This window comes from Streptomyces sp. NPDC008092 (assembly GCF_042957285.1).
In the GTDB taxonomy this organism is placed as follows: Bacteria; Actinomycetota; Actinomycetes; order Streptomycetales; family Streptomycetaceae; genus Streptomyces.
Genome location: NZ_JBIBHY010000005.1, coordinates 491,633 through 548,083 on the forward strand (window position 1 = coordinate 491,633; position 56,451 = coordinate 548,083).

Below are 56,451 nucleotides of genomic sequence, written 5' to 3' on the forward strand. Positions count from 1 at the left end.
GTCCCCCGAGAACCGCGGTGGCGACGACCAACGGAACGAGAGAGCCGTTGACACGGCGGCGCCGTGCGAGCCGACCACCGGACGAGGCACCCGGCGGGCGCTCGGCCGTGGGAGGGCGGTGGAAGGGTCTGTACAGACGTCTGAACAGCAAAGGGACTGCCCTTCTCCGTGACGGAGGCGGACAGAAGGCCCGTTCAGGCGCGGAGACCCTTTCCCGTCACCCACCGGCCTCCAGGGCGGGCGAGACCGACAGGTGTCACGGCATGACCAAATCCCCCGCCTGCGGCAACCGGCCCCCCGTCGCCCACTTGGCAGCCCAGGAGGGTCCGGCCGAAGCCGAACCCCGAACCAGGGCACTGATCATGGTCACGACACGATGTGTAGTTCAGGTGAACGCAGGTGAAAAAATGGCAACCAAAGCAAGGCCAAGAGGCGACCCGCCACGGTAAAGGCTCTGTCTTCTCAGATGCCCGGCCAGGGCTCCTCGTCGCGGAAGAGCGGGCGGCCGTCGGGGAGTGTGGTGGGCACATCCACCCCGTAGCCGACGTCCATGCGTGCGGCCTCCATGTGGGTCTCCGCATGAGGCTCGTACATGGGTTGGGGCCATAGCCCCGCGGTCGCGTACACGTTGTAGTCGTACATGTTCCCGTACGGCTGCTGGTAGACGTACCCGCCGGCCTGGGGCGCCCCCACACCCACCCCCACGGCCTCTGCCGCCGGTGCCGGTGCCGGGCCGCCCTGTTCTACGAACAGCGGCAGCCGCAGTTCGCCGGTGTCCATCACCGCGTTGTTCTGGGAGCGGTGCAGGCGGGAGTAGGCGCCGCCGCGGGCGAGGAGTTCGTCGTGGCGGCCGGTCTCGACAATGCGGCCGCGGTCGACGACGAGGATGCGGTCGGCGTCGGGGGCGAGGTTGAGGTCGTGGGTGATCATGATGGTCGTACGGCCGGTCATCAGGCGGCGCAGCGGCTTGACGACCCGGCGGGCGGCCATCGCGTCCAGGCCGGTGGTCGGCTCGTCGAGGACGAGGACGGGGGCGTCGCGCAGGATCGCGCGGGCGATGGCCAGGCGCTGAAGCTGGCCGCCGGAGAGCCGGGCGGAGTTGGGGTCGACCTTGGTGTCGTAGCCGTCGGGGAGCCGGACGATGAAGTCGTGGGCGTCGGCCGCCCTGGCCGCGTCCTCGATGGCCTGGTCGCTGGCGCCGGGCCGGCCGCAGGCGATGTTGGCGCGGACGGTGTCGTGCAGGACGAGGGTCTCCTGGGGGAGGAGGGTGATGTACTCGCGCAGCCTGGCCAGCGGGAAGTCGCGGATCGGGACGCCGTCGAGGAGGACTTCGCCGCTGTCGGGGTCGTAGAAGCGGAGCAGCATCTTGGAGACGGTGGACTTGCCGGCGCCGCTGGGGCCGGTGATGATCACGAGTTCGCCGGGGCTGACGGCGAAGGAGAGGCCCTCCAGGGCGGTCCGGTCGGCGCCGGGGTAGCGGAAGCCGACGTCGCGGACCTCGACGGCGCCGTCCGGGCGGCCGGTCTCGGTGCCGGTGCCGCGGCGGGGGTCGGTGACCGACGGCTTCACGTCCAGGATCTCGATCAGCCGTTCCGCGCCCGCGGTGGCGGCCGTGACGGTGAGGCCGAGCTGGGCGAGGCCGCGCACCGGCGGGTAGAGGTAGCCGAGGAAGGCGGAGAAGGCGAGGAGCTGGCCGAGGGTCATGCGGCCGGTGGAGATCTCCCAGGCGCCGATGCCGATGACGGCGAGGACGCAGACGGTCTCGATGACCGCGACGAGCTGTTCGTAGGCCTCGTTGAGGCGGGTGGAGCGCACGGAGGCGCGGAACCAGGCGCTCGCCTCCTCGTTCAGGCGCCGGCGCTCGGCGTCGCGGCGGTCGTACGCCTGCGTCAGCACGATGTTGCCGAGGGACTCCTCGACGACGGAGGTGATCGCGCCGTCGGCGACCCGGCCCTCCCGCGACACGTCCTTGATGGAGCCGGAGAAACGGCGGGCGGCCAGCCAGAACAGGGGCGCGAGGACGAAGGTGGCGGCGGCCAGGTCCCAGCGCAGCCAGAACGCGGCGGCCGCGTAGAAGATGGCACTGAACAGGGCCGACGCCGCGCCGACGAGCCCGGACACGACCATGGTCTCGATGGCCTCGACGTCGCTGGTCAGGCGGGAGAGCAGGTCGCCCTGGCGGTGGCGCTGGAAGAAGTGCGGGGGCAGCTGCTGGACGTGGTCGAAGACGTGCTCGCGCAGCCGCATGACGAAGCGTTCGGTGGTCCAGGCGGCCAGGGAGTTGCCGGCGTACGCGACGATCGCGCCGACGATCGCGATGCCCAGCCATTTGGTCGCCGGGCTCCAGAAGGCGCTCAGCGAGCCCTTCTGCAGGGCGTGGTCGGTGAGGTCGCTGAAGAGCAGGATGGCCTCGGTCTCGGCGAGCGCGGCGATCACCGTGCACACCCAGACGATCACCAGCCAGCCGCGCAGGCCCCTGGTGAGCGGCCAGAAGCGGCGGAAGGCGGTGCGGGCCGGGATGGTGGGCGAGTACTCGTCCCCGTCCTCGTCGTCATCCCCGTCGTCATCCCCGTCGTACCCCTCGTCATCGACCTGGTATTTCGAGTCGGCGACTTCGTACTCGTATTCCGCGTCTTCATTCTCCTTCGCGCGCATTTCACACTACCTCCGTTATCCGACGCCGGAACCACCGAAATTCACGAGTGAAACACGAGCGAAAAAGGACCGACGGCGAACCGTCGGTCCTTTTTACGGCCGGCTCAGTTGTCCTGGCCACCGGGGATCGGCTTGGGAGCCGGCTTCGGCGCGCGCTTCTTCGGCTTCGGCGGCGGCGGGGGCAGCTGCTTCTTGGGCTTGGGGGGCAGCGGGGCGAGCTTCTTGAGGCTCATTCCGACTCCTTGAGAGTTCGAAGTGCAAGTGGTGCAGGATGGTACGAGAATTCTCTCGGGGCAACGTCCGGGGATTTTGGATCGTCATCCTCGGCAATCCCCGCCGCCCGACACAGATGAACTTACACGGCTCGAATCCCAAGCGACGGCAAAGTCGGCTCGCGAACGGCAAACAGGTGCTGTGAATACCTAGGTAACGGCTGTATAACGAGCCCGAACCTGAGAGTTCTCTTATGAACCTGAGAGCCAGCTTATGAAGTGGGGCCGGGCGAGCCCCGGCGAGGCCTCAGCGGCGGGCCATGTAGAGGTCGAACGCCTTGTGGAGCAGCTTGTTGAGCGGGAAGTCCCACTCCCCGACGTACTCGACGGCCTCGCCGCCGGCGCCCACCTTGAAGCGGAGCAGCCCCAGCAGGTGGTTGGACTCCTCCAGGGTGTCGGTGATGCCCCTGAAGTCGTAGACGGCGGCGCCGAGTTCGTGGGCGTCGCACATCATCCGCCACTGCATGGCGTTGTTGGGCTGGACCTCGCGCCGGCGGACGGTGGAGGCGCCGTAGGAGTACCAGACGTGGTCGCCGACGGTGAGCATGGTGGCCGCGGCGAGGACGTCGCCGTCGTGGTGGGCGAGGTAGAGGCGCATGCGGTCGGGATGTTCGGCGGTGAGCGCGGTCCACATGCGCTGGAAGTAGGAGAGGGGGCGCGCGATGAAGCGGTCGCGCTCGGCGGTCTCCGTGTACAGGCCGTAGAAGGCGGGCAGGTCCTCGTACCCGCCCCGCACCACCTTGACCCCGGCCTTCTCCGCCTTCTTCACGTTGCGCCGCCACTGCTGGTTGAGGCCGCGCTGGATCTCCTCCAACGACCGCCCCGCGAACGGCACCTGGAAGACGTACCGGGGCTGCCCGGCCGCGAACCCCTCCTCGCCGCCCGCCTCGGCCTGCCGCCACCCCGTCCGGCGCAGCCGCTCGGCGAGGCCGGCGCCACGGGTGTCGTACGACGTGGGCTCGGCGTCTCCCAGCCGCCGGGCGGCCGGATCGGCGATGGCCTCCTTGACCGCCTCCGCGCTCCACCGCCGTACGGCGACCGGCGGCCCCATCTTCACCGCGAACGCCCCGCGCCCCTTCAGGTACGCCAGCAGCGGGTCGAGCCAGCGCTCCAGCTCCGGGTCGTGCCAGTCGATGACGGGCCCCTCCGGCAGGTACGCCAGATACCGCTTCACCCGGGGCACCGCGCGCAGCAGCACCAGTCCGGCCCCGACGATCCGCCCCTCCCCGTCGAACCAGCCCACGCTCTCGGCCGCCCAGTCGGGCTTCACGTCCCCCCAGGACGGCACCTGCATATGGCTGACGGAGGGCCGGGTCCCGGCGAAGGCGAGATGCTCGGCACGCGAGATGGGCCGGAGGCGGAGGGCTGCGGTCATGGGCGGTGCTCCTGTACGGGTCGGCGACGGCTCACTGACGACGCGCACCGGCCGGGGCGGCGGACAGCACGACGGAACGGGGCGGCGGCCGGGTCCGGTGGCGTCGGGGTCAAGAACAACAGACGCGGACCGGCCGGGAATCGTTTCGGCGCGCGGGTGGGCGAGCGCGTGTCGGCGACGCCGGACCCGCCGGCGGCGGAACCCACGACGACTGACGATGACAGACATCATCCTGAGATGCCCGTCGCCCGGCACCCGGCATCCGGCACCCGCTCGGTGCGGGCTGCCCGTCGGCCGCCGGGGCCGTCACCCCAGCTGCGCGAGCAGTTCCTCGGTGGTGAGGATGGCGTGGGCGAAGGTCGGGCCGTTGATCGCGTGGGCGGCGCGCATGCCCTCTTGGCCGAAGGCGGCGGTGGCGTCCTTGACCAGGGTGACGTGGTACCCGAGCTCCATGCCGAAACGGCCGGTCGCCTCGATGCAGGTGTTGGCGATCAGGCCGATCAGGACGATGCGGCGGATGCCGTGCTGCTTGAGCTGCAGATCGAGGTCGGTGTTGGCGAAGCCGCTCGACCCCCAGTGCTCGTGGGCGACGACGTCTCCGGGCCGGGGCTGGAAGTCGTCGCTGAACGTCCCGCCCCACGTGCCCTTGGCGAAGACCTCCTTCTCCGCCGAGCCGAGCTGGTAGGGGGTGGGGAAGTCGAAGGAGACGTAGTCACCGGGCTCCCAGCGGTGGTGCGGCACGAAGATGATCTTCAATCCCCGGGCACGTGCGGTCGCGACCACCTCCCGCAGGTGGTCGAGCAGGTTCACCTCCTCGGCGACCGCCTTCACGCGGGGCCAGATCTTGCCGCCCTCGCTGAGGAAGTCGTTGTAGGGGTCGACCAGCAGAATGGCGGTGGTCGAGGCGTCGTAGCTCATGACGGTCTCCTGTTCGGTCCGGCGCTTGCGCGCCCCACGGCGCAGGCGTGCCCGCGTCGGCGGCTTCGGCGGCTTCGGCGGCTTCGGCGGCTTCGGCGGAGAATTCCCGGATCCCGAGGAGCTCGACGCGAGCGCCGGTTTCCGGGTCGATCGCATCCGAAATCGACACGAGGCGGCAACGATCGCGCTCGCCGATGCCCTCGGCGTACTGCCGAACCATCAGATTGCCGACCTGCTCCACGTCGACCGTCAATCCGGCTCTCCGAGCGCGCCGGGTATTCCCCGCCGGCGAGGGTGAAGACCCCCTCCACCAGGTCGATCGCGGTCGGCGGAGCCTGGACGACGGCTTCGGGAACCGATTCGGCGACAACGCGCTCAGTCATTTCTCTCGGCCATGTGCTGATCTCCGCGGTGACGCGTCCGTCAAGCGCAGACGGATCACATTCCTCCATGGTGCGAGAGACCGGCCCAGGGCGCCTCCGGGCGCGCACCGGCTGGAGGCCGCCCGGCACGCGTGGGCGACGGAGTCCGCGCTATCGGGCCCCGAACACCCCGAGCGCCTCCCCGTCCGACGCGCGGGCCCGGAGGAAGTAGTCGGCCCATTCCTCGATGCCGGGGTAGGCGCACTCCGCCACGAGACGGGCGACGGCCGCCGGGATGTCGTACGGGGTGACGCGCAGGTCGGTGCCGGGGCCGAGCAGGCACCAGTGGGCGCCCGGGCGGCCGTACGGCATGCCGACGCTGCCGGGGTTGACGATCAGACGGCCGTGGGCGAGGCGCAGGTAGGGCATGTGGGTGTGGCCGCAGACGACCGTGCCGATGTCGGGTGCGACGGGGGCGAGGACCTCCGCCCAGCGGTCCAGAGGGGAGTCGACCAGGACGATCTCCTCGTCGTCGCGGGGTGTCGCGTGGCAGAAGAGGACGCGGCCGAGGCCTCGGACCGTCAGGACGGCCGTCCCGGGGAGGGCGGCCAGGAAGTCGACCTGGTCGTCCCGGAGCGCGTCCGCCGCGAACGGGCCGATCGGGTCCGGGATCCCGGCGCGCTCTCCCCTGCGGTACTCCACCAGCTCCCGGTCGGCGTTCCCCGACACCCACAGCACCCGGTCGCCCAGGCCGCGCAGCACGTCGACCGTCTCGGCCGGCTGCGGGCCCGCCGTGATGTCGCCGGTGAGGACGATGCGGTCGGCCGCGGCCACGTCCGGCTCCGCCAGCACCGCCTCCAGCGCCGGGAGCACCCCGTGGATGTCGGAGAGCACCGCCACCCGGCCGAACCCTGCCTCGTCACCGGTCACTTGCCCTCCTCGTCCAGCGCTTGCGCCAGCACCTCCGCCAGATGCCTACCCCGCACCCCGGCCAGCTGCTCCAGCTGCGTCCGGCACGAGAAGCCGTCGGCCAGGACCACCGTGCCGGGCTCCGCCTCCCGTACCGCCGGCAGGAGCTGTTCCTCCGCGCATGTCCTCGACACCTCGAAGTGCCCCTTCTCGAAGCCGAAGTTGCCGGCCAGGCCGCAGCAGCCGCCGACGAGGCCGCCGGTGAGGGCGGCGGCCTCGCGGAGACGGCGGTCGGGGGCGTCGCCGAGGACCGCGTGCTGGTGGCAGTGGGTCTGGCCGGTGACCGGCCGGTCCAGGCGGGGCGGGGTCCAGTCGGGGGCCAGGCGCTCCAGCGCCTCCGCGAAGGTGAGCACCCGCGCCGCGAGACGGGCGGCTCGGGGGTCGTCCGGGAGCAGCTCCGGCAGGTCGGCCCGGAGGGCGGCGGCACAGCTGGGCTCCAGGACGACGAACGGCGGCGGGTAGGGGGCCGAGTCATCCGGATCCACGCCCCGATCCGGATCCACGCCCCGATGCGGATCCACACCCTGATCCGGATCCCGATCCCGGCGCAGACCCCCCTCCAGATCCGACAGATCCGATAGAAGATCCGATAGATCGGTCAGATCAGACAGATCAGGCAGATCCGAAGGCAGCAGCAGAAGCGGCTCCAGAAGGTCCAGTGTCCGGCGCAACACCGTGCGGGCCCGGTCCAGTTGGCCCGTCGAGAGGTAGGTCAGGCCGCAGCAGGCGCGAACCCGGCGGGTCCCCCACGGGAACACGCCGATGCTCTGCGGCTCGCCGTCGTCCGACCGCCGCACCTTCCACCGCCGGGACGGCAGCGCCACGACCCCCACGCCCGCCGCCTCCAGGACCCGTACGGCGGCGCGGCCCACGGACGGCGACAGGTGTTCCGTGAACGTGTCCGGCCACAGGAACGCGAGCCGCTCCGGGAGGTCCGGCCGCCGTCCCGCCCGTGCGTCCGCCGTCCACTCCCGCAGGCGCCCGCGCTCCCGGCGCCGCTCCCAGCGGCTGAACGGCTCCGCCGCCAGGCGCGGGATCCGCCGCTCCGGCGCGATCCCGCCCAGCCGCTTGGCGAGCGCCGCCACGGGCCGCAGCGAGGCGAGCGCGTTGACCAGCCGCGCCGTGCGGGTGCGGGCCACCAGTCGCAGCCACTCCGGCAGCCGGCCCATGCTGTAGTGCGCCAGGGGCCGCCTCCGACCCGCATAGTGGTGGTGCAGGAACTCCGCCTTGTACGTCGCCATGTCCACCCCGACCGGGCAGTCCGACCGGCAGCCCTTGCAGGACAGGCAGAGGTCGAGGGCGTCCCTGACCTCCGTCGAACGCCAGCCGTCCGTGACCAGTTCGCCCGCCAGCATCTCGTGCAGCAGCCGGGCCCGGCCGCGCGTGGAGTGCGCCTCCTCGCCCGTGGCCCGGAAGGACGGGCACATGACGGACGCGCCGGACGGCTCGGCCGTACGGCACTTGGCCACGCCCACGCAGCGGCGGACCGCCGCCGAGAAGTCGCCGCCGTCGGACGGGTAGCCGAAGGCCACGGGCACCGGTTCGCGCGGGAGGACGGCGAAGCGGAGGTTCGAGTCCAGGGGGGCGGGCCGGACCAGCATGCCCGGGTTCAGGAGGTCGTCCGGGTCCCACACCCCCTTCGCCCGCTCGAACAGCGCCACCAGCTGAGCGCCGTACATCCTCGGGAGGAGTTCCGCCCGCGCCTGGCCGTCGCCGTGCTCCCCGGACAGGGAGCCGCCGTGTGCCACCACCACGTCCGCCAGTTCCGCCGAGAACCGGCGGAAGCGGGCCACGCCCGCCTCGCTCAGCAGGTCGAAGTCGATACGGACGTGGATGCAGCCGTCGCCGAAGTGGCCGTACGGCGTGCCGCGCAGGTGATGGGCCGTCAGCAGGGCCCGGAAGTCGCGCAGGTACGCGCCCAGGCGGGCCGGCGGCACCGCGCAGTCCTCCCAGCCCGGCCAGGCCTCGCTGCCGTCCGGCATCCGCGTCGCCGTACCGGAGGCGTCCTCGCGGACGCGCCACAGCGCGCGCTGCCCGGCCGCGTCGGTGACGACCAGGGCGTCGACGACGTCCGCGGCCCCGACGATCGTCTCCGCACGCGCGCGTGCCTCCGCCGCCGTCTCCCCGCCCGTCTCGACGAACAGCCAGGCGCCGCCCCGGGGCAGTCCGGCCGTGGACGGCACCAGGTCGGCCGCCATGCCCTCGACGGTGAGCGGTCCGTACCGCAGCAGCCCGGCCGCCGCCTCCGCCGCCGCGCTCTCGTCGCCGTATCCGAGCACCGCCAGCGCACGCGCGCGTGGCGCCTCCACGAGCCGTACCGTCGCCTCCGTGAGGATCCCCAGCGTGCCCTCGCTCCCGCAGAAGGACCGGGCGACGTCCGCGCCCTTCTCGGGGAGGAGGGCGTCCAGGGCGTAGCCGGAGATGCGGCGGGGCAGCTCCGGGAAGCCCGTGCGCAGCCGCGCCAACTCCTCCTCGACCAGCGCCCGCAGGCCCTCCGGCGCCCCGGCCCAGTCCCGCCCGAGCAGCAGCCGCCGCCCCCGCGCGGTGAGCACGTCCAGCTCCCGGACGCTGTCCGCCGTCGTCCCCCAGGCCACGCTGTGCGACCCGCAGGAGTTGTTGCCGATCATCCCGCCGAGCGTGCAGCGGCCGTGCGTGGAGGGGTCCGGGCCGAAGCGCAGGCCGTGCGGGGCGGCGGCCTCCTGGAGGCGGTCGAGGACCAGACCCGGCTGGACGACGGCCGTCCGGGTGGCCGGGTCGAGGCCGACCAGGCGGTTCATGTGCCGGGTGAAGTCCAGGACCACGCCCGTGCCGGTCGCCTGCCCCGCGATCGAGGTACCGCCGCCCCGGGCGACCACCGGGACGCCGCGGGTCCGGCACACCTCCAGTACGGCCGCCACGTCGTCGGCGTCCCGGGGGGCCACCACCCCCACCGGAACCCGCCGGTAGTTGGACGCGTCCATGGTGACCAGCGCCCGGGACGTGACGTCGAAGCCGACCTCACCCCGAACGGCGTTCCGCAGTTCCGTCGCGAGCTCCGAGAATTCCGACATGTGTCCACTCAACCAGCCCGCCCCGCGGAACGACCCGCTCGCACGCGCACCCACGCGTCTCACCCGACGGACGAGGTTTCACCCAGGTTTCCCCCACCGGCTAACCTCACCCCGTGGCTGACATCCAGATCCCCGCTGACATCAAGCCCGCCGACGGACGCTTCGGCGCTGGCCCCTCCAAGGTGCGGACGGAAGCGCTGGACGCGCTGGCCGCCACCGGTACCTCCCTGCTGGGCACTTCCCACCGCCAGGCCCCGGTGAAGAACCTGGTCGGCCGGGTCCGCGAGGGCATCAGCGCCCTGTTCTCCCTCCCGGACGGCTACGAGGTCGTCCTCGGCAACGGCGGCTCCACCGCCTTCTGGGACGTCGCCACGCACGGCCTGATCGACAACAAGTCGCAGCACCTCAATTTCGGCGAGTTCTCCTCCAAGTTCGCCAAGGCCGCGAAGCTCGCCCCCTGGCTGGCCGAGCCCACCGTCATCGCGTCCGACCCGGGCACCCACCCGGAGCCGCAGGCCGAGGCCGGCGTCGACGTGTACGCGTTCACGCACAACGAGACCTCGACCGGTGTCGCCATGCCGATCAGGCGGGTCGCGGGCGCCGACGAGGGCGCGCTGGTCCTCGTGGACGCCACCTCCGGCGCCGGCGGCCTCCCGGTGGACGTCGCCGAGACCGACGTCTACTACTTCGCCCCGCAGAAGTCCTTCGCCTCCGACGGCGGCCTGTGGATCGGCGTCTTCTCGCCGGCCGCGATCGAGCGCGCCGAGCGCGTCCACGCGTCCGGCCGCCACGTCCCGGAGTTCTTCAGCCTCCCCACGGCGATCGACAACTCCCGCAAGAACCAGACGTACAACACCCCGGCGCTCGCCACCCTGTTCCTGCTCGACCAGCAGCTGGAGTGGCTCAACGGCCAGGGCGGCCTCGCCTTCTCCACGGCCCGCACGAAGGACTCCTCGACCCGCCTGTACACCTGGGCCGAGGAGTCCAAGTACGCCACCCCGTTCGTCGCCGACCCGGCCAAGCGCTCGCAGGTCATCGGCACGATCGACTTCGCCGACGAGATCGACGCGGCCGCCGTCGCCAAGGTGCTGCGCGCCAACGGCATCGTCGACACCGAGCCCTACCGCAAGCTCGGCCGCAACCAGCTGCGCGTCGCGATGTTCCCGGCGATCGACCCGGCGGACGTCGAGGCGCTGACGAAGTGCGTCGACTACGTGATCGAGAAGCTCTGACCACCGCGTCCGTACGACGGTGAGGGGCGCCCGGCGGATCACCGCGGGGCGCCCCTCCCGTTGTCACTCCCCGATGAGCCGCTGGTAGGCCTTGGCGTCCAGCAGCCCGTTGGAGGACGCCCCGCTCTTGGTCCTGATCTTGAACAGCCACATGTCGTACGGGTCGGAGTTGACCATCTCGGGTTCGTCGGCGACCTCGGTGTTGATCTCGACGATCTCCCCGGTGAGCGGGCTGAACAGGTCGGACGCCGCCTTCACCGACTCCACGGTGCCGACGGCGTCACCTGCCTCGACCTTCTTGCCGACGCTGGGCAGCTCGAAGAAGACGATGTCACCGAGCGTCTTCTGGGCGTGGTCGGTGATGCCGACGGTCGCGATGCCGTCGTTTCCGTTACGGATCCACTCGTGGTCGTCGGTGTAGCGGAGGTCGGCGGGCACCTGGGACATGTCAGCTCCATCAGCCGTCGTGGGGGCGGTGTCCGGCCGCCCCTGTCGGCGACCGGCGGGAACAGCCTGCGGCACCGGCGCCCGTAGCCGTGTATTTCGGGCATCCCGGTCGGCCACCCGGGTGACGACCGCCACCGCCGACGTGGCGTCACGCAACCGTCGCGGTGACGGAGTTGATGGCACCGGTCGAGGTGACGACGACCGTCACCGTGACGGGCCGGACCCGGCTGGGCGCTCCCGTCGGCGGGACCAGGACGAAGGTCGGCTTGACGTTGAGCGTCGTGGTCGCCGCCGCCGAGAAGGGGGCGTTGATCCGCTGGGCGCCGACGAGGTAGTACTTCCCGTTGCTGGGGACGCCGCCGGCGGTGACGTCGTCCAGGCTGCTGATGATCTGGGCGGCACCGCCGCCGGCCGCGACGGGGAGGGTGATGACGGTGACGTCGAGGGTGCCCCTGACATGGACCGTCTCGCTCGGGCCGGCGAAGTCGCCTTCGATCGGCACGCTCACCGACCGGAACTGCGGAAGGGCGGCTGCGGCCCGGACCGTCCCGGCGGGCTCGGCGGCGGTGGCGGTGCCGGCGGTCACCGGGGCGGTCAGGCCCAGGGCTGCCGTGAGCAGGCAGACGTTCCCGGCCAGGCGCAGGGCGTTGCGGCGCATGGGTACTCCCATTCGGTGAAGCGGGACCCGATCGCCTGTTGCCGCCCCCGTCCCGCGGGACGTCTCCCAGCGTGCCGGGACCGGCGCGCCGCCGCCGCGCCGGTGAGCCGGACGGGTGATATTCGGCGAGGGATCAGTGACGGCGCGTGGTCGGGCGCCGCAGCCGCCGCAGCCCGAAGAGCGCGAGCAGGGCGACCCCGACGACGACCGCACCGACCTTGGCCCCGCCGCCCAGGGATCCGCTTTCGTCCTTGCTCGCGGCCGCCGAACTCCCGCCGCCCGACGGCGACGCCTTGCCCGACCCCCCGGGCACGTCCTCGGCCTGCACCGGGCTGTCGGCCCCCTCGCTCCCGTACATCAGCTTCGTCCCGTCGGCGGAGTAGCTGACCGACTCGCCCTGCTTCTGGAGCGGCACGTCGAGCCGCCCCTCGCGCTTGATCGCGCCGCCGTTCCAGTCGTAGTAGATGCCGCCGAAGTAGCCACGTACGGCGAGCTGCCTGCCGTCGGGCGAGAAGGCCGCGTCGGTGGCCCAGAGGTCGACGGCGGCGACGGGCCTGAAGATGTTCGTGCCCGTCGGGGAGAGGGTCGCCGGGCCCTCGTAGAGATGCCCGCCGTCCTCCTTCTTGTCGATGATGTACACCCGCCCGGTCTTCGGGTGGACGATCAGCGACTCGGCGTTCCGCGCCCCGTTGGAGTACTTGACGACGTACTGGGTGGCCCGGACGGTCTGGTCGACGAGCTTCTTCGGCTCGGGCAGCTTGTAGATCCACACGTACGGCCAGCTGCCGTCGAGGTTGTCGCCGATGTCGCCGACGTAGATCTGGTTGTCGGGTCCGATGGAGATGGCCTCGACGTCCCGGGGCGTGCCGACCCCGCTGAGCGTGATCCTCGCGACGGTCTTCCCGGTCGCGCTGTCGACGGCGTAGATGTACGGGCCGTCGCCGCTGTCGTTGTGCGTCCAGTAGATGCCGGGGTGCAGGTGGGAGGCGGCGAGTCCGCTGGACTCCTTGATCCGCGGATCCGTGATCGTGAACCCCTTGTCACCGGTACCGTCGCCGGCGGCGGAGGCGGGTGCGGCGGCGAGGGCACCCGTGAGCAGGACACCGGCGAGGAGGGCGAGCGATCGTGGACGCATGGGCCCAAGCCTGCCATCCCGTGCTGTGTCCGAACGCGGCGGACGTGTCGGTCCTCACACCCCGCGGCTCCCGCTGATCGTCCATCATGAGCGGATGCTCAGGTTCATGCCCGTCGGGGACTCGATGACGATCGGCAGCGCGGGCGAGCACACGTGGCGGTACCGCATGTGGCAGCACCTGTGCGAGACGTACGGCGGCCCGTTCACGCTGGTCGGCCCCCGCGAGACGCTGTACGACAAGCTGGCCGAGGCGCCCGTCTCGTACGCCTACGCCGACCCCGGCTTCCCCCGCGCCCACCTGGCCGGCTGGGGCGAGGGCTGGCTGCACATGGCGCCGCTGATCGGGGAGGCGGTGCGGTCCTGCCGCGCCGACGTGCTCCTCGTCTCCCTCGGCCTGATCGACCTGGGCTTCTACACGAACGCGGAGCAGACGGCGGCGAACATGCGCGCCTTCGTGGCGAACGCGCGGGAGGCCAGGGCGGGCGTCCGCATGGTGCTGCTGCCGGTGATCCCGAACATCCGCGCCACCTCGGACGGGCCGTTCGCGGAACAGGTGGCCCTCTTCAACGAGCTGCTGGCGAAGGCGGCGGCCGACCTGGACGAACCCCGCTCCCCGATCCTCATGGCCTCGCCGCCGGAGTCGTACGACATCCACACGGACACCTACGACGGCACCCACCCGAACGCGAACGGCGAGCACCGGATCGCGGAGGCGTTCGCGGAGGCGATGTGGCAGGGGTGGGGAATCGGCCAGGAGTACGAACCGGGAACGGGCTGACCGAATTCCGCCGTTGCCCGGTCACCGTGCGTATCGTTGTACGGCGCGGCCGCACCCGTCCGTGGGGCGGCCGGGGAGGAGCGCCACGATGACCGTCCTGGAGGACCGGATCGAGATGGCCGACGCCGACGCCAACACCAAGCGCCTGGACGAGTGGTTCGAGCGCCTTGAGCGGATGCCCGTCCCCGAAGGATTCAGGGTCGAGATCGTCGGGGGCAACGTATTCATGGTGCCGCAGCGGAACACGCGTTGGCAGATCATCCGCCAGATCCTGCGGGCCCTGGAAGACAGGTTCGGGGAGGATGTCCTGGTCTTCAGCGACGTCCGTGTCGATTTCCCCGGCTTCGAGAACGGCTTCTGCCCGGACATCGCCCTGCTCAAGGACTCGGCCAAGCCCGATGACACGGGCCACTGGCGCTATCAGGACGTCCAGTTCGTCGCCGAGGTGATCTCCAAGGGCACGGCCGCCAACGACTACGGCCCGAAGCGGACCGCGTACGCGGAGGCCGAGGTCCCCGTCTATGTCGTCGCCGACCCCTACCAGGGGCGCTGCCACGTCTACACCGACCCCAAGGACGGCGACTACGACGACCCGACGCGGGTGGACTTCGGCACCGACGTCGACCTGACCGGCACGGTGGTCGACCTCGTCCTCAGGACCGACAAGTTCCCGACCGACTAGCTCCCCCGGCCAACCAGCCCGAAGTCCTTGCCTAGAGCGCACTCCACGCCGTTGGCTGGGTGACCATGAAGTACACGCAGCTCGGACGTACCGGACTCAAGGTCAGCCGACTCGTCCTCGGCACCATGAACTTCGGCCCGCAGACCGACGAGGCCGACAGCCACGCGATCATGGACGCGGCCCTCGACGCGGGCATCAACTTCTTCGACACCGCCAACGTGTACGGGTGGGGTGAGAACAAGGGGCGGACCGAGGAGATCATCGGCAACTGGTTCGCCAAGAGCCCCGTCCACCGCGACAAGGTCGTGCTCGCCACCAAGGTGTACGGCAACATGGCCGGCGACGGCGACGCCTGGCCCAACCACGACAAGCTCTCCGCGCTGAACATCCGGCGCGCGGTCGACGCCAGCCTCAAGCGGCTGCAGACCGACTACATCGACGTCTACCAGTTCCACCACGTCGACCGGCGGACCCCCTTCGAGGAGATCTGGCAGGCGATCGACACCCTCGTCACGCAGGGCAAGATCCTCTACGTCGGTTCCTCGAACTTCCCCGGGTACAAGATCGCCCAGGCCAACGAGATCGCCGCCCGGCGCGGCGGGACCATCGGGCTGGTCAGCGAGCAGTGCCTCTACAACCTCGCCGAGCGCCGCGCCGAGATGGAGGTCATCCCGGCCGCGCAGGAGTACGGCCTCGGGGTCATCCCCTGGTCGCCGCTGCACGGCGGGCTGCTCGGCGGCGTGATCAGGAAGGAGGTCGAGGGCGGGCGCCGGGCCAGTGGCCGGGCCGCCGACGCCCTCGCCAACACCACCCTCCGCGCCCAGATCCAGGCCTACGAGGACCTGCTGGACAAGCACGGCGTGGAGCCGGGTGAGGCCGCCCTGGCGTGGCTGCTGACCCGTCCCGGCGTCACCGGCCCGATCGTCGGCCCGCGCACCGGCGAGCAGCTGGCCTCGGCGCTGCGGGCCGTGGAGCTGGAACTGAGCGAGGAGCTCCTGTCCGGCCTGGACGAGGTCTTCCCGGGCCCGGGACCGTCCCCGGAGGCCTTCGCCTGGTAGTCGCCCCCAGGGCCGACGCCCCGCAAGGGGCCTCGCCTGGCAGCCGGCCTGAGGGTCAGCGCCCCGAAAGGGGCCTCGCCTGGCAGCCGGCCTGAGGATCAGCGCCCCGAAAGGGGCCTCGCCTGACAGCCGGCCTGAGGATCAGCGCCCCGAAAGGGGCCTCGCCTGACAGCCGGCCTGAGGATCAGCGCCCCGCAAGGAGCCTCGCCTGACAGCCGGCCTGAGGATCAGCGCCCCGAAAGGGGCGCGGGGAACTGCGCGACCAGCCACCGACCGCTCGCGGCCGAAAACTGACCGCAGTTCCCCAGCCGCCCCGGCCCTCACCTCATGGCCGACGCCACTGCCACCACCACGAACAACAACACGAGCGCACCGGCCATGATCCGGTTCCTGGTCTTCGGGTCCACGGCACCGAGCCTAACCGCCCGCGCCGAGCCCCCAGCGGCCGACCACCTCGTACCGCGGCTGCTCCCCCGGCACCCCCGACGTCGGCAGATTGCTCCGCACCAGCGCCAGCTCCCCGACCGTCCAGGTCCGGCTCGCGAACCCGGCGAGCACCGCCACGTACGGCCCTGCCTGCACCGCGTCCCGGCTGCGGGCCACCGTCAGGTGGGCCTTGTAGCGGCGGTGCTCCCCCATGTCCACGCCCGCCTTCCGGGCCGCCGCCTCCGCGCGGTCGGCCAGCAGGCGGAGGGTGTCCAGGTCGCCGTCGGCCCCCGCCCACAGCGCCCTGCCGTGCCCGAACTGCCCGCCGCCCGCGACGGCCAGCGCGAAGGGCGGGGTGCGGTGGGCGGCGCGGGCGAGGCGGTCCGAGAGGTCCGGCACGACGTCGTCGTCGACCTCGCCGTAGAACGCGAGGGTGTAGTGCCAGCCGGGGCGGCCGGTCCAGCGCAGCGCCTGCGCACCGGGCAGCTTCTTCAACTCGGCCACGCATGCGGCGAGTTCGGCGGCCACGTCCTCCGGGGGCAGCACGGCGGCGAAGAGTCTCATGCGGACCACCCTGCCATCATGGGGCGATGCGGATCACCATCAGAGACGGCCTGCCTGGCCCACCTGCCGCCGCCCGGTGAGCCCGAGCGGTACGCGGGCGCCGACGGGAAGCTCGTCCGCTACTACGAGAGCAACGGCTTCACCCGCACCGGCACCTGCACGGCTGTGCGCGACTGGCCGGGACAGGATCCGGCCCGGAGGCTGTAGCCGTGGTCACAGCCTCCGGGCCGGTCGCCGTACGCGTTCGTGGCTCACGCGGCCGGTGCGAGCTCTTCCTGCTGTTCTCTCGGGACGAAGCGGACCCGGGGGTGGCCGCCGTGCCAGCCGACCGACAGGCGGAGGTTGCCGACCCGGGCCAGGACGAGGCCGATGACGACCGCCGCGGCCGCGGCGATCGCGCCGCCGACGGCGAGGCCCGCCCGGACGCCGTAGGTGTCCGTGATCCAGCCGGCGATGGGCGCGCCGATGGGTGAGCCGCCCATGAACACCATCATGTAGAGGGCCATCACCCGGCCCCGCATGGCCGGGTCGGTGCCCATCTGGACGGTGGTGTTGGCGGTGACGTTGACCGTCATGCCGAACATGCCGATCGGGACCATGAGCAGGGAGAACAGCCAGAGGGACGGGGCGGTCGCGGCCACCAGCTCCAGGCCGCCGAAGGCGACCGCCGCCGCGAGCATCACGCGCAGCTTGGCCGTGCCTCGTCTGGCCGCGAGCAGGGCGCCGGCCAGGGAGCCGGCCGCCATCAGGGTGTTGAAGAGGCTGTAGGAGCCGGCGCCCGCGTGGAAGACGTCGTCCGCGAAGGCGGAGAGGTAGACCGGGAAGTTGAAGCCGAAGGTGCCGATGAACCCGATCAGGATGATGGTCCAGGTCAGGTCCGGGCGTCCGGCGACATAGCGCAGGCCCTCTCTGAGCTGCCCCTTCCCCCTCGGGGTGCGCTGGACGACGTGCAGGTCACGTGCGCGCATGAGCAGCAGGCCCACGAGCGGGGCCACGAAGGACAGGCCGTTGAAGAGGAACGCCCAGCCGGTGCCCACGCCGGTGATCATGAGGCCGGCGACGGCCGGGCCGACGAGGCGGGCGGACTGGAAGTTCGCGGAGTTCAGGCTGACCGCGTTCTGCAGCTGGTCCGGGCCGACCATCTCGGAGACGAAGGACTGGCGGGCCGGGTTGTCGACGACCGTGGCGAGGCCAACGACGAAGGCGGCGAGGTAGACGTGCCAGACCTGGACATGGCCGGAGAGGGTCAGCAGCGCCAGCGCGATGCCGGTGAGGGCCATCGACGTCTGGGTGACGAGGAGGGCACGCCGCTTGTTGAGGCGGTCGACCAGGACCCCGCCGTAGAGGCCGAACAGCAGCATCGGCAGGAACTGCAGGGCGGTGGTGACGCCGACGGCGGTCGCGGAGCCGGTGAGGCTCAGGACCAGCCAGTCCTGCGCGATGCGCTGCATCCAGGTGCCTATGTTCGAGACGACCTGGCCGGCGAAGAACAGCCGGTAGTTCCTGACCTTCAGCGAGCTGAACATCGAGGAGCTGCGGGCTGCGGGGGTAGTAGGGGCGGTCGGTGCGGGGGCGGAAGGTGTTCCGGGTCCCGTACTCAAACGGATTCGCCTCCTCCTTCTATCGGCTGTTACAGGTGTGCGAGCTTCTCCAGCACGGGGGCGGCGGCGCGCAGTTTCGCCCACTCGTCCTCGTCGAGGCCGTCGACCAGGCCGGCCAGGAACGCGTTGCGCTTGCGACGGCTCTCCTCAAGCATCGTCTCGGCCTGTTCGGTCCTGGTGACGACCTTCTGGCGCCGGTCCTCGGGGTGCGGCTCCAGCCGGACCAGTCCCTTGGCTTCCAGCAGCGCCACGATGCGGGTCATCGAGGGCGGCTGGACGTGCTCCTTGCGTGCCAGCTCACCGGGGGTGGCCTGGCCGCAGTTGGAGAGGGTGCCCAGCACCGACATCTCGGTGGGGCTCAGTGACTCGTCGACCCGCTGGTGCTTGAGCCGTCGCGAGAGTCGCATCACGGCGGAGCGGAGGGAGTTCACGGCGGCCGCGTCGTCGCCATGGGTAAGGTCCGGCATGTTCTTTAGAGTAACTCATTACTCTACCTAAAGACCACTCGGACACGCCGATATGCCCGTGACCTCGGCCACTGGACCCGGGAGTCCGGGGGCACCCCCCGGAAAACATCGCGTCACCCTTCCGAGTGAGTCAGAACCGGAAAGTGACGCATCGGGCGCGCGGATGTGGCGCCCTCGTATGCATGGGGACCAGTGTGCTCAGCCTGCGGATAGACGGGGAGCTGCTCGAACGGCTCCGGTGTCATGCGGCGAAAAGAGGAATGAGCGTCCAGGACTACGTGGTCCGGACGCTCATTCGGGACGACTTCGACGAACGGTTCTCGGCCGCCGTCGAGGAGACGGAGAGGTTCTACGGCGACCAGGTCAGGGTCACGTGAGACCCAGCGCCGGCATCAGGTAGTAGAACGCGAACACCGCCGAGACCACGTACATCGCGACCGGGATCTCCCTGGCCCGGCCGGCGGCCAGGCGCAGCACCACGAAGGTGATGAAGCCCATGCCGATGCCGTTCGTGATCGAGTAGGTGAACGGCATCATCACCATGGTCACGAAGGCCGGGATGGCGAGGGTGTGGTCGGCCCAGTCGATCTCCTTGATCGAACCGGCCAGGATCAGGAAGCCGACCGCGAACAGCGCCGGGGTGGCCGCCTGGGACGGGACCATCGTGGCGACGGGGGTGAGGAACAGCGCCACGGTGAACAGCCCGCCGGTGACGACGTTGGCGAAGCCGGTGCGGGCACCCTCGCCGACGCCGGCCGTCGACTCGACGAAGCAGGTGGTGGCGGAGGAGGAGCTGGCACCGCCGACCGCGACCGCGACACCGTCGATGAAGAGGACCTTGTTGATGCCCGGCATGTAGCCCTGGGCGTCGGTCAGCTTGGCCTCGTCGCTGACGCCCATGATCGTGCCCATGGCGTCGAAGAAGCAGGACAGCAGGACCGTGAAGACGAACAGGATGCCGGTCAGCACGCCGACCTTGTCGAAGCCGCCGAAGAGGCTGACCTTGCCGAGCAGGCCGAAGTCCGGGGTGGCGGCCGGGTTGCCGGGCCACTTCGGGACGGTCAGGCCCCAGGTCGTCACGTGCGCGACGGCGTTGATGACCAGCGCGAGCACGGTCATCGCGACGATCGAGATCAGGATCGCGCCGGAGACCTTGCGGACGATCAGCGCGAGGGTGAGCAGCACGCCGAGCACGAAGACGAGCACCGGCCAGCCGTTGAGGTGACCGTCGGCGCCGAGCTGGAGCGGGACGGTGGTCTGGGCGACGTCCGGGATGCGGGTGACGAAGCCGGAGTCCACCAGGCCGATCAGCATGATGAACAGGCCGATACCGATCGAGATCGCCTTGCGCAGGCTGTAGGGGACGGCGTTCATCACGCGCTCGCGCAGACCGCTGGCGACCAGCAGCATCACGACGATGCCGGCGAGCACCACCATGCCCATGGCGTCCGGCCAGGACATCCGGGGGGCCAGCTGGAGCGCGACGACGGAGTTCACGCCGAGGCCGGCGGCGAGGGCGATCGGGACGTTGCCGATGACGCCCATCAGCAGCGTCGTGAAGGCCGCGGTGATGACGGTGGCGGTGACCAGCTGACCGTGGTCGAGCTGGTGGCCGTACATGTCCTTCGCGCTGCCGAGGATGATCGGGTTCAGCACGATGATGTACGCCATCGCGAAGAAGGTGGCGAAGCCGCCGCGTACCTCGCGGGCGAGGGTGCTGCCCCGCTCGGAGATCTTGAAGTAACGGTCCAGCGCGCCGTACGCGGGGGTCGCACCCGGCTGTTCGGGGGCGGGGGCCTGAGTGGAAGCCGGGCTCGACATTGGATGTTCCTACGATCAGAAGTGGTCAAACACAAACGGTTTCAGTATGAACATATGATGCCTACTTCGCTATCTCCGCGCGTAGACCCCGCAGGTGCGTAAGCTGAGCGCCATGGCGAAGTGGACCCCTCAGCACGAGGCACCCGAGCCCCTTGAGGGCCCTGTCGTCCCGACGATCATCGGCGGCACGATCATCTGGTTCGTCCTCTTCCTGGCGCAGCTCCCCTTCTACGGCTGGTACTCCGACCACGGCCACACCTGGTGGATCTGGACCTGCCTGGCCGGCGGCGGCCTCGGCCTGATCGGCGTGTACTACGTGAAGCGACGGGACGCGGCGATCAAGGCGCATGGTGCGGCGGCCGAGTAGGGAATCACCGCGAGGCAGGAAGGGACGGGCTGCGCGCTCCGCCGGAAGTGCCTGCCGACTGCTGACTGCCGACCGCGCCGCCCTCGTGGCTGGTCGCGCAGTTCCTCCCCCGGCCTTCGGCCGGGGGGACCCCCAGCGCCCCTGACGGGGCGCTGCGCCAGCGGGCTCCGTTTCTTTCGAGGTGACTTCTCAGCTCACCGAGTCGGGCGGGTGGGTGGGCAAGACGTGTCGGCGTCTACAACCTGCGCACGAGTTCGGTCCTCCCCTGGTCGGATCTTCCGGGCACTCGGCAGGTGAACGCGCAAATCCGCACGTACCGTCGAATGCATGCAGCACATCGACGCGGGCGCCGAGCTCGACCCTGTGCATCCCGTACCGCTGCCGGCGCCCGTGCGGACGACCGGCCTGACAACCGCCGAGGTCGCCGAGCGGGTCGCGCGCGGCGAGGTGAACGACGTACCGGTACGCAGCAGCCGCTCGTTCGGCGAGATCGTGCGCGCGAACGTCTTCACCCGGTTCAACGCGATCATCGGCGTGCTGTGGCTGATCATGCTGGTCGTGGCGCCGATCCAGGACAGCCTGTTCGGCTTCGTGATCCTCGCCAACACGGGCATCGGCATCGTGCAGGAGTGGCGGGCGAAGCAGACCCTGGACTCGCTCGCGGTGATCGGCGAGTCACGGCCGACCGTGCGCCGGGACGGGGCCGCCGTGGAGGTGAGCACGAACGAGATCGTGCTCGGTGATCTCATAGAGATCGGGCCCGGCGACAAGATCGTCGTGGACGGGGTGTGTGCCGAGGCGGACGGGCTGGAGATCGACGAGTCGCTGCTCACCGGTGAGGCCGACCCGGTCGTCAAACGCCCCGGCGACCAGGTGATGTCGGGCTCCTTCGTGGTGGCCGGCGGCGGCGCCTTCGCGGCGACGAAGGTCGGCCGGGAGGCGTACGCGGCGCAGCTCGCCGAGGAGGCGTCCCGGTTCACGCTCGTCCACTCCGAGCTGCGCTCCGGTATCTCGACCATCCTCAAGTACGTGACCTGGATGATGGTCCCGGCCGCGATCGGCCTGGTCGCCACCCAGCTGGTCGTGAAGAACAACGGCCTCAAGGACGCCGTCGCCCGCACGGTCGGCGGCATCGTCCCGATGGTCCCCGAGGGCCTGGTCCTGCTCACCTCCGTCGCCTTCGCGATCGGCGTGATCCGGCTGGGCCGCCAGCAGTGCCTGGTCCAGGAACTCCCCGCGATCGAGGGCCTCGCCCGGATCGACACCGTCTGCCTCGACAAGACCGGCACCCTCACCGAGGGCGGGATGGACGTCACCGAGCTGCGGGCGCTGGACGGGGTCGACGAGACGTACGTACGCAAGGTGCTGGGCTCGCTCGGCGAGTCCGACCCGCGCCCCAACGCCTCCCTCCAGGCGATCATCGACGCCTACCCGGACAGCGAGGACTGGCGGTGCGTGGAGTCGCTGCCCTTCTCCTCCGCCCGCAAGTACAGCGGGGCGACCTTCAGCGAGGGCGACGGGGAGCTGAGCACCTGGCTGCTGGGGGCGCCGGACGTGCTCCTCGGCGCCGACGACCCGGCCCTGGCCGAAACCGTGCGCCTCAACGAGCAGGGGCTGCGGGTGCTGCTGCTCGCCCGCGCCGGCCGGGACCTCGACGACCCGAAGGTGTCGCAGGGGGCCCGCGCCACCGCGCTGGTGGTCCTGGAGCAGCGGCTCCGCCCGGACGCCGCCGACACCCTGCGCTACTTCGCCGACCAGGACGTCCGGGCCAAGGTCATCTCCGGCGACAACGCGGTGTCGGTGGGTGCGGTGGCAGCCAAGCTCGGCCTCAGCGGTACGACGGTGGACGCGCGCCGGCTGCCCGCCGAGCCGGGCGAGATGGCCGAGGCCCTCGACTCGGGCACCGTCTTCGGCCGGGTCACCCCGCAGCAGAAGCGGGACATGGTGGGGGCTCTGCAGTCGCGCGGGCACACGGTCGCGATGACCGGCGACGGCGTGAACGACGTGCTCGCCCTCAAGGACGCCGACATCGGGGTCTCGATGGGCTCGGGGTCGGAGGCGACCCGGGCGGTGGCGCAGATCGTGCTGCTCAACAACAGCTTCGCCACGCTGCCCTCGGTGGTGGCCGAGGGGCGGCGGGTGATCGGCAACATCACCCGGGTCGCGACGCTGTTCCTGGTCAAGACGGTGTACTCGGTGCTGCTCGCGGTGCTCGTGGTCTGCTGGCAGGTCGAGTACCCGTTCCTGCCGAGGCACCTGACCCTGCTGTCCACCCTGACCATCGGCATCCCGGCCTTCTTCCTCGCCCTGGCGCCGAACAAGGAACGGGCCCAGCCGCACTTCGTCCGCCGGGTGATGCGGTACTCGGTCCCGGGGGGTGTGGTGGCCGGCGTCGCGACCTTCGTGACGTACCTGATCGCCCGCCACTACTACACGGGAACCGGGTCCCTGGACGCCGAGACCAGTGCCGCGACCCTGACCCTGTTCCTGATCTCGATGTGGGTGCTGGCGATCATCGCCCGCCCGTACACGTGGTGGCGGGTGGCCCTGGTGGCCTCGATGGGCCTGGCCTTCGTGTTCGTGCTCGCCGTGCCCGCGCTGCAGAGCTTCTTCGCGTTGAAGCTGGTGGGGGTGGCGATGCCGTGGACTGCCGTCGGCATCGCCGTGGTGGGGTCGGCCGTGCTGGAGCTTCTTTGGAAGTGGGTGGAGCGGAAGTATCCGGTGTGATGCGGTGGTCACGGTGGGGGGAACCGCGCGGGCCCGGTGGGGGCTGGTCGCGCCCGCGCGGCGAAGCCGCACATCAAATACAGCCCCGCGCCCCTAAAGGGGCTTACTGCACGTCGACGTAGTCGCCCGTGGCGCTGACCGCCGGGGTCGTCGAGGTGCCCGCGAAGGAGAAGCGGTAGTAGCCGTCGGACGTCGCGGTGGTCGTCGTCTTCAGGGCGCCCGTGGAGGACGACTTGATGGTCTTCAGCGTGGTGTAGGTGCTGGAGCCCTTCTTGCGGAACTGCAGCTTCACCGACTGGCTGCCGTAGCCGGCGTACTTGCCGGTGTCCCAGTTGGCCCGGGTCAGGGAACCGGTGACCGTGATGGTCTTGCCCTTCTTCACCGGCTCCGGGGTGGCGTTGGCGGTCAGCTTGGACGCGCGCTGGACCAGGGTGGTGGCGAGGCCGCTCTGGTCCTTGTAGCCGACCTTGCTCAGGTCGGGGTCGGTCAGGCTCTGGCCGTTGAAGGCGACGGCCTCGGCGGCCACGTTCCAGCTGCCGGCCCAGACGCTCTCCAGGTCGCCGTCGGCCGGGTGGATGTTGATCGCGCCGGCGCAGGTGGCGGTGGTCGAGGAGGTGGCGGTGCAGGTGGCCGAGTCGGCGTCGCCGTACAGCTCGGGGGCGGAGTCGCTGTAGGAGCCCTTGTAGAGGAAGACGTCCGTGTAGAAGTCCTTCGCGGTGATGTCCACGTCGGCGCCGTGCGTCAGCTTGTACGTGTACTTGACGGTGACCTCGGCGGAGGTACCGACCTTGACCGCCTTGGCGATCGAGACGCTGGAGAAACTGGCGTTCAGCGTGTACGGCGTGCCCGAGTCGCCAACGGCCTGTGCGGCCGGGACTGCGAGGGCGGAGAGAGCCAGGGCGCCGGAGACGGCGGCCACGGTGGCACGAATGCGCATGGATTCCCCAGTGGGAACAGTGGGCGCGAGGCCCAAGTGATCTAGGGAGTCTGTTGACTCGGGTGATCAGATCCACGAGGCATGCGCGAGGTTGTACGGGCGAGACGTAATCCGGCCAGATTTTATTTCCTTTGCGACCGGATTACGTCTCCTTGGGGTTACTCCCGGTGCTGCTACTTCACGCCGACGTAGTCACCCGTCGCGTTGACCGCCGGGGTGGTGGAGGTGCCGACGAAGGAGAAGCGGTAGTAGCCGTCCACCGTCGCCTTGGTGGTCGTCTTCAGGGTGCCGGTCGAGGACGACTTGATGCCCTTGACGTTGGTGTAGGTGGTGCTGCCCTTCTTGCGGAACTGCAGCCGCACGGACTGGCCGGCGTAGCCGTGGTACTTGCCGTCGTCCCAGTTGGCCCGGGACAGCTTGCCGGTGACCGTGATGGTCTTGCCCTTCTTCACCGGCTCCGGGGCGGCGTCGACCGACAGCTTCGACAGGCGCTGGAGCCTGGTGGTGGCCAGGTTGTCCTGCTCGGCGTAGCCGATCTTGCTCCAGTCGTCGCCGGTCGGGTCCTGGCCGTTGAGCGCGATCGCGAAGCCGATCGCCTTCCACGAGGTGGCGTCGGCGTTGGCGAGCTCGTCGTCCGCGTAGATGTCGATGGTGCCCTTGCAGGTGGCGGTGGTCGCCGAGGTGTCCGTGCAGGTCGGGAAGTCGTCGCCGTAGAGCACGTTCGCCGGGTCGTCGACGCTGCCACGGTAGATCTCGACGTCCATCAGGAAGTCGTCGGCGTGGATGTCGACGTCCGCGCCGTGCGTCACCGTGTAGGTGACCGGGAACGTCCCGTGGGTCGTGGTGCCCGCGACGAGCGGCTTGCCCTTGTTGACCGTCACGGCGGAGAAGGTCAGGTCGAGCGGGTAGGGGTCGCCGGCGTCGTCCGCGGTGGACGAGGTGTACGCCGAGCGGCCGACGGTGCCCTGGTGCTCCTGGACGAGCTTCGCCAGGTCGGCCGGGCTGTACGAGGTGCCGCCGGCGGCCAGTGCGGCCGGCACGGTGAGGGCGGAGAGGGCCAGGGCGCCGGAGACGGCGGCCACGGTGACGCGCATACGCATGTGCTTCCTCGGAGAGAAGAGATGAGAAGAGCAGGCGTGGGGGGTTGGGGGGGTGACCGGACCTGCGGAGGGCTACTTCACGTCGACGAAGTCGCCGGTGGAGCTGACCGCGCCCGTGGTCCCGTTGCCCGCGAAGGAGTAGCGGTAGTAGCCGTCCACGGTCGCCTTGGTCGTCGTCTTCAGGGCGCCCGCCGAGGTGGCCTTGACGGTCTTCAGCGTGGTGTAGGTGCTGGAACTCTTCTTGCGGAACTGCAGCTGCACCGACTGGCTGCCGTACGCGCCGTACTTGAGGGACTCCCAGTTGGCGCGGGTCAGGCTGCCGGTGACCGTGAGGGTCTTGCCCTTCTTCACCGGCTCCGGCGTGGCGTTGGCCGTCAGCTTGGCGGCGCGCTGGAACTTGAACGAGCCCGCCTTCTGGAGCCAGACGAAGTCCCCGTCCTTGGCGTCGACCCATGCGTCGACGTACCAGGTACCGGCGCTCGCGTTGCTGAGATAGTCGACCTTCGGGTCGATCTTCACGCTGGCGGTGCAGGTCGAGGTGGTCGAACTGGCCGCCACACAGGTCGGCTTGGACGTGGTGAAGAAGCCGTAGTCCGGTCCCGACAGCGCGAAGTTGTCGGCGCTCGCGATACCGGAGTTGTCCTTGGCCGTCACCGCGACCTTGACGGTCACCGCGCCGGACGTGCCCACGACCACCTTGTTGTCGCCGTCGACGACGACCTTGGTGATCGCGGTGTCACCGGACCCCCCGTCGGCCTGGGCCACCGGCACCGCGACCGCGCAGAGGGCCAGGGCGCCCGTGGCACAGGCTCCGAAGACTCGTATACGCATGAGTTCCCCACGTTGAGTTGATCAGCGAGTCTTGCTGACTCGCTGATCAGACTTCGAAGGCGGGGGAACGGTTGTACGGGTCCGGAAAGTTGTGTCCGGCCTGTGAAGATCAGTCGAACCAGCGGTCCCGGGCCAGCTCCTCCGTCCGGGACGGGTCCTCCAGGAGGGCCGCCACCTCGAAGCGGCGCGGCCACTGGCCCGCCGCCCAGGCCAGACCGGCCGCCACCCCCTCCAGGGTCGCGGCGTGCAGGACGCCGTCGCCGGTGAGGCGCCAGTCGATCTCGACGCCGTCGACCACCAGTTCCTCGTGTTCGACGTACGTCCGCGGGGTGCGCGGGCCGAGCAGGACGTGCACCGGGTCCGGGACGTCGTGCTCCGTGCCCTCCGAGTCGACCGAACCGGTCACCGACTCGCTCAGCCGCCGCACCTGGAACAGCTCGGCCAGTTCGGCGGCCCGGGACGGCCGTACCGGCAGCAGCGGGACACCGGCCGTGAACGGCAGCAGATCGGGCGAGTCGACGACCACCGCGTCCGCCGCGTCCACGACCTCCACCCGGCCGTCGGTCACCGCCCGCACCTCGTCCGGCAGGGTCACCTGCTCGGGGTCCAGGTCCGCCAGCGCGCCGTACAGCGCGTGCAGTTGGGCGCCGGTGACGGAGAGGTCCGGGTCGGCGAGGCGGTCGAGGAGTTCGGCGGCGCCGCCGGGCTCGTCGAGAAGGGCGGCCACCGAGGTCCGTACGCCCAGCGCCCGCAGCACCTGCTCGTCCTCGAAGCCGGTCGCGTCGGCCTCCTCGTAGAGGCCGCGCAGCAGCGGGTCGCCGCCGGCCGCCAGCAGGCCGGCCGGGCGGCGGCCGTCGAGGACCGGGTGCCCGCGCAGCCACCACGCGGTGTACGGCCGTACGACCTCGTGCGTGCCGTCGGGCAGCAGGATGCGGACCGGCTGGGTGAGGGCGTCGCGCAGCGGCGGCCGGGCGAGCAGGGCGAGGGCCTCGGGCCAGTGGTCCTCGGCCACGAGGTCGAGGTCGCGGACCGCGATCAGCTCGGTGGCGACCGGCGGGACGGGGGTTTCGGGGAAGCGGTCGAGGATGTCCTCGCACCAGACGTCGACGGCGTCGAGCAGGCCCGCGTCGTCGGGTTCGGCGAAGTCGCCCTCGCGGGGCTCCAGTTCGTCCGGGTCCAGGACGACGTCGGTGGCGCGGACGAGCGCGAAGTTCGCGAGGACCCCGCAGGCGGCGAGCGGTCCCTCGCCCCACTTCTCGGCCAGCTCGGCGTCCACTGCCGCCAGTTCGCCCTCCCGGATCACCCGGGCGAAGGAGCTGCCGGGGAAGACCAGTTCACCGGCCGGGGCCGGCTCGCCGTCCTCGTCGGGGAGTGCCAGCGCGCCCAGCCAGGGCTCGTCACCCGGCTCGAGACCGGCGTCCCGGACCAGCGCGAGCACGGTCTCCGCCAGCTCCTCGGCGTCCGGTGCGTCCTCCTCCCAGTTCACGCCCCCCTCGTCGTCCAGCGAGGCCGCGACCGCGGCCCGTACCTGCGGGGTGGTGAGGACCGCGCGGGGGCTCGCGGGGAGGGCGCCGAGCTTCTCCAGGAGCGGGTGGGCGGCGTCCTGGTGGGCGACCTTGAGACCGAGCCGGGCGAGCGTCTCGGGGTCGATGGCGGTCGCGTCCGGGGTGGGCAGCAGGACCTGCCGGGGACCGATGGTGGTCCTGCCGTCCGCGAGCGGCACCGGCAGCCCCGAGAGCCGCTCCGGGTCGACGCCCGCGAGGCTGTCGTAGAGCCGCCACCACCAGTCCGGGTCCTTCTCCAGACCGGCCAGGCGGTCGACGGCGTCGGCGAGCGGCAGCCGGGCGACGGAGAGGGTGCGCAGCTCGACGCGGCGTTCGAGACCGGCGGGCAGGAGTGTCGGCAGCACCTCGGCCAGGACCCGGACGGTCTCCGCGCCCGCGCCCTCCACGATCTCGGCGTCCCGCGGCCGCAGCGCCTCCGGGAGGTCGGAGTCGTCGCTGGCCACGGCGGGCGGCAGGAACGCGGTGCGCGGCAGCCGCTCCAGGATCGCCTGGCGCAGCGCGCCGTCCAGCTCGCCCTTGCCGAGCGGGCCGGGCACCAGGTGGATGATCCCCTCCCCCACCGGCCGCCAGTCGCCGAGGAGTTCGGCGTAGGCGTCGGCCGCGCGCTGCACCAGGAAGTCGGTGAGCGGGCCGGGCGCGGCGTGCCGGCGGGTGGTGTCGAGGGGGAAGGAGGCGATGAGCAGGGCGGGCACGCCGAGGGGCTCGTCGCTGGGGGTGGGGGCGTGTACGACGGCTGCGGTGCGCGGCCGGTCGGGGGCGCCCTGGCCGTCCGTGGGCACGGCCCAGGTCAGCGACCAGTGCGGCCGCAGCCGCTCCTCGACCGGCCGGTCGGCGAGCAGGTCGGGGGTGAGCGGGCCGTGCGCGGAGACGGTGCGCCAGCGGGTCGTGCCGTGCTGCGAGTCCGCCACGACGGTGAGCGCGCCGTCGGTGCTGCGGCGCAGGGTGCGGGTGGTGTCGGCGTTCTCGACCACGACCTCTTCGAGACCGGGGAGGGCGAGGAGCAGGGCGTCGTCCACGGCGTCGAGGAGGCGCTCGGCGAGATCGGCGGCCGCGGTGTCCCGCAACGGCAGGATCACGACCGTGTCGTACGGGTCCGGGGCGGTGCCCTCGGCGGCGAACGGGAGCCGCAGGAGCGGGACATGGCCGTCCCGCCGGCGGATCTCGTCCCCCAGCCCGGGGCTGTGCCGGGCGGTCTCCTCGGCCAGTTCGCGGGCCTCTGCCAGGGACCAGCGCACGCCACCGTGCCGTCCCACGACCGCGGGTTCGTCGGTCACGGCCAGCACGGCGGCGAAGCCGACGCCGAACCGCCCCACCGCCCCCTCGCCGTCCCCCCGCTTCGCGGACGCGCGCAGGGTGGAGAGGGACTCGACGCCGGCCGCGTCCAGCGGGGCGCCGGTGTTGGCGGCGAACAGGACGCCGTCGCGGAGGGTGAGCCGGAACCGTCCGGGCACCCCGGCGCGGGCGGCCGCGTCCGCCGCGTTCTGAGCCAGCTCCACGACGAGCCGGTCCCGGTACCCCCCGAGGACCAGGTCCTCCTCGGCGTTGGCGTCTTCCCGGAACCGTGCGGGGCTGGTGGCCCAGGCGTCGAGGACACCGCGGCGCAGGCGGGCGGTGCCGAAGGGGTCGGCGCCCTCGGCGGCGGGCCGCACGAACTTGCTCACGTTCACTCTCCTCATCGGCGTGAGGAGAAGGTACCGCGCGCCAGGGTCTCACCCGCGCGCCCGCCGGGCTCGCCTGGCCGAGAAACGGGCGCCGGGTCGCGCGTGCGGAAGGGGCGCCCCGGAGGGGGCGCCGGGGGTCTCCCGGCCGAAGCCCGGGAAGGAACCGCGGGACCAGCCACGACGGCACCGCGGTCGCCGGTTCGCCGGCCGGGGTCCACGGTCCCGGGCGCGCTCTCCTGAAGGCGGCGGCCGGCGCGCTCCCGTCGGCGGCGGGGTCCGGCCTGCCGGGGCGTACGTGACGCGGACCGGCCGGGCGGACCCCGGCTGACAGGGCGTCGGCCGCTACGAGTGGCCGAGCTCCGCCGACGTCTCGTCCTCCGTCGCCGGTACCGAACCGGAGTCGGAGGCGGGGCGGAGGGGGAAGGGGTCGACCCGCGTCTCGTCGATGACCGGCGGGGCCGGCTGGGGCGGCTTCGGCATGACCGCGGCCTCGGAGTGGCCGCCGCAGCCGTAGGAGAGGGAGACGACCCGGCCGTCGGCCGGGGAGAACTCGTTGGCGCAGACGCCGAAGGCCTGGCCGAGGGAGCCGCCGATGGGGGTGAGGAAGCCGCAGCTCACGCAGGTCGCGGGGGCCGCCTGCGCCATGGGGGTCTTGGCGCCGAACGACTCCTCCCAGCGGTCGGCGGCGATGTGCAGGCCGTAGCGGGACAGCACCCGGGCGCGGCGCATGCCGAGTTCCTCGGCGACCGAGGCGATCGTGCCCCGGGAGGGGACCGTGGGGAGGTGCGCGGGGGTGCCCGCGGTGACGTCGGCGTCTTCCGCCTCCGCCAGTTCCTCCATCTCCTGCGAGACCGGGGAGTTCGGCTCCGGTCCGTCCTCGCCGGTGTAGCCGGGCTCCAGGCGGAGGTCCTCGGCCTCGGTGGGCAGCAGGTCGCCGGGGCCCATGTCGCCGGGGCGCAGCCGCTCGCTCCACGGCACCCACTCGGGGGCGAGGAGGGCGTCGGGGCCGGGGAGGAGGACCACCTCGTCCAGGGTGACGACCTTGGCGCGGGAGGCGCGGGCCACCGTCACCGCCCAGCGCCAGCCGCGGTATCCCAGCTCCTTGCACTCGAAGAAGTGCGTGACCACGCGATCGCCCTCGGCCACCGCTCCGGCGTGCTCGCCGACCACCCCGGGTGCGGCGGCCTCCTCGGCGGCTCCACGGGCGAGGTCGACGGCCTCGGCGCACAGACGGTCGGGGGTGCGGCTTCGCGTTGTCGCTGCGCTCACAGGTATCGCTTCTCTCCTACGCCGTCTCACGAGTGCGGTTGCCTCCGGCGGTGGGGCGGACGGAGCGGACCTGTGGGCCGCATCGACGTCCGCGTCCGATCGCGCTCGGGCGCACCTGTGCCATCCATTCTGCTTTATGGCTGAGATACGCACGCTACCCCGTCGCCGGTGGATGGGGACAGTCCGGCGTGCGAGCGGGGAGGGGGAGAGCCGACGGGGGTGGGGTGCGGGCCGGTTTCGGGGCGGGGGCGGGGTGGGTTTCGGGGTGGGGGCGGGGTGGGTTTCGGGGTGGGCGCGAGGGAGGTGTTCTGAAGGCGGGGGGTGTTTTTTTTCGGGGTGGTGGCGGGTTGTGGGACGGGTGCGGGTGGGTGGGGGCTGCTCGCGCAGTTCCCCGCGCCCCTTACGGGGCGCTGCCCAGCCGCGTCCTACATACGGCGGCACCTGGCAAGCGCCGGTAAGCGAAACTCCCCGCCCCCGGCCTGCTGGCGACTCGCTTGGTCACAAAGTGCACTAGGAACAGCACTCTCAGGGCACTATGAAGCACGTGGCAACCGCGAGGTCACCCCAACGGGCTGTCGGGGTCGGTAGCGGTGCGGGCCGGATGCGCGGTGCCGTCCGCTCGGTCGGCCGTGCCCTGCACCTTCCGGTGACCGGTACCGCCCGTTCCATCCGCAAGGCCACCCACGCGCACGGCGCCGGCGAGTCCGGGCTGGGGAAACTGATCGAACTGCACGCGGTCAACGGCGCCGGTGACGTGATGATCACCGTCGCGCTCGCCTCGACCGTGTTCTTCTCCGTGCCCACCGACGAGGCCCGCGGCCGCGTCGCGCTCTACCTCGCGATCACGATGGCACCCTTCACCGTCCTCGCCCCGGTCATCGGCCCGCTGCTCGACCGGCTGCCGCACGGGCGCCGGGCCGCGATGGCCGGCGCGATGCTCGCCCGGGCGCTGCTCGCGCTGATCATCGCGGGCGCGGTGGCCGGCGGCGGCCTGGAGCTGTATCCGGCCGCGCTCGGGGTGCTGGTCGCGTCGAAGGCGTACGGCGTGGTGCGCAGTGCCGTCGTGCCCAGACTCCTGCCGCCCCGGTTCTCGCTGGTGAAGGCCAACTCGCGGGTCACCCTCGCCGGGCTGCTGACCACCGGCGTCGCCGCGCCGATCGGGGCCGGGCTGCACGCGATCGGCGACCCGTGGCCGCTCTACGGCGCCTTCGTGATCTTCGTGGCGGGAACCTTTCTCTCCTTCTCGCTGCCGCCCAAGGTCGACTCCGCGAAGGGCGAGGACGTGGCGCTGCTCGCCGCCGACGAGGAGCACCTGCACGGCCCGCACCGCAAGGACGCGCGGCGGCCGGGGCTGCGGACGGTCGGGCCCGCCGTCACCCATGCCCTCGGCGCCAACGCGGCCCTGCGCTGCCTCTCCGGCTTCCTGATCTTCTTCCTGGCGTTCCTGCTCCGCGAGCACCCGCTGACCGGCGAGAGCGCGGCCGTGTCGCTGGGGATCGTGGGGGTCGCGGCGGGCGTCGGCAACGCGCTCGGCACGGCGATGGGGTCGTGGCTGCGCTCCCGGGCGCCGGAGATCATCATCGTGGCGGCGGTGGCCGCGGTGCTGGGCACGGCGATCGTCGCGGCGCTGTTCTTCGGCGCGTTCCTGGTGGCCGTGCTGGCGGCGATGGCCGGGTTCGGGCAGGCGCTGGCCAAGCTCTCCCTGGACGCGCTGATCCAGCGGGACGTGCCGGAGCTGGTGCGCACGTCCGCGTTCGCCCGTTCGGAGACGCTGCTCCAGGTTGCCTGGGTGTTCGGCGGCGCGGTGGGCATCGTGATGCCGCTGAACGGCACCCTGGGACTGGTGGTGGCCGCCGCGATCGTGGCGGCCGGCTGGCTGGCCACCCTGCGCGGTCTGATCGGCTCCGCCCGGCACGGGACCCACCCCCGCCCGCGAGTGGCGTAACGAACCGGGCACGCCGTACCCCACATGGGGAGACGGCCCGGACCGCCCGATAGCCTTCGGCCATGACCACGCTGCACTCCCGCTCGCGACGCCGCCGCGTCGTCGCCGCCGCCGGCGCCGTTTCCGCCGGACTGCTCGTCCTGTCTGCCTGTGACAAGCCGACGCCGATCGCCACGATCACCGTGGGTACGAACTCGGTCAACTCCGAGGCCACCTGCTACAACGACGGCAAGGCCCTGGACACGGCCTCCCTCACGAAGTGCCTGAAGGACACCGGGATCAAGTCCATCAAGGTGGACCCGGACGACACGGTCCGCTTCGGCGTCGACCCGAAGATCGCTGACAACGGCTGGACGATCCTGATGAACGGTCAGGCGCTCACCGACTCCAGCTCCAAGACCTACCGCACCATCCCGGGCAGCGTGTTCTTCAACGCCCAGTACGGCGCCTCCGGCAACTCGACCCTCGTCTCCATCAAGGAGGGCGACAAGTCGGTGCTGGGTCTGTGGTCCTTCAAGCTCAAGAAGGACGCCTGACCACGTCCGCCGCGCGGATCCTCGTGACCACCGCGGTCCCGGCCGAACGGGACGCGGTGGCCCGGGCGTTCGCACCTCCGGAAGAGGTGCGGCTGCCGGCCGCGACGCTGCTGCGCACCGCCGGCGGGTACGACCTGATGGCCGCCGGGGTCGGTCCGGCCCTGGCCGCCGCCGGCACCGCGACCGCCCTCACCGCCGCCGCTCTCGACGGCCACCCCTACGCGCTGGTCGTCTCCGCCGGGATCGCCGGCGGTTTCCAGCCGGAGGCCCCGGTCGGCTCGCTGGTCGTGGCCGACGAGATCACCGTGGCCGATCTGGGCGCGGAGACGGCCGACAGATTCCTGCCGGTCACCGAACTGGGCTTCGGGACCGTCAGCCACCATCCGCCAAATTCACTCGTACGAGTGACGGCTCAGGTCACCGGAGCCCGCCCCGGAGCGGTACTCACCGTCTCCACGGTGACCGGGACCGCCGCCCGCGCGGCCGAACTGCGCACCCGGCACCCGGGCGCCCTCGCCGAGGCCATGGAGGGCTTCGGCGTCGCCGAGGCGGCCGCCACGCACGGCGTGCCCGTGCTGGAGCTGCGCGCGGTCTCCAACCCCGTCGGCCCCCGCGACCGTGCCGCCTGGCGCATCGGCGACGCCCTGGCCGCCCTGACCGAGGCCTTCGGGAAGCTCGTGCCCGCCCTGGAGAGTTGGAACCCACATGACCACCGCTGACCCGCTGCGCATCGCGTACTCGCCCTGCCCGAACGACACCTTCGTCTTCGACGCCCTCGCCCACGGCCGGATCCCGGGCGCACCCGCGCTCGACGTGACCTTCGCGGACATCGACATCACCAACGGCATGGCCGAGCGCGGCGAGTCGGACGCGCTGAAGGTGTCGTACGCCGTGCTGCCGTACGTCCTCGACGAGTACGCGCTGCTGCCCTGCGGGGGCGCGCTGGGCCGGGGCTGCGGGCCGCTGGTGCTGACGAGGGAGGCGGGCGCGGACCTGACCGGCCGTACGGTCGCCGTGCCGAGCGAGCGGTCGACGGCGTACCTGCTGTTCCGCCTCTGGGCCGCGGACACGCTCCCCGGCGGTGTCGGCGAGATCGTGGTCATGCCCTTCCACGAGATCATGCCGGCCGTGCGGGACGGGAAGGTCGACGCGGGGCTCGTCATCCACGAGGCGCGCTTCACGTACCAGAACTACGGCCTGCACAAGCTCGCGGACATGGGCGAGCACTGGGAGAACACGACGGGCCTGCCGATCCCGCTGGGCGCGATCATCGCCAAGCGGTCGCTGGGCGCGGAGCGGCTCACCCGCCTCGCCGCGGCGATCCGTGCGTCCGTCCACGCGGCCTGGGACGATCCCGAGGTCTCCCGGCCGTATGTCATGGCGCACGCCCAGGAGATGGACCCGGCCGTCGCCGACCAGCACATCGGGCTCTACGTCAACGAGTTCACCGCGGAACTCGGCGAGGACGGTTACGCGGCGGTGCGCGGACTGCTCACCCGCGCGGCGGCCGAGGGACTCGTCCCGCCCCTCGGCCCGCACGCACTCGATTTCCCCTGAAAAACGCCCGGGGCTTACCGCTTCCGAGAGGCATATGCCTCATGCGCGGCTCCCCGGCTACACGTCCAGCTGGTCCGCGACCGCGCGCAGCAGCCCGGCGATCTTCGATCCGGCGGCCTTGTCCGGGTAACGGCCGCGCTCCAGCATCGGCGTGATGTTTTCGAGCAGGGTCGTCAGGTCCTGCACGATCGAGGCCAGCTCGTCCGGCTTCTTGCGCTGGGCGGCGGCGACCGACGGGGTGGGGTCGAGCAGGACCACGGACAGCGCCTGGTCACCGCGCTGACCGGCGACGACGCCGAACTCCACGCGCTGGCCCGGCTTGAGTGCGTCGACCCCGTCGGGGAGAACCGAGGAATGGACGAAGACGTCACCGCCGTCGTCGCGGGAGAGAAAGCCGAAGCCCTTCTCACTGTTGAACCACTTGACCTTGCCGGTAGGCACGTCTGTCCTCGTCCTCGTATCTCGTCGGAAACTGCTCGGAAAACTTCTGAATGCAACAGCTCTGGAACGGGCCTTGATAGCACTGGGGCGGGTCGACCACGACCCGCCGGTACCAAGGCTAATGGTCTTCGGGCGCGTGACAAGACGTCGCCCGGTTGTTCCTTCGGGCAGGGAACTACCCTGGTCGAGTGCGTGACAAAACCCAAGCGAATTCCGCCGGGCCCGGTGACCGACTGGTCCGTACCGGCGCCGTGGTCTTCTTCATCGGTACGGTGGCCACACTCGTCACCGTGATACCGCTGTTCCTCGGTGCGAAGCCTTTTCCGACGTACATGTACCTGCTGAGCATGCTCATGGGCGTCGGCTTCCTGGTCGCGGCCGCCGGAGTGCTCCAGTCGGTCGCGGCCGGACGCCGTCAGGCGCGGGAGGCGTCCTCCCGGTAGCCGCCCTCGCGGTACCCGGCCAGCCAGGCGGGCAGCTCGGTGAGATCCGCGAGCACCACGTCGGCGCCGGCCGCGCGCAGCTCCTCCGCGTCGCAGGGCCCGGTGGCCACCGCCACCGACAGGGCTCCCGCCTTCCGCGCCCCGCGTACGTCTCCGACGTGGTCGCCGACGTACGCGCCCGCGGCGTGCTCGCGCAGCGCCACCGCCTTCTGCTCGGCCCACAGGTCGCCGACGACCGCGTCCGGGACTATGCCGAGGTGGCTGAGGTGGAGCTTCGCGTTGGGCTCGTACTTCGCGGTGACCACCACGCTCTTCCCGCCGGCCGCCCGCACCGCCGCGATCGCCTCCCGCGCACCCGGCATGGCCGGCGTCGCCGCGATGGCGATCTCCGGGTACATGGCCCGGTACAGATCACTCACCTCCGCGATCCGCCCGGCCGGAAACCAGTGCACCAGCTCGTCGGCGAGCGGCGGCCCCAGCCGGGTCACCGCCAGATCGGCATCGATGTACGTCCCGGTCCGCTCGGCGAGCGCCAGATAGGTGGCGTGGATGCCCGGGCGGGAGTCGATGAGGGTCATGTCGAGATCGAAGCCGACGGTGAGGGGGCGAGAAGTCATATGCGCCATTGTGCAGGGGAGGGGGTGGCCGTGGGTGGGCTGGGGACGCTCGCGTGGGTGGGGGCTGGGGCCGGGGGTAGGGACGCTCACCGGCGCTTGCCGGGTGCCTCCCCCAGCCTTCGGCCGGGGGGACCCCCAGCGCCCACCCGTGCCGCCCCAGCGGCACGACTGCCCGCGGCTATATGAGACACGGCTGGAGAGCGCCCCGTAAGGGGCGCGGGGAACTGCGCGACCAGCCCCCACGCACCCGCAGCCGCCCGACAACCGACCGCCCCACCCCCTACCGCGCCCGGCCCACCCCCTACCGCGACCTCTGCGACCGCCACACCACATAAACGGCCGAGGCCAGCGCAGCGCCCCGTACCACCCACGGCCACGTCTCCCCCACCGCACCGCTCATCTGCCCCTCGGCGATCGGCGCGCCCCAGCGCCCCGCGCTGCGCCCCCACAGCCACACCAGGCCGGCCGCGACGGACAGCCCCGGTACCCACATCACGGCCAGCTTCGTCTCCGCCGGGGTGAGCCGTCGGGAGCCGTAGGCGATGGCCCAGCCGAGGACGAGCGCGAACCAGTTGCCGAGGACCGCGCCGGCCACGAGCGCGGCGGCCGCGAGCAGCAGGAGCGGGTTGCTCCAGCCCACCGCGGGACGGAGGCGGCGGCGTCCGGACGGCGCGGCCTCCTCCACCGCGGGGGCCGCCTCCGGTTCGGCCGGCTCCTCCGCCGGCTCCGGCTTCCGCAGCCGCGGCCTGCTGAGCAGTTCGGGGATCTCCACTCCGCCGACGAACCCCGGCACCCCGTCCCCGTCCCCGAACGGGCTGCTGTCCACCCGCCACCAGTCGGGCGGCGCCGTGGGCCCGTCCGGCTCCGCGGGCCGCGGGCGCGGTACGCCGCGCCGTACCTCCCCGGCCGGTGCCGGAGGCTGTGCGTCCCGCTGGACGGGGACCGCGCCCGACGGCGGCTGCGGTGCACCCGGCTCCGTCGTACCGCCCGCCGCCTCGACGACCTCGTCGGGCGTGCCCAGCCGGTCCAGGATGCGCCGTACCGCGGCGGGGCTGTCGACGGTCGCCTTCGCCCGTTGCCGGTCGATGTCGTTGCGCAGGCCGGAGACCAGCCGCATCCGCTCCGCCGACGACAGCTGGCGCTGGTGCGCGATGTCGCCGACGCGGCTCAGATACTCGTAGACGACCTGATCGCTCTCGATACCCACGAAGTCCCCTCCGGGGCCGGTGCGTTGCCCTGACAACTTGGATTACCCCGTCGGGACGACGGTAGCGCAGGTCATGGCTCAGGTCGGCCGGCACACCAGCGGGTAGCGGGTCTCGGAGCAGGGGCGGTTGCCGTACTCGCGCAGGATGTCCTTGCCGCCCTGGTCCGTGAGGTAGCGCAGGAAGGCCGCGGCGATGGAGCCGGCGGGCGGTTCGCCGTAGGTGTAGGCGTACTCGGTCTGCCAGTACGGGTACGTGCCCTGTTCGACGCCTTCGAGGGTGGGCGGCATGCCGCCGACGTCCAGCTTGACGAGGTTGCCGGCCGGCACGCTGCTGACCTCGCTGTAGCCGAGGCCGCCGGGGTCGGCGCTCACGGCGTCCAGCAGGCTGTCGGTGGTGGTGACTTCGCAGACGCCGTACTTGTCGGAGCCGAGCGCCGCGCAGTCGTTGACGTCGGCCTCCGGTACCGGCTTCCCCGCGAGGACGCGTTGTTCGAGGGCGTTGCGGGTGCCGGAGCCGCGGTGGCGGTTGATCAGGTGGACGGGGACGTCGTGGCCGCCGACCTGGGACCAGTTCCTGACCTTGCCCGCGTAGAGGTCGCGGATCTGCTGGAGGGAGAGGTTGTGGACGTCGGCGGCTTCGTTCACGACGAGGGTGAACAGGGAGTAGACGACCGGCCGGGGCAGCAGCTGGGCGTGGTTGCCCTCGGCCGGGCCGTCGGTGAAGGCGATGTGGTCGCCGAGTCCCGCGTCGCCCTTGATCCCGGCGGCCTTGCCGGCCTGCTGAAGGGTGGTGAGGCCGTCGGTGCTGCTCTGGAAGGTGCCGTCGTCGATGGGGATGTCGGCCCCCTTGGCCGCGCACAGCTTGGTGTACTGCCTGGCCGCCGCCGTCACCGCGGGCGCGAACGCGGTCGAGCCCGACAGGTGCAGGGTGCCGCCGACGCAGTCCAGCGGGGCGGGCTTGGCGGGGAAGAACAGGGTGAGGCTCGCCTGGACGAGGACCGCCGCCGCCAGCAGGGCCAGACCGCCCACCGCCGGCCGGGAGGCGAAGGTGTGGCTCTCGGTGTGGGCCAGCTTGAGCCGGGCCAGCCAGCGGACCCAGGCGAAGGAGTGGTCCATGCCCCCGGTGACCGCGGCCTGGAACTCCGGCGGCGGGAAGGGCGCGTGCTCGCTGCCGCCCCGCCGCTCAAGGACCGCCAGGATCTTGTAGTGGGCGCCGGGGTTCAGCGTCACCTTGGGCAGCCGGATGACGCCGACGCCGTCCTCCCAGTCCTTTCCGAAGCCGTCGGTCTCCTGGGTCCTGCCGTCGCGGGTGGTGACGAAGAAGTGCCGGAGGGTGGGCTGGCTGAGTTCGGTGACCGCCATGCCGACGACCCGGCGGTCCCGGAACAGCACCCGGATCCCGGTCCTGTCGTCGGGCGGCGTCAGGTAGTCGCCGGGGACGATCTCCCGCCAGCCGGCGTTCTCGATCCGCACCAGCACGAACGAGGGTTCCACCAGCTCGTGGCCGTCGTCCCGCATCCTCGCCAGGACGTCGGCGCTCGGTGCGTGCGCGGTGTCCGTGGCCAGGGTGTCCATCTGGAGCCGGTAGCCGAGCCGCTTGCGGCGGATGACGACGAACTCCCAGAAGAACGCCAGCACGGGGATCACGACGCTGAAGATCGCGACGACGTTGTTGAAGTTGAGATCGACGCCGAGCGTTCTCACGACCGCATCCCCCGAATCGTCGTGTCCCACCGCGTTGTTGACATCGCGCGGTGGTCAGGGAGCCCAGGGTGACGACCGGGTGCCGAGCGTTGCCAGAGGTGCCGCGATCCTCCCGCTGAAATTCATTCGCCGGACATCTGCGCAACGTTCTGTTCGCCCCGTGGCTGCCCCTTACACAGAAACGGCCGGGGGACGGGTGATCCCGGTGCCCGCCCCGCACCCGCTACCGTGGGTCGGATGAGCAACCCGGCCACCCCGCCGCGTTCCCTCGCGGAGGCGCTTCGGGCCAGGGACGACGCCTCCCTGGCCGTACTGCTGCGTGCCCGCCCCGACCTCATCACCCCCGTCCCCACCGACCTGACGCAGCTGGCCACCCGGGCCGGCACCCGCGCCTCGGTGCTGCGCGCGCTGGAACGGCTGGACCGCTTCGCCCTGCAGACCGCGGAGGCGCTGTCGGTGGCCGGCGACCCGGCGTCGTACCAGGAGCTGCTGGGGCTGATGGCCGGGGACGGCGAGGACCCGGCCGTCGCCGGCGAGCTGCCGCGGGCCGTGGCGGCGCTCCGCGACCAGGCGCTGGTGTGGGGTGACGACGACCGGCTGCGGCTGGTGCGGACCGCGCGCGAGGTGCTCGCCCCGTCCCCGCAGCACCCGTCGCCGACCGGTCTCGGCCCGACCGTGCGGGAGGCCACCTCGGGGATGTCGCCGGGCCGGATCCAGGAGATCGTGGCCGCCGCCGGGCTGCCCTCCACGCACGACCCGGTCTCCGCTGTGGACGCGCTCACCAAGCTGTTCGGGCACCGGAAGAAGATGGCGAAGCTGCTCGCCGCCGCGCCCGCCGAGTCCCGCGAGGTCCTCTCCCGGCTGGTCTGGGGGCCGCCGTACGGGCAGGTCACGCCCGAACCGGCCGCCCATCTGCGCTGGCTCCTCGACCGCGGCCTGCTGCTGCCGACCGCGCCGGGCACGGTCGTCCTCCCCCGCGAGGTCGCCCTGCACCTGCGCGAGGGCCGGGCGCACCGTGAACCGGAGCCTGTGCCGCCCGCCGTGGAGCCGGCCGCGGCCCACCGTCCACAGGTTGTGGACGCGACCGCGGCCGGGCAGGCCTACACCACGCTCGCGACCGTCGAGGAGCTGCTGAAGGACTGGGACGAGGGCGGCCCCGCGGTACTGCGGGCCGGCGGCCTGAGCGTCCGGGACCTCAAGCGGACGGCCGTCGCCCTGGACGTGCCCGAGCCGGTCGCCGCGTTCTGGGTCGAGCTGGCCTACGCGGCCGGGCTGCTCGCCTCCGACGGCGAGGCCGACGAACGCTACGCGGCCACCCCCGCCTACGACGAGTGGCTGGACCGGCCGCCCGCCGAACGCTGGGCCCAGCTCGCGGAGGCCTGGCTCACCGCGACCCGCACCTCCGGGCTGGTCGGCGGCCGGGACGCCAAGGACCGTGCCCTGTCCGCGCTCGGCCCCGGCCTCGACCGCTCCGCCGCGCCCGAGGTACGGCACCGGGTGCTGACCCTCCTCGCCGCGCTCCCGGAGGGCACCTCACCGGCCGCCGACCCGGTGCTGGCCCGGCTGCGCTGGGAGCGCCCGCTGCGCGGCCCCCAGCAGCACGGCGACGACCTGCGCACCCGGCTGGCCCGCTGGACCCTGTCGGAGGCCGAGCTGCTGGGCGTGACGGGCCGCGGGGCGCTGTCGGCGCACGGCCGCACGCTCCTCGGCGCACCGGCCGTGGAGAAGACGCCCGGCGGGCAGGCGGCGGAGCCGTCCGGCCCCGGCGACAAGCTCCCGGTGCGCCACCACCACCTCGCCCCCGCCCTCGAACCCCTCTCCCCGCCCGAACAGGCCGTCGCCACCGCCACCGCCGGCCGGCTGCTCGCCCCGCTCCTCCCCGAGCCCCTCGACCACGTCCTGCTCCAGGCCGACCTGACCGCGGTCGCCCCGGGCCCGCTGCGCCGCCCGCTCGCCGACGCGCTGGGCGTCCTCGCCGACGTGGAGTCGAAGGGCGGCGCCACGGTCTACCGCTTCACGCCCGCCTCCGTCCGCCGCGCCCTGGACGCCGGCCAGACCGCCGCCGACCTGCACGCCTTCCTGACCACCCACTCCCGTACGCCGGTCCCGCAGCCGCTCGCCTACCTGATCGACGACGTGGCCCGCAGGCACGGACACCTGCGGGTGGGCGCGGCCTCGGCGTACGTCCGCTGCGACGACGACAGCGTCCTCAACGAGATCATGGCCGACAAGCGCGCGGCGGGCCTGCGCCTGCGCCGCCTGGCCCCGACGGTGCTCGCCACCCAGGCCGACCCGGCCGCCCTCCTGGAAGGCCTGCGCGCGATGGGCTACGCGCCCGCCGCCGAGTCCGCCGAGGGCGACGTCCTGATCACCCGCGCCCACGCCCACCGCACCCCGCCGCGCACGGCTCCCGAGCCGGTCCCGGACGGCCCGCCGCCGCCGGACTCCACCCTCCTGGCGGCGGCGATCCGCGCGATCCGCGCGGGCGACCTCGCCGCCACCGCCCCGCGCAAGTCGGCCGGCGCCGCGGTCAGGGGCGGCGAGCTCCCGCGCACCACCGCCGCCGAGACCCTCGCCACCATGCAGGCCGCGGTGCTCACCGGCGACACCCTCTGGATCGGCTACGTCAACGCCGAGGGCACCGCCAGCCAGCGCGTCATCGCGCCGATCCGCGTGGAGGGCGGCTTCGTCACGGCGTACGACCACACAGCGGACGAGGTCCGCACCTATCCCCTGCACCGGGTGACGGGCGTGGCGGAACTCGCGGAGGAGTAGGTGATCATCTTGCAGGCCGTGCACCTGCATGCGTCACTGGCGTAGAAACAACCAACACATCCCTTTTTGGGAGGATTTGGAATGGTTGACCTTTCCACTTCACGGGACTCCACGGTCGCCGTCTGGTCGGAATTCTGCGCCATCGCCCCCAGCCCGGAACTCCGCGGCCGGATGCAGCAGGAACTGGAGCGGGTCCGCGGCGAGTCGGACGTGGCGAGTCTGTTCCGCCTAGGCGGCAACCCCCGCAGGTTCGGCTACGGCGACGGCGTCAACATGCCGCCCGAGGCGTTCGCCCCGGGGACGTCGCTGGAGGCCATCCGCGCCACGGCCGCCGCACGGACCCCGCTGACCGGCACGGTCCGGGTCGTCGTCGTCCTGGCGGACTTCACGGACAAGCCGATGACGGCGGACAACGAGCACTTCGAGAAGCTGTTCTTCTCACAAGGCGAGCTCCCGCACGGCAGCGTCCGGGACTACTACCGTGAAGTGACCCACGGCCTGGTCGACATCGTCGGCGAGGTCATCGGCCCGGTCCGGATGCCGCAGAAGCTCTCCTGGTACGCCAACAACAACTTCGGCATCGGCAAACCGACCGGCGAGCCGCGCGCACAGATCCTGGCCCGGGACGCCGCCGTCGGCGCCGACCCGCTCATCAACTACGCCCCGTACGACAACGACGGCAACGGCTTCGTGGACGCCTTCATCGTCGTGCACTCCGGCCCCGGCGGCGAGGCCACCGGCAACCGGGGAGACCTCTGGTCGCACAAATGGGTCCTGCCGAACGCGTACAACGCCGACGGCGCCCAGATCTTCGGCTACCTCACCATTCCCGAGGACGCCAAGATCGGGGTCTGCGCCCACGAGCTGGGCCACCTGCTGTTCGGCTTCCCCGACCTGTACGACATCGACGGTTCGTCGGAAGGCATCGGCAACTGGTGTCTGATGGCCGCCGGTTCATGGGGCGGCGACGTCCCCGGCGAGCGGCCGGCGCATCCGTCGGCCTGGTGCAAGATCCAGCAGGGCTGGGCCAAGGCCGTCAACGTCACCAGCAACGGGCAGCTGTCCGTCCCCGACATCAAGAACGGCTTCGAGGCGTACCGGCTGTGGACCGACGGCATGCACGGGAAGGAGTACTTCCTGATCGAGAACCGGCAGCAGACGGGCTACGACAAGTCGCTGCCCGCCTCGGGCATGCAGGTCTGGCACATCGACGAGAGCCAGCGGGACAACAGCAACGAGAACCACTACATGGTGGGCCTCGTCCAGGCGGACGACCAGCGCGACCTGGAGTCCGCGGCGAACCGCGGCGACGCCGGCGACGTCTACCCCGGCAGCACCGGCAACAGCTCGTTCGGCCCGTCGACCAAGCCCAGCTCCCGGTCGTACGCCGGCACCCCGACCGGCGTCTCGGTCACGGACATCTCGGCGCCCGCCGCCACGATGACCGCGTCGGTGTCGGTCTCGGCGGGGGTTCCGGTACGCGCGACCGCCCCCACCGCCGGCGCCAGGCGGGACACGGAGGACGTGCCCGGGCTGGTCAAGACGATCCACGACCTGCAGGAACGGCTCGCCACGCTGGAGCAGGCCGTCGCCCCCTGGGCCGGCGCCGAGGCCTATCTGGAACAGGCCGTGCGGTCGGGCAAGACGGGCACCCCGGAGTCCGTCAAGGCCGGGAACGGGTACGGCGCCCGTCCGGGCGAAGGCCCGCGCCACCGGTGACCGCCGGCCATGGTGCAGGTGGTCGAGAACCGCACTGATCTGACCGCGCGGCTGGTCACGACCGAGCCGCACCCGCGGCTGGCGGGCTGGGACCTGGCGGAGGTGGACGTACTCGGCGCCGAACCGGTGGCCGGATACGCCGACCTGCTGTCGGGCAGCATCGGACAGCGCCTCCCGCTCGCCGTGCCCAGCCCGCTCCTCGCGGACGCGGTGCCCGGGTCCGTCCTGCGCGCCCGGGCCAGACTGGCCGCCCCGGGCGAGGCGATGGTCGAGAAGAACCCCACCCCGGGCACCTTCGCCGTCGAACCGCCGGGCTGAGGCGATGCCGCCTCCTGAGGGGCCGGTCTCCGGCCGGCCCCTCAGCAGTACCGCACCGGCGCGTCCGCCGGCAGGCCGAAGTGGGTGCGGGCCGCGGTCCGCAGCCCGCCGGACGTCATCTCCCGGTCGAGGCGGGACGCGGCGTAGCGGCTGAAGTGGCTCTCCTCCCACTCGCCGTAGCCGTCGTCCTCCGGCGCCTGCTCCTCGGAGACGACGCGGTAGCCGCCGCCGGCCGGGTCCCGCTCCAGCCGGACCACCTCCGGTATCTCCGCGCCACCGCACAGCACCAGGGCGCCGGCGTGCTCGCCGTACTCCTCGCACAGGGTGTTGACGCCGGCCCGCACCCGGCCCCCGCTCTCCTGGAGGTCCAGCGCCTCGGCCCGGCAGAACCACCGCGAGCGGAGCGCGGGCTCGCTCTCCCCGGCCCCGGTGCCGGCGGACTGCGTCACGAGCCGCGCCTCGATCGCGGGGCGTATCTCGGCCCACAGGCCCGCGTCGACCGCGCTCGACCCGCGCGCCCACACCCCGGCCGCCACCAGCACCACCACGGCCCCCGCGCCGGTACCCCAGATGCGTACGGACGTCACCCCAGCCTCCCCACCGAGCCGCGCTCAGCCGCGCCTCCCTCGGACATGACACCCGAAACGGACCCAAGGTTGCACAGGACGATCAGATGCATCCTAAAGACAGTCATGAGCGGTGCACGTTCCGTCGAACGGCGAAGGTGATCGCTCGCCCATGAGGCACACTGGAACTTTGGCCCGTGACGATGGCCGCCATGGCGATGGCCGCACGGTCCGAACGGAAAGGGTGCAGCGCGTGAATGGTCCGTTGATCGTCCAGTCCGACAAGACCCTGCTCCTGGAAGTCGACCACGAGCGGGCCGACGACTGCCGCCGGGCCATCGCGCCCTTCGCCGAGCTGGAGCGGGCGCCGGAGCACATCCACACCTACCGGGTGACCCCGCTGGGGCTGTGGAACGCGCGGGCGGCCGGGCACGACGCCGAGCAGGTCGTGGACGCGCTGGTCGAGTACAGCCGCTACCCGGTGCCGCACGCCCTGCTGGTCGACATCGCCGAGACGATGGACCGGTACGGGCGGCTGACGCTCAGCAAGCACCCGGCGCACGGGCTGGTGCTCACCACCACCGACCGGCCCGTCCTGGAGGAGATCCTGCGCTCCAAGCGGATCGCCCCGCTGGTCGGCGCCCGGATCGACCCGGACACCGTGGCCGTGCACCCCTCCGAGCGCGGGCAGATCAAGCAGACCCTGCTGAAGCTGGGCTGGCCCGCCGAGGACCTCGCCGGGTACGTGGACGGGGAGGCCCACCCGATCGAGCTCGCCGAGGACGGCTGGGCGCTGCGGCCGTACCAGAAGCAGGCCGTGGAGAACTTCTGGCACGGCGGGAGCGGGGTCGTCGTCCTGCCCTGCGGGGCCGGGAAGACCCTGGTCGGGGCCGGGTCCATGGCGCAGGCGAAGTCGACCACGCTGATCCTGGTGACGAACACCGTCTCCGCGCGGCAGTGGAAGCACGAGCTGGTGAAGCGGACCAGCCTCACCGAGGACGAGATCGGCGAGTACAGCGGGACCCGGAAGGAGATCCGGCCCGTCACGATCGCCACGTACCAGGTCCTGACGACCAGGCGGAAGGGCGTCTACCCGCACCTGGAGCTCTTCGACTCCCGCGACTGGGGTCTGATCGTCTACGACGAGGTCCATCTGCTGCCGGCTCCTGTCTTCAAGTTCACCGCCGATCTGCAGGCGCGCCGGCGGCTGGGGCTGACGGCCACCCTCGTGCGCGAGGACGGCCGGGAATCGGACGTGTTCTCCCTCATCGGGCCCAAGCGGTTCGACGCCCCGTGGAAGGAGATCGAGGCGCAGGGCTACATCGCACCCGCCGACTGCGTGGAGGTGCGGGTGAACCTCACGGACTCGGAGCGGCTCGCCTACGCCACCGCCGAGACCGAGGAGAAGTACCGCTTCTGTGCGACCACCGCGACCAAGCGGAAGGTCACGGAGGCGATCGTGAAGCGCTTCGCGGGGCAGCAGATCCTCGTCATCGGCCAGTACATCGACCAGCTCGACGAGCTGGGCGAGCACCTGAACGCCCCGGTCATCAAGGGCGAGACCTCCAACGCCCAGCGCGAGAAGCTCTTCGACGCCTTCCGCGAGGGCGAGATCAGCGTGCTGGTCGTCTCGAAGGTCGCCAACTTCTCCATCGACCTGCCGGAGGCGACGGTCGCCATCCAGGTGTCCGGCACCTTCGGGTCAAGGCAGGAGGAGGCCCAGCGGCTGGGACGCGTGCTGCGCCCCAAGGCCGACGGCCACCAGGCCCACTTCTACTCGGTCGTCGCCCGCGACACCATCGACCAGGACTTCGCCGCCCACCGGCAGCGGTTCCTGGCGGAGCAGGGGTACGCCTACCGGATCATGGACGCGGACGAGCTGCTGGCGGAGGGCTGAGGGTCCGCCGAGAGGCCTCCGGGAGGGCGGTGCCGGACCGCCGCTCCGGCAGGGTGCCGCCCCGCCGCCGCAGGGCGAGCGCGGCGCACGCCAGCAACGCCAGCCCCAGCAGGGGGTACGGCGACGCCCACGTCTGCTGCCACCACGGCAGATGCAGGTCCAGGTCGCCCTGGTGGGGCACCAGCCACATCGTGCGGGCCGTGAAGACCAGCGCCGCCGCGGCCGCGAGGAGGGTCCGCCCCTCGGCCAGCAGGACCGCCAGCAGCGGGACGCACCACACCCAGTGGTGGGACCAGCTGATCGGGCAGACCAGCAGGGCCGTGAACGCGGTGAGCAGGATGCCCCAGCGGTCGGAGCGGGGCGTGCGGGGAGCACGGGCGCGGCACGTGCGGGTGGCGAGCCACAGGCCCGTCACCGCCGTCGCGGCCGCGGGGAGCGCCCAGACCAGGCCCGGTGCCGCCGTACCCGTCACCCTTGCGGCCAGGCCCTGGAGCGACTGGTTGTCGATGATCCAGGCCTTGCCGACCCGGCCGGTCTCGAACAGTCGCCGCGTCCAGAAGTCCGCGGTGGCCGCCGGGAGGAGCAGAGCGCCGAGCAGGGCCGTGCCGGCGAAGGACGCCGTCGCGGTGGCCGCCTCCTTTCTGCGTGCGGTGAGGAACAGGTAGGCGATGAAGATCGCCGGGGTGAGTTTGACGCCCGCCGCGATGCCCAGGGCCAGGCCCTTGGCGCGGGCGCCGGGCGGGCGGGTGAGGTCCCAGAGGACCAGGCCGGTGATCGCCAGGTTGACCTGGCCGAAGAGGAGCGTCTGGAAGACCGGCTCCAGCCAGAGGGCGAGTGCGGTCGCCGCGCACAGCAGCGGGAGGGGTGCCGTGCGGCCGGCCAGACGGGCGGAGAGGGCGATGAGCCAGGCGAGCAGGAGCGCGTTGCCCGCGAGGAACACCGCTTTCAGGGCCGGGACGGGGATCCAGGTCGTCGGGACGAACAGGACCGCCGCGAAGGGCGGATACGTCGCCGGCAGCCGCCACTCGGTGACCGTGAAGCCGTACAGGTCACCGCCGTGGACCACGGCTTCGCCCTCGGCCCGGTAGACCAGCAGGTCGGCCATCGGGGCGCGGAGCAGGATGCAGAGGGCGGCGAAGGAGCAGAGGGAGGCCGTGAGCAGGGCGAGGGACAGGAGGAGAGGCAGGGGCGAGAAGGACGCGGAGGCGGGAGAGACGAGGGAGACAGAGGAGGCGGGGGGTGACGTCACCGTCCGGTTCGGCACGGGGGCGACCCTATGCCGTTACTTGCGGCGTATGCCCGCTTCCTCGCCGTATTCACCGAGTATCGCGACGCTGAACGCCGCGCTGACGAAGACCTTGACGGCGCGCAGGGCGTCACCGAGGCGGTGGTGGGGCTGGGGGACTCCGTCGAGGGCCGTGGCGCCCGGGGGACGGCTGGGGGCTGGGTGAATGGTTGCTGCGCTCATGCCTCAATGGTGGAACTTCGGGCATAAGGACGGCATCGGTCCACGGGTCCAATTTCCGGCATCCTCCGGTCCACCCCCCGATGGACGCCGTCCCCCACCTACGCCCCACCCTCCGGGTGACACTCCCCCTAGGGGACGGCGCGCGGGCAGCCCGAGCACGGCCCGCCCCGGATAATCCATTGGCCTCCCCCGCCCCCACCTCACTACAATCTCCGCTCTTGCCCGCCTCCGCCCACGGAGTGCTGCCGCCCGGACGGAAACCGGTCGGCTGATCGCCACCTGTGCGCCATCCACACCTTGAGCGCCATCGACTCGCAGGCCTTCGGAGGCACCCCCTTGTCCACGCCCGCCCACGACCCGCTGACGGAACCGCACCCCGACCCCCTCTCCCGGGAACGCTCGCATCTCGCCGAGTCCCGCGCCGCGCTGCGCACCATGCGGGAGGACGTCGAGTCGCTGGACATCAGCGACGTCACCGCGAACTGGGTCAACGCCGAGGTCCTCGCCCGCCAGATGGAGGAGCGCATCAAGGCGCTGGCCGACCTCAGCGACACCCCGCTGTTCTTCGGCCGTCTCGACTACCTGCACGCCCCCGGCGCCGACCAGGCCGAGGGCGCGTACGGCGAACGTTTCTACATCGGGCGCCGGCACGTGCACGACCACGACGGCGACCCGATGGTCATCGACTGGCGCGCGCCGGTCTCGCAGCCGTTCTACCGGGCGTCCAAGAAGGACCCGATGGACATCGCGCTGCGCCGCCGCTTCGGGTACACCCGCGGGGACATCACGGCGTACGAGGACGAGCACCTCTCCGACCCCGCCGAGGCCGCCCGCACCAGCAAGCTGCTCCAGCAGGAGATCGAGCGCCCGCGCGTCGGCCCGATGCGCGACATCGTGGCGACCATCCAGCCCGAGCAGGACGAGATCGTGCGGTCGGGCCTGTCCGGCACGGTCTGCGTGCAGGGCGGCCCCGGGACCGGGAAGACGGCCGTCGGCCTGCACCGGGTCGCGTACCTCCTCTACGCGCACCGGGAGCGGCTCGCCCGCACCGGCACCCTGGTCATCGGGCCGAACCGCTCCTTCCTGCACTACATCGAGCAGGTGCTGCCGGCGCTGGGCGAGCTGACCGTGCAGCAGGCGACGGTGGACGACCTGGTGGCGAAGGACGTCGACGTACGCGGCACCGACGACGCCCCCGCCGCGGTCATCAAGGGCGACGCCCGGATGGCGGAGGTCCTGCGCAGGGCCGTCTACGCGCACGTCACGCCGCCCGCCGAACCGGTCGTGGTGGTGCGCGGCTCCCGGCGCTGGCGGGTCCCGGCGTACGAACTGGAGGACATCGTCCGCGAGCTGCTGGACCGGGGCATCCGGTACGGCGCGGCGCGCGAGGCCCTGCCGCAGCGCATCGCGCACGCCGTGCTGGTCCAGATGGAGCGCTCGGGAGAGGCGCCCGACGACCGTGTGCAGGACTCGGTGGCCCGCAACGCGGCGGTGAAGGCGGCCGTCAAGCACATCTGGCCGCCGGTCGACCCGGCGAAGCTCGTGCTGCGCCTGCTCACGGACGCGGACTTCCTCGCGGAGCACGCCGCCGGGATCCTCGACGAGGACGAACAGAAGACGATCCTGTGGGCGAAGCCGGTGCGCAGCGTCAAGGCGGCCAAGTGGTCGGCCGCCGACGCGGTGCTGATCGACGAGACGACGGATCTCGTCCAGCGCACGCACTCGCTCGGCCATGTCGTCCTGGACGAGGCGCAGGACCTCTCCCCCATGCAGTACCGCGCGGTCGGCCGCCGCTGCACCACCGGGTCGGCGACCGTCCTCGGCGACCTGGCGCAGGGCACCACGCCGTGGGCGACCCGGAGCTGGGACGAGGCGCTGGCCCACCTCGGCAAGACCGACGGGGTGATCGAGGAGCTGACGGCGGGTTTCCGCGTCCCGACCGACGTCATCACCTACGCCTCCCGGCTCCTCCCGCACATCGCGCCGGGCCTCACCCCGGTCGCCTCGGTCCGTGAGAACCCCGGGTTCTTCCAGGTCCGTACAACCGAGGACACCACCGAGGTGGTCTCAGCCTGCGAGGAGTTGCTGGGCAACGAGGGTTCCACGGGCCTGATCGCGGCGGACGCGCGGGTGCCCGCACTGGCCGAAGCGCTCACCGCGGCCGGGATCACCTACCTGAACCCCGGCGAGGAGACCACCGACGAGACCCGCCTCACCCTGGTCCCGGCGTCCCTGGCCAAGGGTCTGGAGTACGACTACGTGGTCCTCGACGAGCCCCGGGCCGTGGTCGACGGAGAACCGGACGAACGCACCGGCCTGCGCCGGCTGTACGTGGCCCTGACCCGGGCGGTGTCGGGCCTGATCGTGACGCATACGGCTCCGCTGCCGCCGCAGCTGGGCTGAGCAGCGGCCTCCCCGGAGGGACGGCGAGGCCAGGTGGCGTGCCGCCCGAGGATCGTCGCCCCGTGCGAGTGCGTGGGGGCTGGTCGCGCAGTTCCCCGCGCCCCTACGGGGCGCTGCCCCGCTCAGGCGGACTCCGTGCGGGCCCCGTCCGTCCCGGCGTAACCGCCGGCCTCGTCGGCCTCGCCCTGGGCCGCGGCGAGCGGTCCCAGGTGCTGTGCGGCGCTGTCCAGGAGTCCGAGGTCGGCCTTGGTGTGGGCGACGGCGGCGTCGATCAGGACGGCGACCAGCGGTTCGTCGGCGTGGGTCCGGCGCTGCCGGGCCAGGCCCGCGAGTTCGGACAGGTACGTCTGGCGTTGCGCCTCGATCAGCGTGGTCAGGGCCTGCGGGCCGAGCGCGGAGGCGCCGAGGAGCTTCAGGAAGAGTTCGTCGCGGAAGCCGCCGACGCGCACCCAGGCGGTGGTCGCCCAGGAGCGCAGTTCGGCCTCGCCCGCCTCGGTGAGCGTGTAGAGGTTCTTGTCGGGCCGGTCGGCCTGCGCGACCTGCGAGCGCGAGACATAGCCGTCCCGGACCAGCCGTTCGAGGATCTGGTAGAGGTGCCCGATGTTCAGGCCGCCCCACTGCGGGCCGATGGCCTCCTCGAAGCGGGCCTTGAGTTCGTATCCGTGGTTCGGCCGCCGGGTGAGCAGCGCGAGCACGGCGTGGTGGAGCGGCATATACGTCCCTTCTACATTGTGACAACATACCTCTGCATTGCCGCAATGTAGGTGCGGCGATGCATGTGCCGCGATGTACGAGGGCGAGGCTGCATCAATGGCTGTGAGCGTGGCGTTGCGCGGGGTGAGCCGCCGGTATCCCGGGCTGACCGCCCTGGACGGGGTCGACCTGGAGGTCGCGGCGGGCGAGGTGGTGATGCTGACCGGGCCGTCCGGTGCCGGCAAGTCCACCGTGCTGCACGTGACGGGGGGCATGGACCAGCCCGACGAGGGGCACGTCGAGATCGACGGCAAGGAACTGGTGCGCCGGGACCTGGACCGGCACCGCCGGCGGATCGGCTTCGTCTTCCAGCGCTTCCACCTGCTGCCCGCGCTGACCGCGCTGGACAACGTGCTCGCCCCCGTCCTGCCGCGCAAGGTCGACTTCGACCGGCGGGCGCGCGGCATGGAACTGCTCGAAGCGGTCGGCCTGGACCACCGGGCGGACGCCCTGCCCTCCCAGCTGTCGGGCGGCCAGCAGCAACGCGTCGCCGTCGCCCGCGCGCTGATCAACCGGCCGGGGCTGCTACTGGCCGACGAGCCCACCGGCAACCTGGACAGCGTCATCGGGCGGGAGATCGTCGACCTGCTGATGTCGCTGCGCGAGCGGTACGGGATGACGATGCTGATCGCCACCCACGACGCGGAGGTCGCCGCCAACGGCGACCGGGTGGTGCGGCTGCAGGACGGCAGGATCACCTCGGACCAGCGGGTCACGCCGGCCGGCGACGTGCTGCACCGGCTGGGGGGCCTGCGCCCGTGATCACGATGATCCTCGACCAGCTCCGGCGGCGGCGCGGGCGCGCGCTGGCCCTGGCCACCGGAATCCTGGTGGCGGCGACCAGCTTCACCCTGCTGACCGCGACGGTGAGCACGAGCCAGGCGACCACCGTGGGCACGGTACGGAAGAACGCCCGGTCCGCGTACGACGTCCTGGTCCGCCCGCCCGACGCGCAGACGGCCGTGGAGCGGCAGAGCGGTCTGGTGGCGCCGAACTTCCTGTCCGGCACGTTCGGCGGCATCACCATGGACCAGTACCGGCGCATCCGCGACCTGGCCGGGGTCGAGGTGGCCGCGCCGGTCGCCAACATCGGCTACCTCATGGTGTCGAGCACGGTCACCGTCGACGTGTCCCGCTTCCTGGACGGCAAGGCCTCCCGGCAGATCCTGCGCATCAGCCCGACGCTCACCTCCGGCCTCGGCACCTACCGCACCTCCGACGAGTACGTGTACCTCACCCGCTCCCCCCTGACGTCGGCGGGCACGGCGGAGGACCTGTTCCAGTCCGACACCCTGGAGCAGGGCACGGCCGACAAGAGCACCCGGCGGTACCAGCTGAAGGGGAAGTACGACGTCTGCTTCTACTTCAACTGGGACAAGACCGAGCAGACCGAGTTCAACCTGAAGCTGCCGATGAGGCCGAACATGATCGCCGAGGACCTCAGGGACAAGTCGCCGTTCGACCCGGACCTGAGTTCGCGGATGAACTGCCAGTCCGGCCGGGACAAGGCCACCGTCGACGTCCCGGTCAGTTACCCGGTGCTGCTGTCCGCCATCGACCCGGCGGCCGAGGACAGGCTGGTGGGCCTCGGCTCCACCGTCACCTCGGGCCGGATGCTCACCGAGCGGGACAAGCCGTGGACGGTGTCGTTCGCCAAGAGCGTCCACGGGCAGCACGACTCCTACATCCCGGCGCTGCTCAGCAGCAACCCGCTGACCACCGGAACGCTCGACGCCGCCGTCGAACGGCTCGACACCGGCGACCCGGCCGGACTGCCCTCGAAACTGGGCAACCCGACGGCCGACAGCTTCGTCCGCGGCCTGCACGGCACCACGGTCGGCAGGACCCGGGTCGACCTGAACAAGGGCTACCGGAAGGCGCTGACCGAGGACTCCTTCGACACCGGGAACTACTGGACGGTCGGCCCGGTCACCTACTTCCGGAACTCCGGCGGCGACCTCGCCGCGCGGACGCAGCCGGCGCAGCGGCGCGGCCTGTGGGTCACCGCCTCGGACCAGCAGCCGTTCACCAACGTCCCCGAGGAGAACCACCAGGGCACCCAGTACCGGAAGGTGACCAGTCACGGCGCCACGGAATGCGTCGGCCTGGGCTCCTGCGACGGCGTCGACTCCGGGCGCCTGCCCAATCCCTTCGTCCGCCTGGTCGGCCGCTACGACACCAGCAGACTGCACGGCTTCTCGGCGCTGTCCGAGGCCCCGCTGGAGACCTACGAGACACCGCAGGTCACCGGCGCGGACAGCGCGACCCGGGCGAAGCTCGGCGGCAGGCCGCTGCGGCCCGACCGCAACCTGGGCGGCTACCTGAGTCCGCCGCCCACCATGCTGACCACGATGGACTCCGTCACCGCGCTCACCAAGAGCCGCCGGGTCCCGGGCCTCCAGGACAAGGCGCCGGTCAGCGCGATCAGGATCCGGGTGGCCGGAGTGACCGGCGTCGACACCGCCTCCCGGGCCCGGGTGAACGCCGTGGCCGGGGCGATCCGGGCCGCCTACCCCCGGCTCCAGGTCGACGTGACCGTCGGCAGCTCGCCCGCCCCGCAGACGGTGGCGCTGAGCGGGTCGGCGCGGGTCACGGAGCGCTGGGTCGCCAAGGGCGTGGCGCTGCGCATCCTCAGGGCGGTGGACACCAAGAGCGCGGTGCTCTTCATGCTGGTCCTCGTCGTGTGCGCGCTCTTCCTCGGCCAGGCGGCGCTGGCCTCGGTGCGCTCCCGCCGCACCGAGATCGGCACGCTGCGCTGCCTGGGCTGGAGCGGCGGCGAGGTACTCCGCCTGGTCCTCGGCGAACTGGCGTTGATCGGCCTCGCCGCCGGAGCCGCGGGCGCGCTGCTCGCGTACGTGCTGGGCCGGGCGCTGGGCCAGCCCGAGGCCGGTGCCAAGTCGCTCCTCGTGCTCCCGGTGGCACTGCTGCTGGCCACCGCGGCGGGCCTGATCCCCGCCTGGCTCGCCACCCGGCTGGGACCGATGGAAGCCGTCAGGCCGCCGGTGACGGCGGCCCGGCGCGCCCGCCCGGTGCGTTCGGTGGCCGGACTGGCCGTGCTCAACCTGCTGCGGGTGCGGGGCCGCACGCTGCTGGGTGCGGCGGGGCTGGCGCTCGGAGTGGCCGCCTTCACGGTGCTGCTCGCCCTGACGCTGGCCTTCCGGGGCGAGGTGGCCGGGTCGCTGCTCGGCAGCGCCGTGGTGGCGCAGGCGCGCGAGGCCGACTACCTCAGTGTCGCCCTGTCCCTGCTGCTGGGCGCCGCCGGCGCCATCGACGTCCTGGTCATCTCGCAGCGCGAGCGCGCCGCGGACCTCGCGGTGCTGCGGGCGACCGGCTGGACCGACCGCGAGCTGGCGAGGCTGACCCTCTACGAGGGGATCGGACTGGCCCTGCTGGGCGGCCTGTCCGGCGCGGTGGCCGGTCTGGCCGGGGTGCTGGCACTCGGCCGGGGTGTGCTGCACGGACACCTGTTCACGGTCGCCGGTGCCGCGCTGCTGGCCACGCTCGCCGCGACCGCCCTGGTGGTGGCGGCGCTGACGGTACCGATCCGGGGGCTGTCCCGGATCGCCCCCGCCCACCTGCTCGCCGCCGACTGACCCGGCCCCGATCCCGATCCCGGCCCCGATGCCGACCCCGACCCCGGCCCCCGCCCCGGCCCCGGCCCGTCAACAGGGCCGGGGTCCTGGCGCGCCGGTCAGCGCGGTAGCGCGTACTCCGCCCCGTCGAGGACCCGGCGCCAGGACCGCACCGCCTCCTCCGACACGGCCCCGTCCCAGCCCGCCGGCCGGGCCGCGCCGCCGATGTGGAAGGCGTCGATGTCCGCGGCCCGCAGCTCGGGCACATGATCGAGCCGCAGGCCGCCGCCCACCAGGAGCGTCTGCTCGTACCCCGGCTCCCCGCGCCGCGCCGCCTCGGCCAGCAGTCTGGGCAGTCCCTCGTCCACGCCCTCCGCGGCCCCCGCGGTGAGGTAGGTGTCCAGGCCCGGCAGGTCGGCGAGCTGCTTGCGCAGGGCGTCGCGGTCGGCGGCCCGGTCGATGGCCCGGTGGAAGGTCCAGCGGCAGCCGTCCAGCCCGGCGACCACCCGCTCCACCGCGTCCAGGTCCACCGCGCCCTCCGCGTCCAGGAACCCGAGCACGAACTGGTCGGCCCCGGCCGCCCGCAGCTCCCCGGCCACCCCCACCAGACGGTCGGCGTCGCCCGCGGCGAACCCGTCCGCCAGTCGCAGCATCACGCGCAGGTCGATGTCGACGGCGGCCCGGATCGCGGCGAAGGTCCGGGGCGGCGGGGTCAGCCCGTCGGCCGCCATGTCGGTGACCAGTTCGAGGCGGTCCGCGCCTCCGGCCTGGGCGGCGACCGCGTCCTCGGCGTCGAGGGCGATCACCTCCAGGACTGCACGCGTGCTCATAGGGCCCCTTCCGTGGTGTTCCCCGTGCGCCTCCGGGCCGGTGGTCTAGTCCGGAGGTCTAGTCCAATCCAGGGTACGCGGGGAACACGGGCAGCCGCGAGACCGCCCCCGTCACACAGGGTCCGTATTCAGCCGTGGAGCTACGACGTACGGGCGTCGCCGCGTGCCCCGTGAAGCGGGCCGGGGTCCGGCTCCCGCTCCCGCTCCGGGTCCGGGTCCGGGTCCGGGTGGCGGGAGTCGCCGTCGGGAGCAGTGATGCGTCCCGCGCCGGGGCGATGTCAGTGGCGGGCGGGAGAATGGGCGCATGGCCGATCTCGACGCCCTGCGCGCCCGCTGGCTGACCGCCTTCCTCAGGTCACGGGACGACGACTCCCGCGCCCCCGACCCGCACCGGTACGCCGACGAACTGCTCCGCCGCTGGCAGGAGCCCCAGCGCCGGTACCACACGGTCACCCACCTCACGGCGGTCCTGGACCACGTCGACGTGCTCGCGGAGTACGCCGACGACCCGGACCTGGTCCGGCTCGCCGCCTGGTTCCACGACGCGGTCTACCTGCCGGACCGGTCGGAGAACGAGGAGCGCTCGGCCCGCCTCGCCGAACGCGCCCTCCCCGAGGCCGGGATCTCCGCGGCGAAGACCGCCGAGGTCGCCCGCCTGGTCCGGCTCACCGTCACCCACGACCCGGCCCCCGGCGACCGCAACGGCGAGGTCCTGTGCGACGCGGACCTCGCGATCCTCGCCGCCCCGCCCTCCGGGTACGCCGCCTACACCG

Annotated in this window: 48 protein-coding genes and 1 pseudogene (1 of these 49 running past the window's edge); 22 read left to right on the forward strand and 27 right to left on the reverse strand. The window is 72.1% G+C overall.

Annotated elements, in window-relative coordinates:
• Window positions 1-462 precede the first annotated feature (462 nt).
• The 4 genes from ACFZB3_RS18635 to ACFZB3_RS18650 all read right to left on the reverse strand — a co-directional run bounded on the left by ACFZB3_RS18635 (window position 463) and on the right by ACFZB3_RS18650 (window position 5,220).
• Window positions 463-2,655 (reverse strand): ABC transporter transmembrane domain-containing protein, encoded by a 2,193-nt coding sequence (locus tag ACFZB3_RS18635; RefSeq protein ID WP_391376713.1) that lies wholly within the window; start codon window positions 2,653-2,655, stop codon window positions 463-465.
• A 104-nt stretch (window positions 2,656-2,759) separates the two neighbouring features.
• Complete coding sequence (locus ACFZB3_RS18640; RefSeq protein WP_258575023.1) at window positions 2,760-2,888, reverse strand: hypothetical protein; 129 nt, start codon at window positions 2,886-2,888, stop codon at window positions 2,760-2,762.
• A 286-nt stretch (window positions 2,889-3,174) separates the two neighbouring features.
• Window positions 3,175-4,302, reverse strand: coding sequence for a peptidoglycan bridge formation glycyltransferase FemA/FemB family protein (locus ACFZB3_RS18645; protein WP_391376714.1), 1,128 nt, complete (start codon window positions 4,300-4,302; stop codon window positions 3,175-3,177).
• Between the two features lie 306 nt (window positions 4,303-4,608).
• The gene (locus ACFZB3_RS18650) at window positions 4,609-5,220 is read right to left on the reverse strand and encodes an isochorismatase family protein (protein WP_391376715.1); all 612 of its coding nucleotides are present in this window, start codon (window positions 5,218-5,220) and stop codon (window positions 4,609-4,611) included.
• On the opposite strand from ACFZB3_RS18650, the gene ACFZB3_RS18655 reads away from it, so the two are divergent.
• Window positions 5,219-5,518, forward strand: coding sequence for a hypothetical protein (locus ACFZB3_RS18655; RefSeq protein WP_391376716.1), 300 nt, complete (start codon window positions 5,219-5,221; stop codon window positions 5,516-5,518). The genes ACFZB3_RS18650 and ACFZB3_RS18655 overlap by 2 nt on opposite strands.
• Before the next feature lie 235 nt (window positions 5,519-5,753).
• On the opposite strand, the gene ACFZB3_RS18660 is transcribed toward ACFZB3_RS18655, so the two are convergent.
• Together ACFZB3_RS18660 and ACFZB3_RS18665 are read right to left on the reverse strand one after the other, a co-directional pair.
• Window positions 5,754-6,512, reverse strand: coding sequence for a metallophosphoesterase family protein (locus tag ACFZB3_RS18660; protein WP_391376717.1), 759 nt, complete (start codon window positions 6,510-6,512; stop codon window positions 5,754-5,756).
• Window positions 6,509-9,601, reverse strand: a complete 3,093-nt coding sequence (locus ACFZB3_RS18665; RefSeq protein WP_391376718.1) for an FAD-linked oxidase C-terminal domain-containing protein — start codon at window positions 9,599-9,601, stop codon at window positions 6,509-6,511. Before ACFZB3_RS18665 ends, ACFZB3_RS18660 begins: the two co-directional genes overlap by 4 nt.
• Window positions 9,602-9,714: 113 nt before the next feature.
• Here ACFZB3_RS18665 and serC point away from each other — a divergent pair, with 113 nt between their 5' ends.
• On the forward strand, window positions 9,715-10,833 hold the full coding sequence (gene serC / locus ACFZB3_RS18670; protein ID WP_391376719.1) for a phosphoserine transaminase: 1,119 nt from the start codon (window positions 9,715-9,717) through the stop codon (window positions 10,831-10,833).
• 63 nt (window positions 10,834-10,896) lie between these two features.
• On the opposite strand, the gene gcvH is transcribed toward serC, so the two are convergent.
• The 3 genes from gcvH to ACFZB3_RS18685 form a co-directional block, all read right to left on the reverse strand.
• Window positions 10,897-11,280, reverse strand: a complete 384-nt coding sequence (gene gcvH, locus ACFZB3_RS18675) for a glycine cleavage system protein GcvH (RefSeq protein ID WP_391376720.1) — start codon at window positions 11,278-11,280, stop codon at window positions 10,897-10,899.
• A gap of 148 nt (window positions 11,281-11,428) precedes the next feature.
• A complete protein-coding gene (locus ACFZB3_RS18680; RefSeq protein WP_391376721.1) occupies window positions 11,429-11,938 on the reverse strand; it encodes a hypothetical protein in 510 nt (169 codons plus the stop codon).
• A 133-nt stretch (window positions 11,939-12,071) separates the two neighbouring features.
• On the reverse strand, window positions 12,072-13,073 hold the full coding sequence (locus tag ACFZB3_RS18685; protein WP_391376722.1) for a WD40 repeat domain-containing protein: 1,002 nt from the start codon (window positions 13,071-13,073) through the stop codon (window positions 12,072-12,074).
• A gap of 94 nt (window positions 13,074-13,167) precedes the next feature.
• Between ACFZB3_RS18685 and ACFZB3_RS18690 the strand changes: the two genes are divergently transcribed.
• The 3 genes from ACFZB3_RS18690 (at window position 13,168) to ACFZB3_RS18700 (ending at window position 15,591) form a co-directional block, all read left to right on the forward strand.
• Window positions 13,168-13,851, forward strand: a complete 684-nt coding sequence (locus ACFZB3_RS18690; protein ID WP_391376723.1) for a GDSL-type esterase/lipase family protein — start codon at window positions 13,168-13,170, stop codon at window positions 13,849-13,851.
• An 88-nt stretch (window positions 13,852-13,939) separates the two neighbouring features.
• Window positions 13,940-14,533 carry a Uma2 family endonuclease gene (locus ACFZB3_RS18695; protein ID WP_391376724.1) on the forward strand — a complete coding sequence of 198 codons (594 nt, stop codon included), beginning with the start codon at window positions 13,940-13,942 and terminating at the stop codon, window positions 14,531-14,533.
• A 65-nt stretch (window positions 14,534-14,598) separates the two neighbouring features.
• Window positions 14,599-15,591, forward strand: coding sequence for an aldo/keto reductase (locus tag ACFZB3_RS18700; RefSeq protein ID WP_391376725.1), 993 nt, complete (start codon window positions 14,599-14,601; stop codon window positions 15,589-15,591).
• 417 nt (window positions 15,592-16,008) lie between these two features.
• Here the strand turns inward: ACFZB3_RS18700 and thpR are convergent, their stop codons facing one another.
• Window positions 16,009-16,581 carry an RNA 2',3'-cyclic phosphodiesterase gene (gene thpR / locus ACFZB3_RS18705; RefSeq protein ID WP_391376726.1) on the reverse strand — a complete coding sequence of 191 codons (573 nt, stop codon included), beginning with the start codon at window positions 16,579-16,581 and terminating at the stop codon, window positions 16,009-16,011.
• Between the two features lie 48 nt (window positions 16,582-16,629).
• Between thpR and ACFZB3_RS18710 the strand changes: the two are divergent.
• Window positions 16,630-16,788: pseudogene (locus ACFZB3_RS18710) on the forward strand (GNAT family N-acetyltransferase); the annotation flags it as partial.
• A 44-nt stretch (window positions 16,789-16,832) separates the two neighbouring features.
• Here ACFZB3_RS18710 and ACFZB3_RS18715 read toward each other — a convergent pair.
• Window positions 16,833-18,182, reverse strand: a complete 1,350-nt coding sequence (locus ACFZB3_RS18715; protein ID WP_391376727.1) for an MFS transporter — start codon at window positions 18,180-18,182, stop codon at window positions 16,833-16,835.
• A gap of 29 nt (window positions 18,183-18,211) precedes the next feature.
• Window positions 18,212-18,649, reverse strand: coding sequence for a MarR family winged helix-turn-helix transcriptional regulator (locus ACFZB3_RS18720; RefSeq protein WP_390640340.1), 438 nt, complete (start codon window positions 18,647-18,649; stop codon window positions 18,212-18,214).
• Between the two features lie 182 nt (window positions 18,650-18,831).
• Here ACFZB3_RS18720 and ACFZB3_RS18725 point away from each other — a divergent pair, with 182 nt between their 5' ends.
• Window positions 18,832-19,026, forward strand: coding sequence for a ribbon-helix-helix protein, CopG family (locus ACFZB3_RS18725; protein ID WP_362591441.1), 195 nt, complete (start codon window positions 18,832-18,834; stop codon window positions 19,024-19,026).
• Here the strand turns inward: ACFZB3_RS18725 and ACFZB3_RS18730 are convergent.
• Window positions 19,019-20,470 (reverse strand): solute carrier family 23 protein, encoded by a 1,452-nt coding sequence (locus tag ACFZB3_RS18730; protein WP_391376728.1) that lies wholly within the window; start codon window positions 20,468-20,470, stop codon window positions 19,019-19,021. The two genes, ACFZB3_RS18725 and ACFZB3_RS18730, sit on opposite strands and share 8 nt — an antisense overlap.
• Window positions 20,471-20,582: 112 nt before the next feature.
• Here ACFZB3_RS18730 and ACFZB3_RS18735 point away from each other — a divergent pair, with 112 nt between their 5' ends.
• Together ACFZB3_RS18735 and ACFZB3_RS18740 are read left to right on the forward strand one after the other, a co-directional pair.
• On the forward strand, window positions 20,583-20,837 hold the full coding sequence (locus tag ACFZB3_RS18735; RefSeq protein ID WP_391376729.1) for a DUF2530 domain-containing protein: 255 nt from the start codon (window positions 20,583-20,585) through the stop codon (window positions 20,835-20,837).
• A gap of 327 nt (window positions 20,838-21,164) precedes the next feature.
• Complete coding sequence (locus ACFZB3_RS18740; RefSeq protein WP_391376730.1) at window positions 21,165-23,564, forward strand: HAD-IC family P-type ATPase; 2,400 nt, start codon at window positions 21,165-21,167, stop codon at window positions 23,562-23,564.
• A gap of 103 nt (window positions 23,565-23,667) precedes the next feature.
• Here ACFZB3_RS18740 and ACFZB3_RS18745 read toward each other — a convergent pair whose 3' ends face one another.
• The 5 genes from ACFZB3_RS18745 to ACFZB3_RS18765 all read right to left on the reverse strand — a co-directional run bounded on the left by ACFZB3_RS18745 (window position 23,668) and on the right by ACFZB3_RS18765 (window position 30,927).
• The gene (locus tag ACFZB3_RS18745) at window positions 23,668-24,501 is read right to left on the reverse strand and encodes a hypothetical protein (protein WP_391376731.1); all 834 of its coding nucleotides are present in this window, start codon (window positions 24,499-24,501) and stop codon (window positions 23,668-23,670) included.
• Window positions 24,502-24,674: 173 nt separating this feature from the next.
• Window positions 24,675-25,601 (reverse strand): hypothetical protein, encoded by a 927-nt coding sequence (locus tag ACFZB3_RS18750; protein ID WP_391376732.1) that lies wholly within the window; start codon window positions 25,599-25,601, stop codon window positions 24,675-24,677.
• A gap of 72 nt (window positions 25,602-25,673) precedes the next feature.
• Window positions 25,674-26,432, reverse strand: a complete 759-nt coding sequence (locus tag ACFZB3_RS18755) for a calcium-binding protein (protein ID WP_391376733.1) — start codon at window positions 26,430-26,432, stop codon at window positions 25,674-25,676.
• 109 nt (window positions 26,433-26,541) lie between these two features.
• Window positions 26,542-29,658, reverse strand: a complete 3,117-nt coding sequence (locus ACFZB3_RS18760) for a sacsin N-terminal ATP-binding-like domain-containing protein (RefSeq protein ID WP_391376734.1) — start codon at window positions 29,656-29,658, stop codon at window positions 26,542-26,544.
• A 342-nt stretch (window positions 29,659-30,000) separates the two neighbouring features.
• Window positions 30,001-30,927: a DUF3027 domain-containing protein gene (locus tag ACFZB3_RS18765; protein WP_391376735.1), complete on the reverse strand. Its 927-nt coding sequence runs from the start codon at window positions 30,925-30,927 to the stop codon at window positions 30,001-30,003.
• Window positions 30,928-31,528: 601 nt separating this feature from the next.
• Between ACFZB3_RS18765 and ACFZB3_RS18770 the strand changes: the two genes are divergently transcribed.
• The 4 genes from ACFZB3_RS18770 (at window position 31,529) to ACFZB3_RS18785 (ending at window position 34,965) form a co-directional block, all read left to right on the forward strand.
• The gene (locus tag ACFZB3_RS18770; protein ID WP_391376736.1) at window positions 31,529-32,872 is read left to right on the forward strand and encodes an MFS transporter; all 1,344 of its coding nucleotides are present in this window, start codon (window positions 31,529-31,531) and stop codon (window positions 32,870-32,872) included.
• 62 nt (window positions 32,873-32,934) lie between these two features.
• A complete protein-coding gene (locus tag ACFZB3_RS18775; RefSeq protein WP_391376737.1) occupies window positions 32,935-33,408 on the forward strand; it encodes a DUF2771 domain-containing protein in 474 nt (157 codons plus the stop codon).
• Between the two features lie 17 nt (window positions 33,409-33,425).
• A complete protein-coding gene (locus tag ACFZB3_RS18780) occupies window positions 33,426-34,127 on the forward strand; it encodes a futalosine hydrolase (protein WP_391376949.1) in 702 nt (233 codons plus the stop codon).
• Window positions 34,114-34,965 (forward strand): MqnA/MqnD/SBP family protein, encoded by an 852-nt coding sequence (locus ACFZB3_RS18785; protein ID WP_391376738.1) that lies wholly within the window; start codon window positions 34,114-34,116, stop codon window positions 34,963-34,965. Before ACFZB3_RS18780 ends, ACFZB3_RS18785 begins: the two co-directional genes overlap by 14 nt.
• A gap of 57 nt (window positions 34,966-35,022) precedes the next feature.
• On the opposite strand, the gene ACFZB3_RS18790 is transcribed toward ACFZB3_RS18785, so the two are convergent.
• On the reverse strand, window positions 35,023-35,406 hold the full coding sequence (locus tag ACFZB3_RS18790) for a cold-shock protein (protein ID WP_089101875.1): 384 nt from the start codon (window positions 35,404-35,406) through the stop codon (window positions 35,023-35,025).
• A gap of 188 nt (window positions 35,407-35,594) precedes the next feature.
• On the opposite strand from ACFZB3_RS18790, the gene ACFZB3_RS18795 reads away from it, so the two are divergent.
• Window positions 35,595-35,849 (forward strand): hypothetical protein, encoded by a 255-nt coding sequence (locus ACFZB3_RS18795; protein ID WP_383700879.1) that lies wholly within the window; start codon window positions 35,595-35,597, stop codon window positions 35,847-35,849.
• Here the strand turns inward: ACFZB3_RS18795 and ACFZB3_RS18800 are convergent.
• The 3 genes from ACFZB3_RS18800 to ACFZB3_RS18810 form a co-directional block, all read right to left on the reverse strand.
• Window positions 35,822-36,475: a haloacid dehalogenase-like hydrolase gene (locus tag ACFZB3_RS18800; protein ID WP_391376739.1), complete on the reverse strand. Its 654-nt coding sequence runs from the start codon at window positions 36,473-36,475 to the stop codon at window positions 35,822-35,824. The two genes, ACFZB3_RS18795 and ACFZB3_RS18800, sit on opposite strands and share 28 nt — an antisense overlap.
• A 292-nt stretch (window positions 36,476-36,767) precedes the next feature.
• Complete coding sequence (locus tag ACFZB3_RS18805; RefSeq protein WP_391376740.1) at window positions 36,768-37,673, reverse strand: hypothetical protein; 906 nt, start codon at window positions 37,671-37,673, stop codon at window positions 36,768-36,770.
• Window positions 37,674-37,751: 78 nt separating this feature from the next.
• On the reverse strand, window positions 37,752-39,377 hold the full coding sequence (locus ACFZB3_RS18810) for a substrate-binding domain-containing protein (RefSeq protein WP_391376741.1): 1,626 nt from the start codon (window positions 39,375-39,377) through the stop codon (window positions 37,752-37,754).
• 237 nt (window positions 39,378-39,614) lie between these two features.
• On the opposite strand from ACFZB3_RS18810, the gene ACFZB3_RS18815 reads away from it, so the two are divergent.
• The 3 genes from ACFZB3_RS18815 to ACFZB3_RS18825 all read left to right on the forward strand — a co-directional run bounded on the left by ACFZB3_RS18815 (window position 39,615) and on the right by ACFZB3_RS18825 (window position 44,189).
• A complete protein-coding gene (locus ACFZB3_RS18815; RefSeq protein ID WP_391376742.1) occupies window positions 39,615-42,152 on the forward strand; it encodes a helicase-associated domain-containing protein in 2,538 nt (845 codons plus the stop codon).
• Between the two features lie 81 nt (window positions 42,153-42,233).
• Window positions 42,234-43,871, forward strand: a complete 1,638-nt coding sequence (locus tag ACFZB3_RS18820) for a M6 family metalloprotease domain-containing protein (protein WP_391376743.1) — start codon at window positions 42,234-42,236, stop codon at window positions 43,869-43,871.
• Window positions 43,872-43,880: 9 nt separating this feature from the next.
• Entirely contained in the window at window positions 43,881-44,189 is a 309-nt protein-coding gene (locus ACFZB3_RS18825; RefSeq protein ID WP_391376744.1) for a hypothetical protein, read from the forward strand.
• Between the two features lie 41 nt (window positions 44,190-44,230).
• Here ACFZB3_RS18825 and ACFZB3_RS18830 read toward each other — a convergent pair whose 3' ends face one another.
• On the reverse strand, window positions 44,231-44,776 hold the full coding sequence (locus ACFZB3_RS18830) for a hypothetical protein (protein WP_391376745.1): 546 nt from the start codon (window positions 44,774-44,776) through the stop codon (window positions 44,231-44,233).
• A gap of 232 nt (window positions 44,777-45,008) precedes the next feature.
• On the opposite strand from ACFZB3_RS18830, the gene ACFZB3_RS18835 reads away from it, so the two are divergent.
• Window positions 45,009-46,652, forward strand: coding sequence for a DNA repair helicase XPB (locus tag ACFZB3_RS18835; RefSeq protein WP_391376746.1), 1,644 nt, complete (start codon window positions 45,009-45,011; stop codon window positions 46,650-46,652).
• Here ACFZB3_RS18835 and ACFZB3_RS18840 read toward each other — a convergent pair.
• Window positions 46,618-47,814: a glycosyltransferase 87 family protein gene (locus ACFZB3_RS18840; protein ID WP_391376950.1), complete on the reverse strand. Its 1,197-nt coding sequence runs from the start codon at window positions 47,812-47,814 to the stop codon at window positions 46,618-46,620. The two genes, ACFZB3_RS18835 and ACFZB3_RS18840, sit on opposite strands and share 35 nt — an antisense overlap.
• Window positions 47,815-47,934: 120 nt before the next feature.
• A complete protein-coding gene (locus ACFZB3_RS18845) occupies window positions 47,935-48,120 on the reverse strand; it encodes a hypothetical protein (RefSeq protein WP_351957006.1) in 186 nt (61 codons plus the stop codon).
• 336 nt (window positions 48,121-48,456) lie between these two features.
• On the opposite strand from ACFZB3_RS18845, the gene ACFZB3_RS18850 reads away from it, so the two are divergent.
• Window positions 48,457-50,523, forward strand: a complete 2,067-nt coding sequence (locus tag ACFZB3_RS18850) for a UvrD-helicase domain-containing protein (RefSeq protein WP_391376951.1) — start codon at window positions 48,457-48,459, stop codon at window positions 50,521-50,523.
• Between the two features lie 122 nt (window positions 50,524-50,645).
• Here the strand turns inward: ACFZB3_RS18850 and ACFZB3_RS18855 are convergent, their stop codons facing one another.
• Window positions 50,646-51,236, reverse strand: coding sequence for a helix-turn-helix transcriptional regulator (locus ACFZB3_RS18855; RefSeq protein ID WP_391376747.1), 591 nt, complete (start codon window positions 51,234-51,236; stop codon window positions 50,646-50,648).
• Window positions 51,237-51,333: 97 nt separating this feature from the next.
• On the opposite strand from ACFZB3_RS18855, the gene ACFZB3_RS18860 reads away from it, so the two are divergent.
• On the forward strand, window positions 51,334-52,038 hold the full coding sequence (locus ACFZB3_RS18860; RefSeq protein WP_391376748.1) for an ATP-binding cassette domain-containing protein: 705 nt from the start codon (window positions 51,334-51,336) through the stop codon (window positions 52,036-52,038).
• A gap of 5 nt (window positions 52,039-52,043) precedes the next feature.
• A complete protein-coding gene (locus ACFZB3_RS18865; RefSeq protein ID WP_391376952.1) occupies window positions 52,044-54,869 on the forward strand; it encodes an FtsX-like permease family protein in 2,826 nt (941 codons plus the stop codon).
• A gap of 98 nt (window positions 54,870-54,967) precedes the next feature.
• Here ACFZB3_RS18865 and ACFZB3_RS18870 read toward each other — a convergent pair whose 3' ends face one another.
• Window positions 54,968-55,678, reverse strand: coding sequence for a copper homeostasis protein CutC (locus ACFZB3_RS18870; RefSeq protein ID WP_391376749.1), 711 nt, complete (start codon window positions 55,676-55,678; stop codon window positions 54,968-54,970).
• 304 nt (window positions 55,679-55,982) lie between these two features.
• Between ACFZB3_RS18870 and ACFZB3_RS18875 the strand changes: the two genes are divergently transcribed.
• Window positions 55,983-56,451 carry the 5' portion of a hypothetical protein gene (locus ACFZB3_RS18875; RefSeq protein ID WP_391376750.1) on the forward strand. 197 nt of this gene lie beyond the right edge of the window, so the window shows 469 of its 666 coding nt (coding positions 1-469); it begins with the start codon at window positions 55,983-55,985; its stop codon lies beyond the right edge, outside the window.

Excerpts from the sequence above, each read along its gene's own strand:
- ACFZB3_RS18635 (WP_391376713.1), bottom strand. The coding sequence starts at position 2,655 with ATGCGCGCGAAGGAGAATGAAGACGCGGAATACGAGTACGAAGTCGCC.
- ACFZB3_RS18640 (WP_258575023.1), bottom strand. The coding sequence starts at position 2,888 with ATGAGCCTCAAGAAGCTCGCCCCGCTGCCCCCCAAGCCCAAGAAGCAG.
- ACFZB3_RS18645 (WP_391376714.1), bottom strand. The coding sequence starts at position 4,302 with ATGACCGCAGCCCTCCGCCTCCGGCCCATCTCGCGTGCCGAGCATCTC.
- ACFZB3_RS18655 (WP_391376716.1), top strand. The coding sequence starts at position 5,219 with ATGACGGTCTCCTGTTCGGTCCGGCGCTTGCGCGCCCCACGGCGCAGG.
- ACFZB3_RS18650 (WP_391376715.1), bottom strand. The coding sequence starts at position 5,220 with ATGAGCTACGACGCCTCGACCACCGCCATTCTGCTGGTCGACCCCTAC.
- ACFZB3_RS18665 (WP_391376718.1), bottom strand. The coding sequence starts at position 9,601 with ATGTCGGAATTCTCGGAGCTCGCGACGGAACTGCGGAACGCCGTTCGG.
- gcvH (WP_391376720.1), bottom strand. The coding sequence starts at position 11,280 with ATGTCCCAGGTGCCCGCCGACCTCCGCTACACCGACGACCACGAGTGG.
- ACFZB3_RS18680 (WP_391376721.1), bottom strand. The coding sequence starts at position 11,938 with ATGCGCCGCAACGCCCTGCGCCTGGCCGGGAACGTCTGCCTGCTCACG.
- ACFZB3_RS18685 (WP_391376722.1), bottom strand. The coding sequence starts at position 13,073 with ATGCGTCCACGATCGCTCGCCCTCCTCGCCGGTGTCCTGCTCACGGGT.
- ACFZB3_RS18690 (WP_391376723.1), top strand. The coding sequence starts at position 13,168 with ATGCTCAGGTTCATGCCCGTCGGGGACTCGATGACGATCGGCAGCGCG.
- ACFZB3_RS18695 (WP_391376724.1), top strand. The coding sequence starts at position 13,940 with ATGACCGTCCTGGAGGACCGGATCGAGATGGCCGACGCCGACGCCAAC.
- ACFZB3_RS18700 (WP_391376725.1), top strand. The coding sequence starts at position 14,599 with ATGAAGTACACGCAGCTCGGACGTACCGGACTCAAGGTCAGCCGACTC.
- thpR (WP_391376726.1), bottom strand. The coding sequence starts at position 16,581 with ATGAGACTCTTCGCCGCCGTGCTGCCCCCGGAGGACGTGGCCGCCGAA.
- ACFZB3_RS18720 (WP_390640340.1), bottom strand. The coding sequence starts at position 18,649 with ATGCCGGACCTTACCCATGGCGACGACGCGGCCGCCGTGAACTCCCTC.
- ACFZB3_RS18725 (WP_362591441.1), top strand. The coding sequence starts at position 18,832 with ATGGGGACCAGTGTGCTCAGCCTGCGGATAGACGGGGAGCTGCTCGAA.
- ACFZB3_RS18730 (WP_391376728.1), bottom strand. The coding sequence starts at position 20,470 with ATGTCGAGCCCGGCTTCCACTCAGGCCCCCGCCCCCGAACAGCCGGGT.
- ACFZB3_RS18735 (WP_391376729.1), top strand. The coding sequence starts at position 20,583 with ATGGCGAAGTGGACCCCTCAGCACGAGGCACCCGAGCCCCTTGAGGGC.
- ACFZB3_RS18740 (WP_391376730.1), top strand. The coding sequence starts at position 21,165 with ATGCAGCACATCGACGCGGGCGCCGAGCTCGACCCTGTGCATCCCGTA.
- ACFZB3_RS18745 (WP_391376731.1), bottom strand. The coding sequence starts at position 24,501 with ATGCGCATTCGTGCCACCGTGGCCGCCGTCTCCGGCGCCCTGGCTCTC.
- ACFZB3_RS18750 (WP_391376732.1), bottom strand. The coding sequence starts at position 25,601 with ATGCGTATGCGCGTCACCGTGGCCGCCGTCTCCGGCGCCCTGGCCCTC.
- ACFZB3_RS18755 (WP_391376733.1), bottom strand. The coding sequence starts at position 26,432 with ATGCGTATACGAGTCTTCGGAGCCTGTGCCACGGGCGCCCTGGCCCTC.
- ACFZB3_RS18770 (WP_391376736.1), top strand. The coding sequence starts at position 31,529 with ATGCGCGGTGCCGTCCGCTCGGTCGGCCGTGCCCTGCACCTTCCGGTG.
- ACFZB3_RS18775 (WP_391376737.1), top strand. The coding sequence starts at position 32,935 with ATGACCACGCTGCACTCCCGCTCGCGACGCCGCCGCGTCGTCGCCGCC.
- ACFZB3_RS18785 (WP_391376738.1), top strand. The coding sequence starts at position 34,114 with ATGACCACCGCTGACCCGCTGCGCATCGCGTACTCGCCCTGCCCGAAC.
- ACFZB3_RS18800 (WP_391376739.1), bottom strand. The coding sequence starts at position 36,475 with ATGGCGCATATGACTTCTCGCCCCCTCACCGTCGGCTTCGATCTCGAC.
- ACFZB3_RS18815 (WP_391376742.1), top strand. The coding sequence starts at position 39,615 with ATGAGCAACCCGGCCACCCCGCCGCGTTCCCTCGCGGAGGCGCTTCGG.
- ACFZB3_RS18820 (WP_391376743.1), top strand. The coding sequence starts at position 42,234 with ATGGTTGACCTTTCCACTTCACGGGACTCCACGGTCGCCGTCTGGTCG.
- ACFZB3_RS18825 (WP_391376744.1), top strand. The coding sequence starts at position 43,881 with ATGGTGCAGGTGGTCGAGAACCGCACTGATCTGACCGCGCGGCTGGTC.
- ACFZB3_RS18845 (WP_351957006.1), bottom strand. The coding sequence starts at position 48,120 with ATGAGCGCAGCAACCATTCACCCAGCCCCCAGCCGTCCCCCGGGCGCC.
- ACFZB3_RS18855 (WP_391376747.1), bottom strand. The coding sequence starts at position 51,236 with ATGCCGCTCCACCACGCCGTGCTCGCGCTGCTCACCCGGCGGCCGAAC.
- ACFZB3_RS18860 (WP_391376748.1), top strand. The coding sequence starts at position 51,334 with ATGGCTGTGAGCGTGGCGTTGCGCGGGGTGAGCCGCCGGTATCCCGGG.
- ACFZB3_RS18865 (WP_391376952.1), top strand. The coding sequence starts at position 52,044 with ATGATCCTCGACCAGCTCCGGCGGCGGCGCGGGCGCGCGCTGGCCCTG.
- ACFZB3_RS18870 (WP_391376749.1), bottom strand. The coding sequence starts at position 55,678 with ATGAGCACGCGTGCAGTCCTGGAGGTGATCGCCCTCGACGCCGAGGAC.